We start from the raw sequence: 56190 nt of genomic DNA, 5'->3' as shown, positions 1-56190 counted from the left end.
GTCTGTACACAGAAAGCCCACCACCACTGACACTTTCTGATCGATGAGTGAGCGGGCCGCGGCCTGCCCACCTTCAGTGCTGCACTGCGTATCGGCTTCAACGATCTGCGCACCGGTGGACTGAGCCGCCACACGCGCTCCGTCACGCATCTGCTGTCCAAGCAGCTCAAAATTCTCGGTCAATGGCGCGGCCAGCCCCACGAGCGGCTCCTGCGCATGGGCGGCAGGCTGACTGAAGGCAGCGAGGCTGCAAAAGATGAAAATGGCGAAGCGACGCATATCGTGGTTCAGTTACCCGTTTGACGGTCACGCAGTAGCATGGGAATCAGCCCGCCGGCATCAGAACTTAACCGCAAAGCTGCTGAACTGGTAAATAACTGTGTCATAAAGCACTTCTGGTAATAGTCTCGTGCCTGAAGTGTTCGGCTGGCGTACCGCTTTTTCTGCTTTTTGCACTGTCGGGTATCGGTGCGCCTTGGTATGGCTCTCCACCGACCCTATATCGCGCATGAGAGTTGAAAAGAGTTGACTGTGCTTAAGACCAACGAGATCGAGCCACGCCACTATCGCGATGCCATGGCACGTTTTGCCGGCGCCGTTCATGTGGTCACCACCGATGGGCCGGCTGGCAGGCGCGGCGTGACGGCCATTGCAGCCTGTTCGGTTTCCGACAATCCACCCACGGTGCTGGTTTGCCTCAATCGCGAAAACCCGAACAATGACAGCTTTGTGAAGAATGGTGTGTTCGCACTCAACACATTGACGGCGGACCATCAGGATCTCTCCAACGCATTCTCTGGACTAACCGGGCTTTCGCCCGAAGATCGCTTTGCTCTTGCGAATTGGGAAACGATCGCCACCGGCGCGCCCACACTTCCCGACGCGCTGGCTGTTTTCGACTGCCACGTGGTCGAGACCGTGGAACTGGGCACGCACCGGGTCTATTTCGGCCGGGTTGCCGGTCTCAGCATCGGCGAAAAATCCAGCCCGCTCCTCTATCATGAACGCGGCTACCGGGTATTGTAGCTTCTCGATCCTGAGCTCCATCCGGGAAACACTTTGGGGGAATGATGGCCCAATCGAGCACCCGCGGCCTGCCGCAATCCATCGATGAAACACTGGCGCTTCTGACCGAGGGCGGCTATGTGGCCGACCGCTCGCTTGCCACCGTGCTTTTTCTCAGCCTGACCATGCAGCGGCCGCTGTTTCTGGAAGGCGAGGCGGGTGTCGGCAAGACAGAGATCGCCAAGGTGCTTGCCGACCGGCTCGGCCGTAAACTCATCCGGCTGCAATGTTATGAGGGTCTCGACGTCTCCTCCGCCGTCTATGAGTGGAACTACGCCGCGCAGATGATCGAGATCCGCATGGCCGAGGCATCGGGCATTGATGACCGCGCGGAAATGGAAAGCGGTGTTTTTTCTGAAAAATACCTGATCCGGCGTCCAGTTCTGGAAGCGCTGGAGAGCAGCACCGGCGGACCGCCGGTCTTTCTGATCGATGAGCTTGACCGGGCCGACGAGGCATTCGAGGCTTATCTTCTGGAAGTGCTATCCGACTTTCAGGTGAGCGTGCCGGAGCTTGGCACGATCAGGGCTGCAGAACCGCCCATTGTCGTGATCACCACCAACCGAACACGCGAAATCCACGACGCGCTGAAACGGCGCTGCCTATACCACTGGGTCGATTACCCGGACGCGCAGCGCGAGCTCGATATTCTTGCCCGCAAGGTGCCGAACGCCAATGCGACGCTCGCAAAACAGGTCGTGGTGTTCGTTCAGAAATTGCGTGAGCTCGATCTCTTCAAGGCCCCCGGCGTTGCCGAAACGATCGACTGGGCCACAGCGCTGACCGCGCTGGGCAAGGAGGCGCTCGATGCCGAAACCGTGTCCGACACAATGGGCGTTCTCCTGAAATACCAGGACGATATTGCACGGATGGAGGAGGGCGAGGGCGTGCGGGTTCTGGAAGAGGTGAGGGTCGGCTGAATGGCCGCCGCCCCGGCAATGCCCAAAGACGCCCTGCCAGAACCCGAGGGCGCGCGGCTTGCAAACCGCATTGTCGGCTTTGCCCGGATGCTGCGCCGCGCCGGTCTCAGGATCGGGCCTGCGTCAGTGATGGATGCGGTGCGCGCCGTGCTTTCGGTCGGCATTGAGAACCGCTCCGATTTCTACTGGACGCTGCATTCGACCATGATTTCACGGCGCGAGGACCACGCAGTGTTCGATGCCGTGTTCCGTCTTTACTGGGCCCGTCGCGAGGATCGCGACGATGCGGACGGCGGCGAGGATGGCGAGGAGGCGGAAGTGCTGCGCGAGAAAAAGCGCGCCGGCGACCGCCGTGCGGAAGATGCGCTCGAAGAGGAACGGCGCGCGATCATCAGGAAACGCCCGGAATTCGAGCTGGATGCGCGCCTTTCCTTTACGGCGATGGAGGTGCTGCGCGGCAAGGATTTCGCGCAGATGTCGGCTGCGGAGCTGGCGGAGGCCCGCCTTGCGATGCGCGACCTTGCCCTGCCGTTCGACAGGATAGCGACGCGCCGCTTCAGACCCGATCCCCATGGCGTGCGGATCGACCCTCACGCCATGCTGCGGTCGAGCCTGCGCACGGGCGGGGACCTGATCCTTCCGAAATTCCGCTCACCGCGTGAGACCGCCCCACCGCTGGTGGCGCTGGTCGATATTTCGGGCTCGATGAGCCAGTATTCGCGTGTTTTCCTGCATTTTTTGCATGCGCTGACGGAGAAGCGCAGGCGCGTTCACAGTTTCACCTTCGGCACGCGTCTGACCAACATCACGCGTGCGCTTAGCCGGCGTGATCCCGACGAAGCGATGCACGAGGCGTCAGACACCGTGCGCGACTGGTCGGGTGGCACACGGATCGGCACGGCGCTCGGTGACTTCAACCGCCTCTGGTCGCGCCGGGTTCTGGGGCAGGGCGCCATCGTGCTTTTGATCACGGACGGACTGGAGCGCGACCATATCGAGGTTCTGTCACGCGAGATGGAGCGGCTTTCGAAATCCTGCCGGCGGTTGATCTGGCTGAACCCCTTGCTCGGGTTTGACGGGTTCGAGCCGCGCGCACGCGGCATGCGGGCCATGCTGCCATATGTGGATGAGCTGCGCGCGGTGCACACGCTCGACGCGCTTGGTGATCTCGTGGCCGCGCTGACGGCACCGACAAGCAGCGGGGACTTGGCACGGCACTTCCAGCGTGCCCATATGAAAGGCGGGAGAAACGCCAATGTCTGATCTTGTTGAAAGAGACCATGCGCGCGATCCGCTGATGATCGCGGAGGAATGGATGAAGGCCGGCCGCGATGTGGTGATTGCCACCGTGGTTGAAACCTGGGGATCTGCGCCGCGTCCGGTTGGCAGCCATCTCGTGATCGACGCGGACGGCAGTTTCGAGGGCTCGGTTTCGGGCGGCTGTGTGGAAGGCGCGGTGATCGCAGAAGCTGCAGATGTGCTTGCCGAGGGCAAGGCGCGCATGCTGGAATTCGGTGTCGCCGACGAGGCCGCCTGGGAGGTGGGCCTTTCCTGCGGCGGACGCATCAGGGTTTATGTGGAGAGGCTTGGCTAGTGGATCCGCATTCGCTGAAGAAGCTGAACGCGCTGCGGCGCGACCGCAGGGCCGCGATCCTGTTGACGGATCTGGGCGACGGACGAGACCGGGTGATCTGCGAGGGCGATGCGGTGGCGGGAGCCCTGGGTGAGGCCGTGGCGCGCGTCTTCCGTTCCGGAAAATCTGGTGTGGCGGAGGTCGACGGTCGGAATTTTTTCCTCAACGTGCATCTGCCCGCGCCGCGTCTCGTGGTGATTGGCGCGGTGCATATCAGCCAGGCGCTGGCGCCGATGGCGAAGATTGCCGGGTTTGACCTGACGATCATCGACCCGCGCACGGCCTTTGCCTCGCCGGAGCGGTTTCCCGGTGTGGCGCTACACGCCGAATGGCCGGATGAAGCGCTGGCGCGCCAGCCGCTCGATGCCTATACGGCACTGGCAGCTCTCACCCATGACCCGAAAATCGACGATCCGGCCTTGAAGGCAGCCTTCGAGGCGAAGTGTTTTTACATCGGTGCGCTGGGAAGCCGGAAGACCCATGCCAGGCGTGTGGAGCGTTTGATGGATACGGGCGTCGCCAGCGCCGCGCTGGAGCGGATCGATGCGCCCATCGGCCTCGATATCGGAGCAGCGACGCCGGCCGAGATCGCCGTGGCGGTGCTCGGCGCGGTTATCAGGGCGCTGAGGACGCGCGGATTTGATGGCGGGGACCTCCCGTCGTGAAGTTTGGGCCGCTCGCCATCAAGGACGCCGAAGGGGCGGTGCTTGCGCATTCGACGCTGGCCGGCGGCACGCGCCTGCGCAAGGCGCACCGGCTGACGGCAGAAGACGTTGCACTTTTGCGGGCGGAAGGTGTTTCGACCGTGATTGCGGCCAAGCTCGAACCTGACGATCTGGACGAGGATCAGGCGGCAGAACGGCTGGCGAAACGGCTTGCCGTTGACGGAATTGCCGTGCGGCCTCCCTCCACGGGGCGGGTGAACTTTTATGCTGAAAAGGCAGGTCTCTTCATCGTCGACAAGGAGGCTGTGGACCGGCTGAACGCCGTTGACCCGGCCATCACGCTTGCCACGCTGCCAGATTACAGCCCGGTGACCGAAGGGCAGATGGTGGCGACGGTGAAGATCATCCCCTTTGCCGTCCCTGCTCGCAGGGTGAGCGAGGCGGTGGACGAGATCCGTGAGGACGTGTTTCGCGTTGCACCGTTCCGGCCGCATTCGGTTGGCGTGGTGCAGACGGCGCTGCCGGGCCTGAAAGACAGCGTTCTCGACAAAACGGCGCGGATCACTGGTGAGCGGCTGGCGCGTTCGGGGAGCCATGTCACGCGCGAGCTGCGGCCTGCACATGAGGCCGACGCCGTCGCGCGCGCCATCACGGCGCTCAAGGATGAAAGCGACATGCTGCTCGTTTTCGGCGCATCGGCCGTGTGTGACGCGGACGACGTGATCCCGGCTGCGATCCACAAAGCCGGCGGGACTGTGGAGCGGGTCGGCATGCCGGTTGATCCGGGTAATCTTCTGGTGATTGGCACCATTGATGGCAAGCCGGTGATCGGCGCGCCCGGGTGCGCGCGCAGCCCGAAAACGAATGGTTTCGACTGGGTACTCGATCGGCTGATGGCCGGGATCGCCGTTTTATCGTCAGATATTGCCGGGATGGGGGTCGGCGGGCTGCTCGCCGAAATTCCGACGCGGCCTCAGCCGCGCGAAGGAAAAGCCCCGTCGCGCGAGTTGGCTGTGTGGGGCGTGCTTCTGGCGGCTGGACAGTCGCGGCGGATGGGAGCCCACAACAAGCTCCTCGCCAGTTTCGATGACGTGCCGCTGGTGCGCCGGACTGGAGCCGAACTTGCGAAGGCCCACATCAAAGGGGCTGTGGCCGTGCTCGGGCATGAGGCGGAGCGGGTGAAGACGGCGCTTGACGGACTTGGTCTGGGCGTTGCGATCAACGGAGCCTATCAGGAGGGGCTGTCGACCTCTCTCAAAACCGGCATTTCCGCACTGCCGGAAGAGGCTTCTGGTGCGCTTATCATGCTGGCGGACATGCCGCAGATCGGAAGCGAGGATCTCAACCGGCTCGTGGACGCGTTTGTGAAGGCGGGCGGCAATTCCGTGGTTCGGGCAACCCACAATGGCAAACGCGGCAATCCGGTGATCCTTCCACGCGTGCTCTTTGCCGAAGTGGCGCGGCTTGAAGGCGACACGGGCGCAAGGCATGTGGTGGAACAGGGGCTGGTTTCGGTGATCGATGTGGAGACGGGTGCGGCGGCACATATCGACGTGGACACGCCGGAGGCCCTGGAAAAAGCGGGTGGCGTGTTGAATTAATGAATTTCATTTCCATTACAAACCTCTGTTTTTTCTCCATTTTCGCGTTTTGTGGAGTAACGGCGACGCAGGCTTTCGAACTCGCTGCGCACAAGGACCGGCTCTTTGCCTATCCGGCTTTTCTTGGGACAAGTGATGGCGGCGCCTACCGCGTTGTCGACTACCAGGAAATGCGTGACATCAATGGCCGCGATGCTGTGCCGGAGCGCCGCGTCGAGGGCCGCTATGTCTCCACTGGTGTGCGCAGCGCGCAGCAGGAGCTTTCACTTCGGACAGAAGCCGGGCCGGTTCGATATTTTGCAGTGGGGAAGACCAGGGGCGCGAGCGCCATCGTGATCTATCTGCATGGGCAGGGCGGCAACCGACGGCAGGGTGTGAACGATTTCACCTTCGGCGGCAATTTCAACCGCATCAAGAACCTGATGGTGAAGAGCGGCGGGCTGTATCTGTCGCCTGATGTCGCGGATTTCGAGGCACGTGGGAAACAACAGATCGCGGCGCTCATCTCCCATTACGCGGCCGCTTCGCCGGGCGCGCCCGTGTTTGTCGCATGTGGCTCAATGGGCGGCGTGCAGTGCTGGTGGCTGGCGGAAGATGCATCGATGGTGGATCGGCTAGGCGGGTTGTTGCTGCTCGGCTCCCTGTGGCATGAGGCGTTTCTCAAGAGCCCGGCTTTTGCAGCCCGTGTGCCGGTGTTCTTCGGTCACGGCAGCAATGACCGCGTGTTTCCGGTCGAGCGGCAGGAAGCGTTTTTTAGAAAAATCCTCTCATCGGCAAAGGGTTATCCCGCCCGCTTCGTGCGCTTCGAGACCGGCACACACGGCACGCCGATCCGCATGACCGATTGGCGCGAAACGCTGAACTGGATGCTCGCGCAGCAATGACGCAAGGTTTCAGGGTCCAGTATGATAGTCGAGAATGGTGATGGGATCCTGCTCGCCATCATACGACGCATCAACATCATAGCGGACGAGTGTGAAGGTACCCTCGCGGAATATCCATGTGCCTGACGAAAAGGCGTCGCCGACGCCGCGCCATTTATTGTAACTGGTGAGCGTCAGCGTATCAGCATCATAAGACGAGTTCACAAGCGTATTATCGGCAGTATAGCCAATGGTCCGGATGTCCTCCACCTTCCTCTCGGGATCATCGTCCTCATACTGAACGCTCGTTTCGGGTGTGGCGAATTGCAGTGGGGCAAGTTCGCCGTCCTCACCGGCCAGAATATAGGCGTGTATCTCGTTATATGCGCCGCTCCCGCAATAGAAGCGGAAGAGCCTGGCCTCGTGTTTCGGTGTGTCGAGACTCTCATGCGAATAGTTGAAGGCGATTGTGTAGGATTCTACCTGTTCGTCGCGTCCCTGTTCGAATGCCTGGGGGCAGCTGGCGCCATAAACAGACTTGAAGAGTGCCGTTGCGCTGGCCAAAATGGCGTCGGTTTCATCCGGAGCGCCATCACCGCAACTGGGCGGCAGAACGCTGGCGAGTTCGCCGGTAGCGGGTTTCATTTCCGCCTTTTCGATATGAAGCGGATTGTAAGGTGTTCCCTGGATCAACGGGTTTGACAGGCGCAGCGTATAGCAACCCGCAAAAACCCGTTCGTCGCCACCGCTTGCCCGCGCACGGATTGCCACGGGCAGTGAATAGACAATGCTGCCGGCAGCGCCCTCGGAGGTGGCTGTTCCCATTGCAAGCTCGACATGTTCCGTGTCGGCATAGCCTTGTTGATAGGCTTCGAGCGTATCGGCGGGCGGCGTTGCGAAATAGTCGTAGGCGCGGGCGTATTCCTTGCGGTTGACCGCGTTGTAGAGTGATCTCAACAGGGCCTGCGGCGTCGAACGGTCGTCCAGATAGGGTTCGTCCTGTGCAGTGACTGGCGTTTGCAATGCAACAAGGAATGCGACGGTGGCGAAAGCAGGTTTCATCAGGGCCTCCTCGGCTCGAAACGGCTTGAAGGGTAACGCGGGAAACATCGATTCGCACAGATAGTAGCGTTTGAAGATTGCCCACATTGTGATCACCTTCAGGGGCGGGTCGTGCATTTTGTGCCTGTTTCAAATAGAGTGGAGCAGAGATGCATTTTCTTAACCGCCCGCCGCTAAGGGTGCGCCTGGTGCGGATTGGATGATTGGAGCTCTTGCACCGGCGGGAGATGCGACATGGCCATCGGGAGAGGCCGCGATTTTGCGGCATTGCTTGATGAACTGATCAGTGAAGACAATGAGTATGCGGGCGGTGTGCCTGCGAGCCTCAATTCTCTCGACTATCTTTCCGTGGCGGAGGAACTCCACTCAGGCCGCATCAACTTTACCGACCGGCGCGCGCAGGTGGAGTATGACGAGCACCAGTCGGCGGGGCCGGTCGAGCCAGACACCAAGATTGTAGAACCGCCCCCGGCTCCACCGCTGACCACCGACCCCGACGATATTGCGCGTGAACTCGGTCTGAGCCAGGCCATCGAGCCGAAACTCCTTGATCGGTTGCGGCGGGAATTCGCCTTTCGCAATCACCCCGACCGTGTGCCTGCTCATCTGCGGGCGAATGCCATGATGCGCATGCAGGTGGCGAATATGCTGATCGACGAAGCCAAACGCGGAAAATTCAAGCCGCGCGGGGCTGGTGAAGCCAGGGCATGAGGCGCTCGCGCCTCAGCCAGCGCACATAAAGCAGCACCGAAACGATGGCGAGGCCGCTTACGAGGCCGATCCAGATGCCGGGCCCGTCCATGCCGAGGACAAAGGCAAGGACCACGCTCGACGTCATGCCAAGCCCCCAATAGCCGAACAGCGAATAGATCATCGGCACTTTTGTGTCGTGCAGCCCACGCAGCATGCCGGCAGCAACCGCCTGCGCCCCATCAAATATCTGGAACAGGCCGGCAAAAGCCAGGAAGGTGACGGCAAGGGCGATGACGTCGGCATTTTCGGCCAGGTCTAGATCGATGAAAGCGCCGATCAATGGCCCTGGAAGCGTGACCATGATGACGGCCATCAGCGCCATGAACCCAACCCCCATGACGAAAGCGGTCCAGCCGGCGCGGGTTATCGCGTCCCGGTTCTGCGCGCCGAACGCACGACCAACGCGGACGGTTGCCGCCTGCGCAAGCCCCATGGGCACCATGAATGTGATGGAGGAAATCTGGATGGCAATGGCGTGGGCGGCCAATGCAGGCGCACTGATCAGCCCCATCAGAAGGGCCGCGGCATTGAAGATCGTGACCTCGAACGTCATCGCTCCGGCAATTGGCAGACCGAGGCGGATCAGCTCGAAGAAGCGCGGCCAGTCGGAGCGCCAGAAGCGGCCAAAAAGCTGGTAGCGGCGGAACTGGCGTTCGATGGAAACGACCAGTGCGAGACCGAGAAACATCAAAAGACTTGAAAGCGTGGTGGCGATGCCGGATCCGGGCACACCAAGTGCCGGAAAGCCGAGATTGCCGAACATCAGGCACCAGTTGGCCAGCACGTTGAAGGCCACCATGATGAACATGATGGTGAGCGCCCATCCCGGGCGTTCCAGCGCCGAAATGAACGAACGCAGGACGATATAGCCGAAAAAGGGCAGAGCCGCCCATTGAAGCGCACGCACATAGCTGCCAGCCACGGCAGCGAGGTCTGGCTCCTGTCCCATCCACAGAAGGACCCGCTCGGACTGCCAGAGCAGGAGCCAGATCGGAATGGAGACGACGATGGCCAGCCAGAGCCCCTGCCGTACGGTGCGGCGCACGTCGCGCACCGCGTGAAGCTTGCGTCCGAGCGCGCTCGCCATCATGGGGGAGGTGGCAAGCAGCAGGCCGAGGCCGAAGATGAGCGGCGCAAAATAGAGATTATAACCGAGCGTCCCCGCTGCCAGGGCATCCGGTCCCAAACGCCCCATCATCATGACGTCGGTGGTTGTCATGGCGATCTGGGCCAGATTGGTGAGCACCATCGGCCATGAAAGCGCCAGCATCGCCCGCGCTTCGGCGGTCCACGGATTGGCCGGCGCGCGGACGCCGGGAGCGATGGCAGTCATGTCGTTTACCCCTTATGGCGGGCGGAACATTCAACGCCTGCCGGAATCATGCGCGGAAGGAGGATGCCTTCGGCGAAGAATTGCTTTTACCGCTACCAGCCAGACAGGCAAGCCGCTTTCGTTTGGTCCAGCGGCCCTTAACCGCGCCCGCGCCGGGATCTGCGCGTGCCGGTGCCTGCGCCGCTTTCGGATGCCGCCTTGTTGCGCAAGGGGCCGACGCGGGCAACGATCTCCTCGATGCCCGGACGGTTTGCGGGCTTCCTGTGTCCGTCCAGCGCAGTGCGCATGGCCGCCAGATGCTCGAAGGAGGTGCCGCAGCAGCCGCCAATGATCTTCGCGCCGCCATCGACGGCAAGCCGCACATATTCGCTCATCAATTCGGGCGTTCCGGAATAGTGAACCTCGGTGCCTCGGAATTCCGGAATCCCGCAATTGCCCTTGACGACCACTGTGGCGTCCGGCCGCGCTTCCGTCATGTCCAGCAAAGACGCCAGAATGTCGGGCGCGCCGACGCCGCAATTGGCACCGACCGCGAGAGGCGCCTGGGGCAGGTCGTCGACAACGGTGTGAATGTCTTTTGGTGCAAGGCCCATCATGGTGCGGCCGGCTGTGTCGAAGGAGCCGGTATAGGTGTAGGGAAGGCCAACCCGGATCGCGGCTTCCGCCGCCGCGCGGATCTCGTCGGGCGCAGACATGGTTTCGATCCATGCCACTTCCGCGCCGCCTGCCTTGAGACCTTCCATCTGCTCGGTGAAAGCGTCCACCGCCTCCTCATAGGTGAGCGCGCCAAGCGGCACGAGAAGCTCGCCCGTGGGGCCGACGGAGCCCGCCACGATGATGCGGCGTCCGGCCTTTTTGGCGATGCGGCAGGCGATCTCGGCTGCCTTGCGGTTCAATTCGTGGACACGGTCCTGCGCGTTGTGCAGCTTGAGCCGGTGACGCGTGCCGCCAAAGGAATTGGTCAGGATGATGTCGGCGCCGGCATCGACAAAGCCCTGGTGCAGGGCTTCGATCTTCTCAGGCGCATGCTCGTTCCAGAGTTCCGGCGCTTCGCCCGATTCCAGGCCCATGGCGAAAAGGTTTGTGCCTGTCGCGCCATCGGCGAGGAGAACACCCCGTTCCGCAAGCAGCGCGTCGATGGGGTTCGCGAGGGGCTGGGACTGCATGGGCGCGCCTTCCATTCGGGCGAGGCTTCGATATGGGGCAAGGATATAAAGAAATCTTTATATCCGTCAATCCGCGATTCTCATCCAAGCCGAAGGCTTTTGACAAAACCGGCCGCCTCATGGGCATTGATCTCGGCATCGCGGATCAGCCCGTCGAAATGCCGGGTAAGGCGCTGAAGGGAGCCAGTGGAGCTGATCACCAGATACATGCCACCCATATAAAGGGCTGCACGATAGGGGCCGAAGATCGTGTAGGGCGCGGAATAGCGGCGGCGACCATCGAACAGGAACAGACGGAAGGTGGGGTAGAGATCGTCGAGCAGGCGCGCCATGTGGATGACCTGTTCTGCCCGAACCTGCTCGGGCAGGGTGCGCCACACGCCTTCGCCCTTGGCGAACAGCTCCAGGGTCTGCCGGGGCATGCAGACCTCCATGTCGGTCTCGGGCCGGCGGTTATAGTCCACACGATACCGGGCCTCGCTGATCTGCGTGTCGCGGCGCTGCGGCATGGCCTCGGCTTCATAGTGAATGACAGCCTCAGTGCGCAGGAGGTCGGGAATGCCCGAGGGCACGTAGCGGATCTTGGTGCCGACAGCCTCGGCATGCCATTTCGCAAGCATTGTGTCGTCGAACCCGCCCTGAGCCTCGGCGATCTCGAGGCTTTCGCGCAGGTCGCCGGTGATGCCCTCGTCCTGGCTGAGGCCCAGCAGCCAGTCGAGCGACACTTTGTGTTCGGCCGCGATGTTGATGAGCGTCTCGGCGCGCGGGAGGCGGGTGGACGCACCCGAGAGCAACTGGGAGAGGGCGGACCGGTCTATGCCGACGGCCGAAGCAAAGGCCGACTGGTTGAGACCCGAGCGTTGAAGCAGCGTTTTCAGGCGCTCACGGAAAGTGCCCGAGAGATCACGCTTGTCGATGACAGATTTGTCCATCCTGCAGCTCAAACATCTGATGACTTTAGTAAACACTTGATATGATTGGTGCGCATTGTCAACGAATAGTGCGCATTCTCGCATTGCGTGTATTTCCGTCTACTGACAGGATTCTGTCAGCCTCAATCAAGCGCCGCTGTGGCGGGCAATGAAGCCTACCGGGGGTGGCGCGGAATCGGAACAGAATGCGTATGACGACCGTAAGCCGGGGCAAACGCCGCGCGGCAATGGAATGGCCGACCTTTGCCCTGATCATCGCCTGCCATGCTGCCTGGGCGATGGCCGGGTTTGCTCTGTGGCCCGGCTGGCCGCTGGCGGCGCTGGCCCTCCTGACAATGACGATCGCGCTCCAGAGTTCGCTCATGCATGAATGTCTGCACGGGCATCCCACGCGCTCCTCTGCCATCAATGAAGCGTTGGTGTTCCTGCCCATCGGGCTCGTCTATCCTTATCGCCGGTTCAAGGCGCTGCATCTGCGTCATCATGCTGACGAACGGCTGACCGATCCGTTCGAGGATCCGGAGAGCCATTACAGGGCCCTCTGGCAATATCAGGAAATGCCGGTCTGGGCGCAGCGCCTCCTGACAGTCAACAACACGATGATCGGGCGTTTCCTGCTTGGGCCAGCAATCATGAATGCGGGCTTTCTGATTTCGGAATGGAGGCTGATCGGCGAGAATGCGCCCGGTGTGCGAAGGGCCTGGCTGCTGCACGGGGTGGGGCTGGCCGTTGTTCTGCCCATCATTGCCTACGGTTTCGGAATGCCGCTGTGGCTTTATGTTCTCGTGCCGGCCTGGCTCGGACAATCGCTGATTTCGCTGCGCACCTTTGCCGAGCATCAGTGGTCGGAACGACCGGACGGGCGGACCATCATTGTTGAGCGCTCGCCGTTATCGCTCCTGTTCCTCAACAACAATCTGCACCTCGTTCATCACAAGATGCCGAGCGTGCCGTGGTATCGGCTTCCCGCACTCTACCGTGAGCGGCGGGCGGAGTGGCTCGCCATGAATGGCGGTTACAGCTATGCCGGTTACTGGGCGCTTCTGAAGGACTTCGCCTTTCAGGCCAAGGAGCCGGTACCGCATCCGGTCTTGCGGCGCATGCCGGAAGCTTCGCGCGGATTTCGCCCGCGGGCGCATGGGCGCAGGATTGGCGGGCAGGGAACAGTGCCCGTGCCGGCAAGGCCGGTGAAGGAGTGAGCGCTTGCCTTGTGCACTGGCGACGTTGAATAAAAGCGCATGAGTGAATGGATTGCAGCCCTTCCCATGTATGACTGGCCCGAGTGCCGGGATGAAACCGATGCGCAATGGCGAAGCTGGCGCGACGCGCTGCGCGCCCGTGGCATCGATGCGCCAGAAAACCTGACGCGCAGTGGTGACCTGCAGGCACTTTGGCGAAACCCGCATCTGCTTCTGGCGCAGACATGCTGGGGGCCGATGGAGGCGGGGCTGGCCGAGCATGTGTGTGTGATCGGGCAGCCGGATTATTCAGCCTATGAGGGCGGTGAGGGGGCGTATTATTCGAGTGTGATCCTGATGCGGAAGAGCGTGGCTCGCTGTGACGTCGCTGCGCCCGCAGACGGGCGGGCGCATTTACCGCTTGATCTCATGCGGGGAACACGCCTTGCCTATAATGAAGTGCTCTCGCGCTCGGGCTTTCTCGCCCTGATTCAGGATCTGAAAGAGTTCAATGAAACCATTGATCTTTTTGCAGAAACACTTGAAACGGGTGGGCATCGCGCTTCGCTTAAAGCAGTGCGGGACGGGCGGGCGGATGTCTGTGCTGTCGATTGCCGGAGCTGGGCGCTGGCACAGCGTTTCGAACCTGGTGTCGATGGCCTGCGCATCGTCGGCTGGACAGCGCGGCGACTGGGGCTTCCTTATGTCACGAGCCGACGTGCAAGGAATTCTTTGGTTGAGAGAATTAGAGAGTCAGTAAATTTGAATGAATGGCCTTAGTTTTAATTAATATATTCTTTTATAATGGCGCTTTGCAATAATAATATCTACATGTGTACTTTGTAATTATAATTTCGAAAGGGTTTTGAGATGGGAAGTTATGATAAAATATATAATGATATAAAAGATATATTATACAATGAATTCTCAATTTATGTTGATAATATAAATTCCAACTCTATGCTAAATGGAGATATTTTTAATGAAAGATTGGATGTTTTTGAGCTTATCCTAAATGTTGAGAACAATTACCAGATTAGTATCGATGAAAATATTATAACCGATAAGACGACATTTGGCGATCTAGTCAAGATTGTAGAAGCATCACTCTAACTGTTGGCTGGGAGCGAATTTGCGTTCCCATGTGACATTCGTCAGGAAAATCTCGTTAATGCAGGGAGAGAGCAGCCTTTCTCATGCGCGCATTCTTCTGCCCTCGCAATCAAAAAGAGGGGCGACATTGATGCGCGCGGGACAGCGGCGGCCCAGGATCTCGATCTCGAAGAGGCCGGTGGTCTCGTCGTCGGAAAGAGCAGCCGGCACATAACCCTGCGCCATGGATTTTTCGACCGAATGGGCGTATCCGCCGGAGGTCACCCAGCCGACGACGCGCCACGCGCCATCGACCATGCTGGTGCCGGCCTTGGCGATCTTCCTGCCAGCTTCATCGAAGCGGGGCGCGCCATAGCCGTGTGTCGGTTCGACGGTGCCGAAATCCTGATCGCCGACCTTTGCCCAGATCGGCTCGTCGCCCATCACATCGGCGTCTTCGGCCTCGACGATGAAGGAGACACGGCGCAGGCGCGGTCCCTCCTGCTTCTCCTCTATGGCGGCCTCGCGGCCGATGAACTCCCCCTTGTCCAGCTTGACGAAACGCTCCATGCCTCCCTCGAAAGGGCCATAGATCGGGCGCAGTTCGCGGAACCAGGTCGGGAAATTCTTTTCAAGCCGCATCGAGAGCAGCGCGCGCATGCCGAAATCAACAATGTCGAATTCGGCGCCCGAACCCTTGAGCGCCGTATAGACCTGGCGCTGACAGGCCGGCGGCATCCAGATTTCATAGCCGAGATCGCCGGTGTAGGTGAGCCGGTTGACCATGCAGGGCGCGCCGGCGACGGCCATTTCGCGGAAATCCATGAAGCGAAAGGCATCTTTCGAAATATCGATATCGACCAGTTTTTCGAGAACGGCGCGGGATTTCGGTCCTGCAAGCGACAGACCGACAAGGGTCTGGTCGAAGCGATGGACGTGCACCGTGCCGTCGGGCGGCAGGTGCTTTTCGAACCAGCGCATATGGTAGATTTGCGCGGCTGACGAACCCCAGACCATGAAGCGGTCGATGCCGTCTTTCGGACCACGGTTGGCAATGGTGAAATCGCCGATGAGCCTGCCGACTTCGTTGAGCATGGGAGAGAGGACGATGCGGCCGGGCTTCGGCAGGTGATTGGTCATCAGACGGTCGAGGAAGGCCCGCGCACCGGTGCCCGAAATCTCATACTTTGCAAAATTGGCGATCTCGGTGATGCCCACGCGCTCGCGCACGGCGCGCACCTCTTTCCCAACAGGCGCAAAATCATTGGACCGGCGGAAGGAGACGACATCCCTCGGTTCGGTGTCTTTTGGCGCGAACCAGAGGGGTGTTTCCAGTCCCCAGGAATCGCCCATGACCGCATTGTTGTCGCGCACCATGATGTCGTAGAGCGGCGTTGTCTGCGCCGGGCGGGCTGCCGGCAGTTCTTCATTGGGGAAGCGGATGGAAAAGCGGCGGGAATAGTTTTCCCGCACCTTGGCGTTTGTGTAGCGCAGGCTTGCCCATTCGCCAAAACGGGCGACATCCATGCCCCATACGTCGAAGCCCGGATCGCCATCGACCATCCAGTTGGCAAGTGCAAGCCCGACCCCGCCACCCTGGCTGAAACCCGCCATGACAGCGCAGGCGACCCAGTAATTGGTGAGACCCTGAACCGGGCCGACAAGCGGGTTGCCATCGGGGGCGAAGGTGAAAGGGCCGTTGATCACCTGCTTGATGCCGGCGTTTTCCAGCGCCGGAAAATGGCGAAAGCCCACTTCAAGCGACGGAGCGATGCGGTCGATATCCGGCTCCAGAAGCTCATGGCCAAAATCCCACGGTGTCTCGAGCGGCGACCACGGCTTCGCCGCCTTCTCATAGGTGCCAAGCAGAATGCCATTGCGTTCCTGACGCGTGTAGATCTCGCCCTTGAAATCGATCACACCGATCATCTCGCGGCCGGTTTCGCGGTTGAAAGCCTCCACTTCCGGCATGGGCTCGGTGAGGAGATACATGTGCTCCATGGCCAGAAGCGGCAGTTCCAGGCCCGCCATGCGGCCCACCTCGCGCGCCCAAAGGCCGCCGCAATTGACCACGTGCTCGGTTTCGACCGTGCCTTGCTCGGTGGCAATTTTCCATGTTCCGTCAGAGGTTTGCGTGAGTTCCGTGACTCGGTTTCTAAGCACGATTTCGGCACCGAGTTTCCGCGCGGCTTTCGCATAGGCATGGGTTGTGCCGGAGGGATCGAGATGGCCTTCGACCGGGTCCCACATGGCGCCGACGAAGTGGCGTTCGTCCATGAGGGGGAACATGGATTTGGCTTCAGACGGTGTGATGAGCTCGGTCTCCATGCCGAGATAGCGGCCCTTGGCGTGGGCAAGGCGCAGAAAATCCATGCGCTCTGGCGTGTCGGCCAGCATGACGCCACCGGTCAGGTGCAGGCCGCAGGACTGGCCGGAAAGTTCTTCGATTTCCCGGTAGAGCTGGACCGTATAGGCCTGAAGCTTCGCAACGTTGGGATCGCCATTGAGCGTGTGAAATCCGCCTGCCGCATGCCAGGAAGAGCCGGAGGTCAATTCAGAGCGTTCAATCAGCATGACGTCGCTCCAGCCGGCGCGGGCAAGGTGGTAGAGCACCGAACATCCGACCACGCCACCGCCGATCACAACTGCTTTTGCATGGGATTTCATAAGGTTGCACCTGTTACTGGAATCGGAACTAGAAATCCGTAGGCGCACCGCCCTCTCGGATACGGCGCTCGACGAACTCGTTAAGCTCGTCGCGAATTGCTTCCTCCATCGGCGGAAGCTCGTACATGGCAAGCCGCTCCTTCCAGAGCCGGTTGGCGTGATCGATCGCGGTGGGAGAGCCGGCCTGCGCCCAGGTCTCGTAATTGCGCCAGTCCGAGATGATGGGAGAATAAAAGGCCGTCTTGTAACGCGCCTGTGTGTGCGGGGAGCCAAAGAAATGTCCGCCTGGGCCGACATCGCGGATGGCATCGACACCAAGCGCGTCTTCCGACAGATCGAGCGGTTGCAGAAACTCGGCCACCATCTGCAGCAGGTCGATGTCGAGCATCATCTTTTCATAGGAGCAGCACAGCCCGCCTTCGAGCCAGCCGGCGGCATGTTTGACCATGTTTGCGCCGCCCTGAATGACACCCCAGAGCGAAAAAGTACTTTCATAGGCGGCCTGCGCATCGACCGTATTGGCGGCACAGACATTGGAGCTCCGATAGGGGATGCCGTAGCGCCGGGCGAGCTGTCCTCCCAGAAGCTGGGCTTTCATGTATTCGGGCGTGCCGAAAGCCGGCGCCCCGGAGCGCATGTCGACATTCGACGTGAAGCCGCCATAGCCGACGGGAGCGCCCTTGCGGACCATCTGCGCAAAGGCGATTGCGGCAAGAGCCTCGGCATTCTGCTCGACCACGGCACCGGCGATGGTGACTGGGGCCATCGCGCCAGCCAGTGTGAAGGGTGTGATGATGACGGCCTGTCCGTGGCGGCTCATCTGGATGATGCCTTCCATCATCGGTACGTCGAGCCTGAGTGGCGAGTTGGTGTTGATAATGGTGAAACAGGATACCTCGTTGGCAAACTGCTCGGCGCTGACCCCGCGAACGATCCGGGCAATTTCCAGACCGTCGAGATTGCGTTCACGCCCCAGCGAATAGATGTGGAAGGCCTTGTCGGTCAGGGTGGCGATGTCGCGCAGGCACTCCAGGTGCCGGGTGGAGGGGTGAATGTCGATGGGTTCGACCGGATAGCCCCCCTGACACTGGATGATGTTGTGCATCTGTGAGAGCTTGATGAAATTCCGAAAATCCTCCTGATTGCCCGGTCTGCGGCCGCGGTCGAGATCGGAGCAATTGGGCGCGGACGCCATCTGCGCGAGAATGAGGCTGTTGCCGCCCATATGGAGATTGTGCGCCGGGTTGCGTGCGTGGACCTCGAACTCGGATGGGCAATGAGCGATGTAGTCGAGGATCAAAGCGGGATCGAAATGAACGCGCTGGGTATCGGCGCGCACATCGGCGCCATGGGCTTTCATGATCGCGCGCGCTTCGTCATGAAGCACCTCGACGCCGATCTCGCTCAACACGCGTAGCGAGGCCAGATGTATGGCTTCAAGCTGGTCTTCAGAAACGATGCGCGTGGGCTCGAACGGGTTGACCAGGCGACGAAAAGGGGGCTGTTCGAAATGTGACGTGCTGGCGCGCTTTGCGGCACGCCCGCCGCGCCTCGAGCGGGCGGAGCCGGGATCAGCGGTTGCGAGGTCCTGCGTCATGGGCATCCTTCGTGACTGCTGCACATTCTCGATGATGGAGCCAAGATCGGCGGGACACGGCAGGGCTGGCGACCTGTAGCGTCAGAGATGCGACATATTCGCCGCCGCGCGGGTGGGGCGGTACGGGCAATCCTGCTTGAACAGCGCAGTCGTGTGCGGCTAGAGTCTCCTCATGAAGCACCGTGCGACCCACGAACATGGCATCTTGCCGGCGACCAAACCGTCGCCGCGTACGCGGCACGCGGAATTGCTGCGGCTTTGTGCGCGCATCGGATATTCGCCTCCGGCTTCTGTTTGAACGAGGCTCCGGCGTTGCCGGATCATTTCAAGCAGAAGAGGCCAAACTCATGACCTATCAGAATTTTTCGCTGAAGCAGCTTCAGACAATGGACGCTGCGCACCATTTGCATCCATTCACCGACCACAAGGATTTGCGGGCCGCCGGTTCACGCATCATCACCCGTGCCGATGGGCCTTTCGTCTATGACATGGAGGGCAACGAGATCCTCGACGGGATGGCCGGCCTTTGGTGCGTGAACATTGGCTACGGGCGCGATGAGCTGGCCGAAGTGGCCTATGAACAGATGAAGGAGTTGCCATATTACAATTCCTTCTTTCGCTGCTCGACGCCTTCACCGGTGCTGCTTTCGCAGAAGCTGGCGGAGATTGCGCCGGAGAACATCAATCAGGTCTTTTACGGGTCGTCCGGCTCGGAAGCCAATGACACGGCGCTGCGGCTGGTGCGGCATTATTGGGCACTTGAGGGCAAGCCGGAAAAGAACCGCATCATTTCGCGCAACTGGGCCTATCACGGCTCCACCGTTGCGGCGACGTCGCTTGGCGGCATGGGGGCCATGCACGGGCAGCTCTATGGCGCCGTGCCGAACATCGACCACGTGATGCCGCCCTATGCGTTTGATCTGAGGGAAGCGGGCGAGAGCGACCATGATTTCGGATTGCGCGCAGCCAAGGCAGTTGAGGATGCAATCCTCGCGGCTGGGCCGGAGCACGTTGCAGCCTTCATCGGTGAGCCGGTGATGGGCGCGGGCGGCGTCAAGATCCCGCCGGAAAGCTACTGGCCGGAGATCGACCGCATCTGCCGGAAATATGACGTGCTCTTGATGCTGGACGAGGTGATCACCGGCTATGGCCGTACGGGCGAGTGGTTTGCTGCCAGGCGGCTCGGTCTTCAGCCAGACACGATCACGACAGCCAAGGCCCTGACGTCCGGATATCAGCCGCTTTCAGCACTTCTGGTTGGTGATCGGATTGCCGAAACGCTGGTCAAAAAGGGCGGAGAGTTCTTCCATGGCTACACCTATTCGGGGCATCCGGTAGCCTGTGCGGTGGCGCTGAAGAACCTGGAAATCATCGAGCGGGAAGGGCTGGTAGAGCGTGTGCGCACCGACACTGGCCCTTATCTCGCCGAAGCATTGCAGGCGCGCCTCGGCGACCATGGTATTGTCGGCGAAGTGCGTTCCTTCGGCCTTATGGCGGCAATCGAGATCGTCTCGGGCAAGGAAGCCCGCAAACGTTTTCCCGGTGAAGGGGCCGCCGCTTCATGCGTGCGCGACCACGCTATCGCGGGCGGCATGATGATGCGGGCCGTTGGAGACACGATGATCCTGTCACCACCCTTGATCTGGACGCGCGAAACCATCGACATGGCCTGCGACCGTATTTCTGTGGCATTGGATAAGGCCGAAGCGGAGCTTCGTAAAAGCTGACGATCCAACAAGGAAAAACCGCGTGTCTTCGGGCGGGAAGAGACGCGGTTTTACATCACTCGAATACTTCTCTTCGCCATTACGCAACACTGCGAAGAGTTCCCGTACCGGTACGCGAGACCTGATCCGGCGTCGGGGAGGCTTCAAAGCCGCCTCGACGTCATTTCTAGCCGCTCATGGTTACCGGGAAGTTAGCGCGAAGTATAAAATCGCTTTTTTTTGCCGGCATTCTATATTTTCAGCTTTGCTTGCCGCGCAGGAAATTGATGATCCCGGAGAAATCGGAGCCTTCGTGCCCCATGGCGTTGAACAGCGTATAGAGCTGGGTGGCCTCCGCGCCGAGCGGAGTGGCAGCGCCGGCGCTCTGGGCGGCTTCCTGTGCCAGTTTCAGATCCTTGAGCATCAAGGCTGCCGCAAAGCCTGGCTTGTAATCGCGGTTGGCCGGGGAGGCAGGCACCGGACCAGGCACGGGACAATAGCTTGTCAGAGACCAGCACTGGCCCGAGGATGTGGAGGCCACGTCAAACAGCGCCTGATGGGAAAGGCCGAGCTTCTCGGCCAGAACGAAGGCTTCGCCCACGGCGATCATCGAAATGCCGAGGATCATGTTGTTGCAGATTTTCGCGGCCTGACCGGCGCCGCCATCACCGCAATGGACGACGCGCCCCGCCATCGGTTCGAGAATCGGACTGGCCCTGGCGAATGCGTCCGCCGAGCCGCCGGCCATGAAGGTGAGGGTGCCTGCTTCCGCTCCGCCCACGCCGCCGGACACCGGCGCGTCTATGGAAAGAAGCCCGTGCTCGGAGGCAATGTCATGCGCCTTGCGGGCTGACTCCACATCGATGGTGGAGGAATCGATCAGGAGCGCACCCTTGCGGGCCTTCGCAGCAATGTCGGCATAGACGGACAGCACGTGTTTGCCGGCAGGCAGCATGGTGATAACGACGTCCGCATCCTTCACCGCCGCCGCGGCACTGGCCATGACCGTGACGCCGTTTCGCGTGGCGGTTTCAAGATTTTCCGTGACAAGGTCGAAACCCAGTACCGTATGCCCTGCCTTGACGAGATTGGCGGCCATGGGGTTGCCCATATTGCCGAGACCGATGAATGCGATGCTTGCCATATATTCCTCCCGGGAGCGGCGATGCGGTTTCGGCGGCGGGATCAGCTCCGGCCGACCAGATGCCTTGCAATGATGAGGCGCATGATCTCGTTGGTGCCTTCGAGAATCTGGTGAACGCGCAGGTCGCGCACCAGTTTTTCGACGCCGTATTCATGCAGATATCCATAACCGCCATGCAGCTGGAGCGCGTCGTTGGCGATTTCGAAACAGGTGTCGGTGACGAACCGCTTGGCCATGGCCGACCATTTTGAGGCGTCCGATGTCTTGGCGTCCAGCTTGGCTGCAGCGGTGTAGAGCATCATCCGTGAGGCCTGCAGATTGGTTTCCATGTCGGCAAGCTTGAACTGGAGCGCCTGAAAGCGATTGATAGCCTGCCCGAACGCCTCGCGTTCGCTCGTGTAGGCAAGGGCCTTGTCGAGCGCGGATTGGGCGCCACCCAGCGAACAGGCGGCGATGTTGAGACGCCCGCCATCAAGCCCGGCCATGGCAATGCCGAAGCCGGCGCCCTCATTGGACAGAAGGTTTTCGGCAGGCACCTTACAGTCCTCGAAGATCACCTGGCGGGTCGGCTGCATGTGCCAGCCCATTTTGAACTCGGCCGGGCCGAAGGAAAGGCCGGGCGCATCCTTTGGGACGACGACCGTGGAAACGCCCTTGGGACCGTCTTCGCCGGTGCGCACCATGGCGACATAAATGTCGTTTTCGCCAGCACCCGAAATGAACTGTTTGGTGCCGTTCAGCACGTAGTCGCCGCCGGACTTGACGGCCTTGGTCTTGAGGGCGGCGGCATCAGAGCCGGAACCGGGTTCGGTCAGGCAATAGCTTGCGAGCCATTCCATCGAGGTGAGTTTCGGCAGGAAACGCTGGCGCTGTTCCTCGTTGCCGAATGTGTCGATCATCCATCCGGCCATGTTGTGGATGGAGATGAAAGAGGAAAAGCCCGGACAGGCGGCAGCAAGGGCCTCGAATATCAGCACCGCGTCGAGCCGGCCGAGCGCCGAGCCACCGACATCGTCGCGCACATAGATGCCGCCGAACCCCAGCGGACCGGTCTCGCGCACCACATCGGCGGGAAAATACTTTTCACGGTCCCAGTCGAGTGCGTGCGGGGCGACGCGATCGGCGGCGAAGCTCTGCGTCATTTCCTGAATGGCGCGCTGGTCTGCGTTGAGCCCGAATTGCTCCGCAGCCTGTGAAACGCTGGCGTCCATAACGTCCTCCCGAAATGGAATTCCTTCCCTGATCGAGCAGTTTAGTGCATTGAGTGGACCGCGCAATGCGAGGTGTGGCACAGGCGCTGTGCATCAAACGCGGTGAGGATTTAGACAGGATGACCATGGCGCGCGCGATCATGCTGCAGGGTACGGGCTCGGATGTGGGCAAATCGGTGCTGGTGGCCGGGCTCTGCCGTATGGCGAAACGACGGGGGCTCAAGGTTCGCCCGTTCAAGCCGCAGAATATGTCGAACAATGCGGCCATCGCAGCTATTCCCGGATCCAGCGAAATGGGAGAGATAGGGCGGGCGCAATGGCTGCAGGCTTTGGCCTGTGGGGTTGCGCCGACCGTGGACATGAACCCGGTGCTGATCAAGCCGGAGAGCGACACGGGCGCGCAGCTTGTGGTGCAGGGGCAATCACGTGGTTCGGCGCGGGCGCGTGACTATCAGCGCAGCAAGGGTGCATTGATGGCGCCTGTGATGGACTCCTTTGAGCGGTTGCGCAAGGAGGCCGACCTGGTGATTGTCGAGGGAGCCGGATCGCCGGCCGAGATCAATCTGCGCGCACGCGACATCGCCAATATGGGCTTTGCCACGCAGGCCGATGTGCCTGTTGTTCTGGTGGGGGACATCGACCGGGGTGGGGTGATCGCGGCGCTGGCCGGCACCCATCTCATTCTCGACGAAGCCGACCGGCGCATGATCGTCGGCTATATCGTGAACAAGTTTCGCGGCGACCTCTCGCTGTTCGATGACGGGATCGCCGCCATTCACCGGTTCACGGGCTGGCCGTCCTTCGGCGTCGTGCCGTGGCTTGCAGAAGCGCATCGGCTTCCGCCGGAGGATTCCGTCACACTGGCGCGGCGCTCGAGCCCGCTACCGGCAAAGCTCAAGGTTGCGGTGCCGATGCTTTCGCGGATCGCCAATTTTGACGATCTCGATCCGCTTTCCGCAGAACCGGAAGTGGAGGTGGTGTTCGTACCGCCGGGCGAACGGCTACCGCGCGATGCAGAATTGATCGTGCTGCCGGGGTCGAAGTCGACCATCGGCGATCTGGCGTTTCTGCGCCGTCAGGGCTGGGACGAGGATCTCAAGGCGCATCGGCAACGCGGTGGACACATTGTCGGTCTATGCGGCGGATATCAAATGCTCGGCCGTAGCGTCGAGGATCCGGAAGGGTTTGAGGGAACGGCAGGCCGTGTCGAGGGGCTCGGGCTGCTTGATGTGGAAACGGTCATGCAGCCGCAGAAGGCGCTGCGCGAGGTTGAAGCCGTCTCACGCCCATATCTGGTGTCGATCAGCGGCTATGAAATCCACATCGGTCGGACCTTTGGGGCCGACTGTGCCCACCCAGTCGCCATGATCGGCGACAGGGCGGAAGGTGCCATGAGCAGGGACGGCCGGGTATTGGGAACCTATCTGCACGGGCTGTTCAGTTCCGATCCGTTTCGGGCCCGCTTTCTCAGTGAGTTCGGCATACAGACCGGTGGCGCGGGTTATCGTCTACAGGTCGAAACCGCGCTCGGCGACATCGCGCAAAGACTGGAGGAGCATCTCGACTGCGACGCTCTGTTGGCAGCCGCACGCTGAAACTATTCTGCGGTCGGGCTTTCATGCGCCTTGGGCCAGTAAGTGCCAAAACACCAGATATTGCCCTCCGGGTCGGCGCAGATGAAATCGCGGCTGCCGTACTCCGTGTCGCGGAGACTCTGTAGGGTTTTCGCGCCGGCGTTCTTTGCCCTGGCAAAGAGCAGGTCCGTGTCGTCCACCGCCACATAAGTGGACTTTCCACCCGCCTGGCCAGCTGTTCCAACGAGATCACCATAGGCATCGGCCGCCGCTTCACCGACCATGATCATGGATGATCCAAGAGCAAGTTCGGCATGGACAATGCGACCGTCGTGCTCGTGCTGGGCGTGAACACGGAAGCCGAACGCTTTCTCTAGCCACGCGATCATGCGGGCGGCATCACGGTACCGAAAAGTGGGATAGATGCGAGGCGCTTCAAACGAGGCGAACTGGTTCATGATGGTCTCCGTTTTGTTTACGCAGCAGCTTGGCAGCGACACACGGACCCGTCTTGAAGAAATGTTACCGCCGATCAGCGCACCGGCGCCTCCACCCGGATGGAGTCTCGCCGCAAAACTCCAGAAATTCGCGGCTCATATGAGCCTGATCGGAAAATCCGCACTCCTGTGCAATATCGGCCCAGGAGCGCTGACCTGTCATCGCGAGGCGACGCACATGATGAAATCGCACCATGCGCGCATAGGTTTTGGGAGCAATGCCGACATTACGGCGGAATATCTCGTTGAGATGTTTACGGCTGCAATCGAGTTCGGCTGCAATCGTGGTGATGGACACTGTTCCCTGGCTTGCGGCGATGTGACCGATAGCCGTAGCGGCTTGTCGGTCGGATGGGGGCTGTTCAAGCAAGCGCCGGTAGACAAGCGTTTCGACGAGATCGAGGCGACGCTCCCAGTTGGGCTCTTCCTCCAGACGGTCACGCAATCGGTGGGCAGGCAGCCCGAGGATATCGTCCAGCGGAATCATACGGGCAGCAAGTTCACTCATGGGCACGCCGAAAAACCTGCGTGCACCGGTCGGGGTGAAGTCGACCTGAACACAGGCGCTCTCGCCACGGGAATCGATGATCGCCGGGCCGGCAAAAAGACCGGATGTGAAGCAACCGAACCGTTCATGCTGTTCCGGCACCCTGCCGAGCGCAATCGCAAAGGAGGATGAGAAACTGAAAATAAGGGGAACGGCCAGAGAGGCAGCCTCGATCTGGCGAAAGTGTCCCTTTTTCCTTTCTGCATAACCGGTAATGCCAAGCACGGCATCGCAGAACGCCGGCTGCGGACGACGGTGGCGCAGGAAAAAACAGTCAGGATCCGGCGGGAGAATCTCTGCCGCCGTGGTCAGACCCGGTAGTCCTGAACCATCATACATCCAGGCACGATACTGCCGCCCGCCGCATCTGAAAAGACGGTCAGAAGCCCTTCAGCACTGCGCCTCCGGCAAGAAGAATATAAGCCAGGCTCAAGATCCAGAATGACGGGATCGGCACGAAGGAGAGGAGGTTCAACGCCGCGAGAAGCGCAATCACGGCGATCACGAGGCTGAGAAGAAAGACGAGCTTTGAGGGTGCATTGAGTGTCATGGGTATCCCCGGTCAGGTTTAAGCAGGGGTACGTTAAAGCTCGTCGCAACTTATAGGCCAATATATCGCAGAAGCGGGTTGTTGCCGTCCATAAGAAGCCTTGTTGCCAATGCCACACAGACGAGAACAAGAAGAGGCTTGATAATACGCGCGCCCTTTTTCATTGCGAAAGCAGCACCGATCCGGGCTCCGGCAATCTGCGCCAACCCCATGATCAGCCCGACCTTCCAGGCGATGGCGCCAACTGCGGCAAACGCTGCAAAGCCGCCAACATTGGACGCGAAGTTGAGAAATTTGGTATGCGCCGTCGCCTTAAGCAGGCCCTGTCCGGCAAGGCCAACAAAAGCGAGCATGAAGAACGACCCCGTTCCCGGGCCAAATGCGCCATCGTAAAATCCCAGAAGCGGGGCAATGGTGAGACCAAACAGGAATGGTGAGATGCGTTGGGCACGATCGATATCGTTCAAATTCGGCTTGAACGCGAAATACAGCGCAACGGCTATGAGCAAAAATGGAAGCATACCACGCAACAGTTCGGCTGGCAGGACAGTGGCCACAAGCGCGCCGGCGATGGACGCGAGAAATGAGAAGATGGCGGGAAAAATCTGGCTTGAAACGCGCACGTGACCGGCTTTCGCATAGGCATAAACAGCCGCGCCGCTCCCAAACATCCCCTGCAGCTTGTTTGTACCCAGCGCAAGCACGGGCGGGAACCCGGCGAGCAGCAATGCAGGGATGGTGACCAGGCCACCGCCGCCGGCGATCGCGTCCATAAAGCCGGCAAAGAAAGCTGCCAGCGCCAGCAGCAGGAGAATTTCGAGACTTGCTTCAAACATATTCAGGGGGTAGCCAGCGATGAGATGGCTTCTTGCAGCACAAGCGGATGGAGACCGCAAGGTGAATTGATGATTGTACATGAAGCTTTGTGCTGTGGCGCTATGGATAGGGAATGAACTTGACGACGACGCGCGGCAAAGCAGTCTGGAAGTGTCCGAATTGAGCTCTGTCCCGCCGGCGGAGCTGTCTGAGAATGTTTTGCGCAGTTTTGCGGGAGCGCGGCGGCGCTTTGGTGTCGTGGTAATGGGGCAGGGAACCGGGAGAAAGCCATGTTCGCATCGGCAGAATCCGATGCAGATGCAGGAGGGCATGCGATGACAGCCGCCATGAACGCAATGGCTGCCGAAGTGCTTTTGTTGCTGCGGCTGGCTTTGACCGACGAGGCCGTGGGGCCGCGGGAGGCAGCTGTTCTGCGCCGCTTCGCCGCCAGCGCCCTTAAACTCTCCGAAGAAGAGGTCGCAGAAATCATGTCTGCGTTAGTGGACCTAACGTCGGAAGCCGAGATCATGCAGGCCAGAATGAATCTGCGACAGTTGAGCCATGCAAGGCGGCTTATCCTTGCAGAAACCCTGTTTGAACTGGCAATGCGCGATGCCGAACTCTGCTGTCGGGCCGAGCGGCTTACAACACGCGTCTGTGACGTCCTGGCACTTGGTACTGAGGAAGTCGCTCATCTCTCGCGCTGATTTGTGGAACGTTTGCAGCAGCAACGCTTCTAGTCGCCAGTCGCCCGCTGCCGGGTAGCCACAGCCCGTTCCAGATGAGGTGCGGCGGCAACCAGCGCACGTGCTGCTTCCGATTTTGGGTTTTGCAGGACGGTCGCTGTCGGCCCGCTTTCCACGATCCTCCCCTCATGCATGACCATGACATCGTCGGTAATGGCACGGGCAACTGTCAAATCATGCGTGATGAAGAGATAGGTCAGATCGAGACGCTGGTTCAGATCGGCGAAGAGATCGAGCACCTGCGCGCGTATGGATACGTCGAGCGCTGAGACGGGTTCGTCGGCCACGATCAGCTTCGGTCGGGTGATGATGGCGCGGGCAATCGAAATGCGCTGGCGCTGGCCACCGGAAAATTCGTGCGGATATTTATGCATGTCGCCCGCGTTAAGACCCACCGATTCCAGTGCTTCGGCAACACATTCGTGGCGCTGTGCCGCCGTAGGCTTCCGGTCGAGCAGATGCAAAGGCTCGGCAACCAGCCGCTCCACCCGGTGGCGAGGGTTGAACGAGCCATAAGGATCCTGAAAAACCACCTGCATGTTGCGCCTTGCATGGCGAAGCTCGTACTCACTCTTGCCGCCGAGCGTTTCACCGTTCAGCCGGATCTCGCCCGCAGTTGGCCGGTCGAGTGCGAGAATCATGCGGGCAAGGGTCGACTTGCCGCAGCCCGAACGTCCCACCAGGGCAACAGCGTGACCGGGCGCCAGGGAAAAACTGACGTTGTCAACGGCGCGAAAGGGCTCGGGTTTGGAGAAGAGCCCCTTGCGGCGGCCGGGATAATCGCGCGTGACGCCGGAAACCGAAAGCAGAGGCTGCGGTTCTTGCTTTTCGGCCTTCTCCTGTGAACGTGCGCGGGCCGGTACGTGTGTGGAGGCTTCTGCGAGCTGGCGCGTGTAAGGGTGTTTCTGTTCGCTCAAAACCCCGACCGTCGGGCCGCTTTCCATCACCGCACCATTGCGCATCACGCTCACGCGGTCGGCCATGTCGGCAACGACGGCAAGGTCGTGCGAGATGAGCATGAGACCCATGCGATTTTCCGCCACCAGATCGCGCAGGAGATCGAGGATCTGCGCCTGGAGTACGACATCGAGTGCGGTGGTGGGTTCGTCTGCGATCAGGAGCTTGGGTTTCAACGCGCAGGCAATGGCAATGACGACGCGCTGGCGCTGGCCGCCAGAGAGCTCGTGCGGAAAGCGCGAGAGCGGGAATTTGGCCTCGGGCAGGCCGACCCGGTCGAGAATGGCCCGGGCACGGGCTTCGGCGTCCGGGCGATTGGCGCCCGTGTGCCAGCGAATGCCCTCGGCCACCTGTTCGCCAATCGTCTTGACCGGGTTGAGCGCGGTCATCGGCTCCTGAAAGACCATGCCAAGATCATCGCCGCGCAGCCGGCACATGGCCTCTTCGGGGGCTGCCAGAATGTCTACCCCGTCGAAGGTGACGCGGCCCTTCGCGCGGGCGAGCTCCGGCAGGAGCTGCATGACGGTGAGGGCGGTCATGGATTTTCCGGAACCGGATTCGCCAACAACGCCCAGCACTTCGCCCGGGGCGATCCGAAGGTCTATATCTCTGAGAACCGGGTGACCGGCGATCGAGAGCGACAGGTTTTCGATTTCAAGCAGGCTCATCGCTCGCGCCTCAGTCTCGGGTCGAGAAGGTCGCGCAGGCCATCACCCAAAAGGTTGAGCCCGAGCACGGTTATCACGATGGCGAGGCCCGGAAAGACTGCCAGATGCGGGGCAATCATCATGCGGGTCTGCGCCTCGAATAGCATGCGGCCCCAGGAAGGCATGGGAGGCTGCGCGCCAAGGCCGAGATAGGAAAGGCCCGCTTCGGCCAGAATGCCGAGCGCGAACTGGATGGTGCCCTGCACGAGCAGCAGCGCAGCGATGTTGGGCAGGATATGCTCGATGGTGATGAGCGCCTTGCTCTTGCCGGCGGCACGGGCCGCGAGAATGTATTCGCGCGGCCAGATGGAAAGCGCACCCGCGCGCGCCACGCGGGCAAAGACGGGAACGTTGAAAATGCCGATGGCGATGATGGCGTTGATCGCGCCGGGGCCGAAAATGGCGGTGATCATGATGGCTGACAGGAGGGCGGGAAAGGCGAAGACGAGATCGTTGAAGCGCATCAGGATCTCATCGATCAGGCCACCACGGGCCGCAGCCCATGTGCCGAGCGGGACACCGACCCCCATGCCGATGCCGACGGCGACGATGGCAACGGCGATGGAATTGCGCGCGCCAATCATGATCATGGAAAGAATGTCGCGGCCGAGGTGATCGGTGCCGAGCGGATGAGCAAGCGAAAGGCCCTTCATGCGGTCGGCAACGACGAGATGGGTAATGTCGTAGGGTGTCCACAGGAAGGACAGGAGCGCCATCGCGGCAACGAGGACCGTGATGATGGCACCAATCACGAAGGATCGATTGGCAAAGGCCATCTCGAGGAAGTGACGCTCCGGTGGAGGAGAAGGAGGCGGCGCATCCGGGGTCATCGGCGTGTCCTCAGGCGCGGATCGACGATGGCGTAGCCGATATCGACGAGAATGTTGACGGCGATGACCGTGGCGACGAGCAGCATAACCACGCCTTCCACGACGATGAGATCGCGCTGGGTGATGGCCTGGAAGATCAGGCGCCCGAGACCGGGCAGATAAAACACATTCTCGATGATGATGGTGCCGGCAAGCAGAAAGGCGAATTGCAGGCCGAGAATGGTGAGCACCGGGATGAGCGCATTGCGTAGCGCATGATGCCAAAGGACAATGCGGCGCGGCATGCCTTTGGCGCGCGCGGTGCGGATATAGTCCTCGCCGAGCACTTCGAGCATGGCCGAACGGGTGACGCGGGCGAGGATGGCCGCCTGCGGCAGCGCCAGAGCGATGGCTGGAAGAAGAAGGGCTTTGAACCCTGCCCACAGCCCTGCATCCCAGCCCGGAAAACCGCCGGCAGGCACGAGGCGAAGCCATACGGCGAAGAGATAGATCAGGATGAGCGCGAACCAGAAATTGGGGATGGCGACACCGATCTGGGCCGCGCCCATGCTGATTGTGTCAGCAGGCTTTCCGCGCCTTGAGGCGGCGAAAATCCCGACGGGCAGGGCGATTGCCGTGGACAGGAAGAGCGAGATGAGCGCGAGCGGCAGAGACACCAGGACGCGCTCGCCGATCAGTTCGAGCACCGGCGATGAATAGGTATAGGAATTGCCGAAGTCGCCAAGCGCCATGCCGGCAATCCAACCGAAATAACGCAGGAGAACCGGCTGGTTGAGGCCCATTTCCTCACGCAGGGCAGCCAGCGCCTCGGGTTGCGCGTTCATGCCGAGCATCAACAGGGCAGGGTCGCCCGGGACGATTTCCAGAACCAGAAACACCACGGCGGACGCCACTACAAGAGTGACAAGGCCGATGGCGATGCGCTTTGCGAGAAAGGCGAGCATGGTCAGGTCCGGACCTCTCGCGGCCTGTATCGGCCGCGGAAGTCCTTTCGGCCTTTAATCAGACCATTTCACCCCTGTCAGGTCATTGGCCTGAATGGGCGAGTTTTCCCACATGCCCTGAAGCCTGGCGTCCCATACGCCGATCTTGGGAAGCTGGAACATGAAGCCGTTGACTGCATCCTCGGCGATGATTTTCTGGGCCGTCTGATAGAGCTCGATGCGCTTTTCCGGGTCAGCGGTCGCGTCGAGCGCGTTCATGACTTCCTTGAAGGCGGGGTTCTTGTAGTTGAAGTAATAATCGTCGCGAGCGTAGATGTTGATGTCGTTCGGCTCCGTGTGGGAGACGATGGTGAGATCGTAATCCTTGTTCTTGAACACCTGTTCGAGCCATTGCGCCCATTCGACGGGTATGATCTCCAGTTCTATGCCGACCTGGCGCAGCTGCGAGGCGACGACCTGTCCGCCATCGCGCGCATAGGCCGGAGGGGGGAGCTTGAGCGTGGCCTTGAAACCGTCGGGGTAGCCGGCCTCCGCGAGGAGTGCTTTCGCCTTTGCGGGATCGTAGGGATAGGTGGCGGTCAGGTCCACGTAGGCTTCATTGGCGGGCGAGAAATGCGAGCCGATGGGCGTGCCGTAGCCCGAACCATTGCCGGCGATGATCTCTTCCCGGTTGAGCGCGTGGGCGATGGCCTGACGCACCTTGATGTTGTTGAAGGGTTCCTTGCCATTGTTGGTGGACAGGATTGTTTCGCCCTCGGTGGCACCAATGGCAACGACGAAGCGCGGATCATTTTCGATCTGGCTAAGCGCATCGCCGGCGGGCATCTGCGGGAAAGCCTGCACATCGCCCGATAAGAGCGCGGGAATGGCGGCGGCGGCATCGGGAACAACGCGGAACTCGGCCTTTTCAAGCGCAACCGGCTCACCCCAGTAGTCCGGGTTCTTCACCAGCGTGACGGACGACCCCTTGGCCCATTTGTCGAATTTGAAGGGACCGGTGCCGATCGGCTTTTCCTTGTTGGTTTCAGCCGATTCGGGCGCAACGATGACCGCATCGCCCCAGCCCAGATTGTAGAGGAAGGAGCCCTGTGGGGCCGACAGCATGATCCGGATTGTCTGGGGGTCGATTACTTCGACCGTGTCGATGGCCGCAAAGAGTTGTTTTTGCGCATTGGTTGAATTTTCGGCGCGGGCCCGATCCAGCGTGAACTTCACGTCCTCGGCATCAAACGTGGTGCCATCATGGAAAGTCACCCCGGAGCGCAGCTTGAAAGTGTAGGTCTTGCCGTCGTCGGAAACCTCCCAGCTCTCGGCGAGCGCGGGCAAAACCTCACCGTTTCTGCCGATGCGGGTCAGGCCCTGAAAAAGATTGGCGTAAAGGATTTCGTCGATCGCGGCGGCAGCACTGGCGGTGGGGTCGAGATGAGGCGGCTCCAGAACGACGCCGATCACGAGATCGGTGCGGGCAGCCAGGGCCGCCGTTCCTGCAGCCAATAACAGCGTCGCGCCGCCGATAATGGACTTGATCGTGTTCATGTCTCTCTCCCGCAGGGCCGTGTGATTTTTCAGGATTGAAGCGTGATTCAGCGCGGCTGTAAATCACGCATTGAAATGAGGTTTATCGCGGCGGAACGACACCACGCAACAGAACGTCGAGGCTCATCGCCATGACGGTGGCTGACTGCACCATATCTTCGATGCCGACCCATTCGTCGGGCTGGTGGGCAAGGTCGAGAATGCCGGGGCCATAGGCAACGCAGTCATGAAGGTGGCCGATGCGCGAAATGTGCTTCTGGTCGTAGGTTCCAGGTGAAATCACATATTCGGGTTCCTTGCCGAATACCTCGCGAATACCCGCAGCAATGGCGCTCGGCACGGGCGCGTCTTCTTCCGTCATGAGCGGCAGAACCTCCATCAGATCGCGCATTGAGTAGTCGAATTTCGGACGCTCGCGTTTCAGGCGTTCCAGTATGGAGACCACTTCGCCTTTCACCTCCGAAATGTCTTCCTCGATGAGGAAACGGCGATCGATCACCATGCGGCAGGAGTGGGCCACATTGGGCGCGGGGAGCCCGGGGAAAAAATCCTCCGTCTGGCCGCCATGCACCGAGTTTATGTTCATGGTGGAGCGGCGCGCGCCCTCGGGCACGACCGGCATCCGTGTTTCCTTCGCGTCCAGCGCAGGGAACAGCTCTTCCTCGAAGGCATGGAGGAGCGCGCCCATGTGGCGAATGGCCGAATCGCCGAGGAACGGCATCGCACCATGGGCAATGGCGCCGCGCGTCTCGATTTCCGCCCACCACACACCGCGATGGCCAAGACAGATGCGGTCCTTGTTGAGCGGCTCGGGAATGATGACGTGATCCACGCGCGGCTTCGAAAAGAAGCCCTCCCGTGCCAGATAGGCAACCCCGCCAAAGCCGCCGGATTCCTCGTCCGCCGTGCCGGAAATCTCGATGGCACCGGGAAAATCCGGATAGATCTCCAGAAACGCTTCGGCTGCGATGATTGAGGCAGCGAGGCCGCCCTTCATGTCGCAGGCGCCACGCCCGAAAACCTTGCCGTCCTTCACGACGGCGGCATAGGGGTCGACCGTCCAGCCTTCACCGGCTTCCACCACATCGATATGGGAATTGAAATGCACTGTGGCGCCGGGGCTGCGACCCTCGCGCCGCGCGATGACGTTTGTGCGCGGATAGCGGTCTGAATCGCCCGGAGCGCCCACACCCCGGACGAATTGCGTGGCAAAGCCCCTGGCTTTCAGCCGACGCGCAATGTATTCGCAGCACGGCGTATACGCGTCTCCGGGCGGGTTCACCGTGGGAAATCGTATCAGATCGGAAGTGAGTGCGACGAGGTCGTCCGTCCTGCGCCGCACCGCCAAGGCAAGCTGTTCGTTCATGAGGGCAATAGAGCGGCATGTGGCCAGCTTGGCAAGATCGCGCGCGCACGGAAATGTGAAGAGGTAGAACTTGTCGCGCACGAGGCAGTATAGTTCTATTTACCAAGGACATTTGGGGTTTTGTCATGAATTGACGTTAGATGCGTCAAGACAACGGGTAGAAACTTAACACATGTAGCGGGGGGCGCTCATGAAACGGTTTTTCTTTGCATTGGCCTTGGCCGGCCTGTTTCTTTCGGGCGGCGCAACAGAAGGCTTTGCGGCACGGCTCGTGGCCAAAGTCAGCTTGTCGAAGCAGACAATGACGGTCATGCATGGCGGACGCGTGTTGCACCGCTGGCGGGTATCGACCGCGCGTCGCGGCTATGTGACGCCGCGGGGGCAGTGGCGCCCCACCCGCATGCACAAGATGTGGCACTCGCGCAAATACGACATGTCGCCCATGCCCTATTCGATCTTCTACTATGGTGGCTATGCGATCCATGGCACCAATGCGGTGTCGAAGCTCGGGCGGCCTGCCTCACATGGATGTGTGCGCCTGCATACGGCCAACGCGAAGCGGCTTTATTCGCTGGTGCGGAAGGTCGGGCCGCGCAACACGCGGATCGTCGTCACGGATTGAACGTCCGGAGGCAGGCTACATTTCCCACCGCTTGTGGAACCACATCCACTGGCCGGGATCCTCGCGAACCCAGCGCTCCACAACGTCGTTGAGCAATTGAGCGCTGGTATCGATGTCGATCATGCCATCCGCCTGCCTTGGCAGGGCGATCTTGTCTTCCACGATGAGACGATAGCGGCCGCCAGGCAGGCGCTTGCAGCGGGCCGGGTAGACATCGCAGCCATATTGACGCGCAAGTTTGGGCAATAGCGGGTTGGTCTTGCATTCGCGGCCGAAGAAGTGCGTCTTCACGCCCTTGCGGAATTTCTGGTCGACCAGAACGCCGATATTGCCGCCATCGTCCAGAACGCGGGCGAGTTGAAGGGCCGCCCCCGCCTGTGAGGGCACAAGCCCGCCCATGGCGCTGCTGCGGGTTTTCAGTATGTAGTCAGCTACATAAGGATTGTTGGGCGGTCGGAAGAGCGATGTGGTGGCGAGCTCGAAGCGGGCGGCAGCGATCGGCAGGAATTCGAAATTGCCCAGATGCCCGGTGAAGAAGATGTGCGGAACGCCCTTCTCGTCGCGCAGGCGCTTGAAGATCTCAACACCTTCCACCTCGACACGGCCAGGGGTTTCAGCCTCCGGATCGAAATCGAACAGCTTGTCGAGAAACACATACTCGGCTGCAAGACGCGCCATGTTGCCCCACATGTCGAGGGCGATGGTCTCGATCTCGGCTTCGCTCTTTTCGGGATAGGCCTGCCGCAGATTGTCGACTGCCAGTCGATGACGGCCTACTTTGGGCCCGAGTTTGCGGGCGACCTTTTCAGCCAGACCAAGCGCCTTTTCTGGCGGCAGCTTGCGCAGAAGTGTCAGAATACCGATCACCATGCGCGCGGTGAGCCAGTATTCCAGCGTCTTGAGCCGTTTGCCGGTTGAGTAGAGAAAGCGCTTCATGGGGCGCAGGTCAGTCCACGCGCAGGATGATCTTGCCGAACACGTCGCGGCCTTCCATGCGAGAAAGCGCCTTGTCTATATCGGTAAAGCTCACCTCGGTGTCGATGACCGGAGAGCAGAGCCCACGCGCCATCTTCTGCATGGCGTTGGCCATGTTTTCCATGCGGCAGCCGAAGGAACCGAAAATCTTGAGTTGCTGCTGGAAAAGCTGCATCAGGTTCATGTTGGTGGAAACACCGGAGGTGGACCCGCAGGTGACGAGGCGTCCGCCGCGCTTCATGGAAAGGAGCGAGCCTGCCCATGTGTCGGCACCCACATGCTCGAACACCACGTCGACGCCGCGCTTCTTTGTGATCTTGCGCACAACCCCCTCGAAGCGGTCCTCGCGGTAGTTGATCACATGATCGGCACCGAGCGCCTTTGCCTTTTCCATCTTGTCCTCGGAGCCGACCGTGGTGATGACGGTGCAGCCCATGCTCTTGGCAAGCTGGATGGCGGCGGTGCCAATGCCGGAACCGCCGGCCTGAACGAGAATGGTTTCGCCCGGCTCGAGCTTCGCATTGTCGAACAGCATGTGCTCGACGGTGCCGAAGGTGACGGGCGCGACGGCAGCACCGATTTCGTCCACACCGGGCGGTGCCGGGACGAGGAGACGTGCGGGCAGATTGATTTTTTCCTGTGCAAAGCCATCAAGGTGAAAACCGTGCACGCCGGAGACATGTTCGCACAGATTGTCGCGGCCTTCGCGGCAGGGGCGGCACAGGCCGCAGGTGCGTGCGCCATAGATGGAAACGAGCTGGCCTGGAAGCAGATTGCTGACGCCGGGACCAACCGTCTCGACCACGCCGGACGCCTCGGCTCCAACCACAAGCGGCATTTTTCGCTTGGCAAACGCCATGCCGCGCCAGCCCCAGACATCGATGTGGTTAAGGGCGACGGCACGGATCTTCAGGGTCACTTCGCCCTGTCCGGGAGCCGGGGGCGGCGCAAGATCGACTGTCTCAAGCTTGCGATCGGCGACGAGTTGAAGTGCGCGCATAATGAATTCCGATGGTTTCGGGCAATTGAACCCGGTCGATTAGACCGGTTCGCGGGCCATGACAAGGCAGGTGTTCTGTCCGCCGAAGCCAAACGAGTTGGAAAGAACGGTCGAAACCTGCGCTTCGCGCTTCACGTTTGGCACCACGTCAAGCTCGATCGCCGGGTCCGGCGTGTCATAGTTGATGGTGGGCGGAATGATGCCTTCACGCATGGTCATCAGTGAGAAAACGGCTTCGATGGCACCGGCTGCAGAGAGCGTGTGGCCAATCATCGACTTGTTGGAGGATATTGGGGTGGTCTTCATGCGCTCGCCAAAGACGGTGGAAAGCGACAGATGCTCCATCTTGTCGTTCTCGGGCGTCGAGGTGCCGTGCGCGTTGACATATTCGATCTCGTATTCGGCCATGCCGGCGTCCGCAAGGGCAGCGCGCACCGCACCGATGGCGGGCGAGCCGTCGGGCTTTGAACGCGTGCGATGGAAATCATCGGCCTTCTCGCCGCAGCCGCGCATGATGCCGAGGATTTCGGCACCGCGCGCAAGGGCGCTTTCCAGAGATTCGAGCACCAGCGCGCCGGCACCTTCCGCCAGAACGAACCCGCTGCGATCCTTGGAGAAAGGACGCGATGCCTTTTCCGGCGCGTCGTTCTGGGTGGTGAGGGCGGACAGAAGCGAGAAACGGATGAGCGCTTCGGCTGTTGCCGATCCGTCCGCACCGACGGCGAGCGCCCGGTCGCATTCGCCACGACGGATCGCCTCCGCGCCCAACTGGATCGCGGTCGCACCCGACGCGCAGGCAGTCGACATGGTGATGGGCAGTCCGCGTGTTCCGTAGCGCTCGGCAAGCCTGTCGGCGATGGTGCCGAACTGGCTTTCCTCAAAAAGCTCCATGGCGCGGGCTTCCCTTGCTGCTTCGATGAGCGAGGGATTGCCGTTGTGACTACGGGCTTTGGCGTAAAGCGCTAGACGGTGATGCCAGTCTAGCTCGACCGGAGGCGCTGCCAGAAAGAGCGGTCCACCGAAATCGGAGGCGGGCAGACCGGACTGTTCGATGGCTTCCGCGGCCACGAGATCGGCGAGGTGGTGCGTGTGGACGCTCGCCCCTTTCGTGCTCGACGGCAGGAAATCGACCATGCCGGAAATCGTGGTGGCCAGATGATCGGTGGGAAAGCGCGTGATGGGGTGGATGCCGGACCGCCCGTTTATCAGCGCATCCCAGTTCTCTGCGCGGCCCTGGCCGAGAGAGGTGACGACACCCATTCCGGTGACGGCGATAACGGGTCTTCCAAAGCTGTCGGTCGTTTTCACGGGATCGCTTTCTTCAAAATCCTCCGGGCCGACGGGCGTCAGGCCCTTTTTATGAGGCCCATGCCTTCGTAGCAGTGGTAGCCAATGGACGTCGCCAGAACGGTATCGAGGCTACCGTCGAATGCAGCTTCGGTTGCACTGTCGAAGGCCGGGTAGGGGTTGCCATGATGCAGCGCAAGCGCTGCAAGCGCCACTGCAAAGGGAAACTGCGCTTCCTTCATGTGGCCGGTGAGCGTTGAGAAGCCGCGCAGCGCAACGTTGTCGTGACGGGAAAGCGCTTCGCGTTCGGCGGCCGTTGCCGCATCGGCGCCGGATGCGCCCGAAAGAGCCAGAACCGGGGTCTGGGGCAGAGGAAGCCGATCAAGCATCTCTGTGATACCGGCGACCAGCGGTTCACTCCGGCGGCGCGTGCGGCGTGAGACCACCGGTCCCATCGAAGCGTAGGCGTTGCGGCCGCGCTTTTCCGCATGCTCGCGCGATTCCAGAACCAGAAAAGAAGCGCCGGAACCAGTGACCACACCGCCGCCCTCTGCATCTGCGCGTTGCCAGACGGGCTTCCAGTCTTCGCGATGCAGAAAACCGGCCAGTTCATAGGCAAGCAGCATGTCTGAATGCTCGGTCTGGAAGGATGCACCAACCAGAACATGCGAGGATTGTCCGGAGCGGATGCGCGCGGCAGCCGTCTCGATCGCCGAAACACCGGCACCTTCCTCGCCCATGAAGGTGCGGGAAGAACCGGTCACCTTGTGGACAATGGAAATGTTGCCCGCAAGAAGGTTGGAAAGCTGCGCAAGAAACAGCGTCGGCCGCAGCTCGGTGGTGAGCTTCTCGTTTAGCAGGATGTCATGGTCGTCACGCTCGAGCGATGCGGCGAGGATGGCCTCGTCCACGGTCTCGTCACGCTCGCCACCACCGGCAGCCACCACCATGTCCATCGTCGCGCAGAGCGCCTCGTCGTCCTTGAGCCCGGCATCGTCGAGCGCCAGCCCTGCAGCATAGGTGCCAAGGCGCTGCCACGTCTCCATCTGGCGCTGATCCCCGCGGCGGGGGATCTGCTGGCCCCAGTCGATCTCGGGCAGGGGATGAATGGTGTATGGCGCAAACCGGTCCCGATCGAGGACGGGAGAGGGCGTCTTCGCCGTGAGCGCCTGCCAGTGGGCGTCCGCGCCCTCGCCAAGCGAGGAAACAATGCCCATCCCGGTAATAACTACATCGCGCGCGCTCATGCCGCTCCCTTCAACGGTCTACTGTCAGGAAAACTCAGCCGGCCTTTGCAGCCACCAGGTCGTCGATCTTGGCACAGAGGTTTTTCATGACGAAATACTCTTCCGTCGAAACCTTGCCGTCATTGACTTCCTGGGTCCACTTTTCGAGCGGAACCTTAATGCCGAATTCCTTGTCGATGGCAAAGACGATGTCGAGGAAGTCGAGGCTGTCGATGCCCAGATCGTCGATGGTGTGGCTTTCGGGGGTGATTTTCTCGCGATCGATCTCGCTGGTCTCAGCGATGATGTCGGCAACCTTGTCGAATGTCGTCACGTGCGGCCCTCAGTCTGGGGAGATTCTCTTACAATAGGATGATCGTGGGGTCTCTAATCGGTTTTTGCCGGTAGGAAAAGGGGCTATAGGTACCGCTGATGGCACGATCAGTTGAATTTGATGCGCGCGGCCACGGCGAGACTGTCGCCTCCGCGTGACAAAATAATGGCTTCGCCTTCTCGTGCCGGCGCACCGATCAACGCCTGGATGACTTCAAGATGGGTGATCAGAAACAGGTTTCCCGATCCGGTGTAGCTGTTGATTCGCTCCAGAATGTCCGCCTTCTGCTTTTCCATGGCGCTCTCGTCTGATGGCAGGTCAAGCGCGGGGAAGGCTTCCATCAATGTCGGGCCGAATGCCTGGGTTGCGGTGTCGCGGGTACGACAATAGCGGCTGGCCAGGACCTTTTCCACCGGCGCCGCGCGCGCCTCGACGAGCGCGCCGATGCGTCGGGCCTGCAGACGTCCGCGCTCGGAAAGGTTGCGTTGGGTGCCACATTTCTCAAGGTCGAAATTGGCCGGATCTCCGTTTCCCGGTGCAATCGCGTGCCGCATCAGAACAACCTGTCCGCCGTTGCGCAACAGCGCCCACCCGGCCTCGGTTGCCTGCGCTGGAAGGACGCTGAAAACAAAAATGATGGCAACAAGCAGGCGAAGCATAGGGCAATCCTCAAACTATTCTTCCTAGCATATAGGCACAGGGACCGGACTTGAAAGCCGCCTTGCTGCCCTGAGTGGATTTGTCTGACTGATGGTTTCCCTTGGCAACCATTGCGGCTAAACAGTCTGCATGTCTCCGCTTGTTGAAACCGTTTCCTTCGTTTTTGGGCTTGTTGCATTCGGCTATGTGGCCGGCTGGACCGGTCTGCTAAAGCCGCAGACGGGTGACGCCCTGAGCGAATTCGCCGTGACCATCGCTGTGCCACTTCTGCTTTTCCGTACGATGGCGGGGGCGGCATTTGACGGCAGCCTGCCATGGGCCCTCTGGACCACCTATTTTACCGCCGTCGCCGTCGCCTGGGTGGCGGGGCATTTTACGATTGTCCATCTGTTCGGGCGCGATGCCCGCGCCGGCGTGGTTGCCGGTCTCTCCACGAGTTTTTCCAACCTCGTCCTTCTTGGCATCCCCTTCATGCTCGGCGTGTTCGGCCAGGAGGGGTTTGAGATCCTGTCGCTGATCGTGTCGATCCATCTGCCGATCATGATGGGAATGTCGATTCTGCTGTTCGCGCTTGTCGGTCGCAAGGGCGGGAGTGCGCTTTCGGTTCTCCGCGAGTTTCTGACAAAGCTTTTTTCCAGTCCGCTGATCATCGGCATCGTTGCAGGCCTGCTCTGGCGTTTCTCGGGGTTTCAAATGCCGGCTCTCGGTACCCGGTTTGTCGATGCGCTTGCCAATGTCGCGGGCCCCGTTGCGCTTTTCGCCATGGGCCTCGGATTGCGCCGGTTTGGCATTTCGGGCGATGTGCGGCCCGCAATCGTGATTGCCGGGCTGAAACTTTTCCTGATGCCTGCCGTTGCCCTTGGTGTGGCGCTTGTGATTGGCCTGCCGGTCTTCAGCGCGCAGATCGCCGTCATTGCCGCAAGCCTGCCGTCAGGGGTGAATCCGTATCTGATTGCCTCGCGCTTCGGTACGGGGCAGGCGCTCGCTTCCAACGCGATGACCATCGCCACGGCTCTGGCGGTGCTATCGGCCGCGTTCTGGCTATCGGTGCTTCACTGGCTCTATCAATGAGGCCAGCTAGCCTCTAGCCGGGATAGCGGAGGACGGTACGGTGCCGCGCAAACACAGGAGAAGATGCAGATGCTTCAGAAGACCAGTCATTTCATGCGCCAGGCAAATTTCATTGACGGAGCCTGGGTGAAGGCGGATTCGGGTCAGACCATTGATGTCGTCAATCCCGCCAATGGCCAGACGATCGGCACCGTGCCACGGGCAGGCACGGCGGAAACCCGGCGTGCCATCGAGGCCGCCGACGCCGCTTTCCATTCCTGGAAAAGAACCTCCGCTGACCATCGTGCCAAGCTTCTGCGCAAACTGCATGATGCCATTATGGACAATCAGGACGCACTTGCCGAACTCCTGGTGATGGAGCAGGGCAAGTCCCTTGCCGAGGCCAAGGGCGAGGTGGGCATGTCGGCTGCCTACATTCTCTGGTACGCCGAAGAGGGACGCCGGGTCTATGGCGATGTGGTGCCTTCGCCCTGGGCGGACCGACGCATTCTGGTGACCAAGGAACCGGTCGGGGTCATCGGCGCGATCACGCCATGGAATTTTCCGTCCTCAATGCTGGCGCGCAAGCTCGGCCCGGCACTTGCATCCGGCTGTACTGCCGTTGCCAAACCCGCTTCGCAGACACCGTATTCCGGGCTCGCCTGGGGTGTTTTGTGCGAAGAGGCGGGGTTTCCAAAAGGTGTCGTGAACATCGTCACCGGCGCGGCTTCTGAAATCGGCGATGAGCTTTGCGAGAACCCGCTTGTCCGCAAGATCACGTTCACCGGTTCCACCGAGGTGGGAAAGACGCTGATTGAAAAGACGGCGGGGACGGTGAAGAAGGTGTCCATGGAATTGGGCGGAAACGCACCTTTCATCGTTTTCGACGACGCGGATATCGACCGCGCTGTCGAAGGTGCGATTGCAGCCAAGTACCGCAACTCCGGCCAGACCTGCGTCTGTACCAACCGGTTTTTCGTGCAGGCGGGCATCTACGACACGTTTGTAGAGAAGCTCTCGGCCGCTGCCGAAAAGCTGAAAGTAGGGTCGGGCCTTGAGGAAGGAACCCAGCAGGGGCCACTGATCGATGAGAAGGCGATCGAGAAGGTCGAGGAGCTCATTGCGGACGCCACCAGCAAGGGAGCCAAGGTCACTGCCGGCGGCGCGCGCCATCCACTGGGAGGCTCATTCTTCCAGCCGACCGTGATCTCCAACGCAACGCCCGACATGCGCTTTATGCAGGAAGAGATTTTCGGTCCCGTCGCGCCGGTGTTCCGGTTCGAGACGGAAGAAGAGGCAATCAATCTTGCCAACGACACCGTGTTTGGTCTTGCCTGCTATTTCTACACCGGCGATCTGGGACGGGCCTTCCGCGTTATGGAAGGGCTGAAATACGGCTTGGTCGGGGTAAACGAGGGCATTATCACCACGGTCGAAGCGCCGTTTGGCGGCCTCAAGGAATCGGGCCTCGGCAAGGAAGGCGGACATCAGGGCATCGAAGATTATCTCGATACAAAATATGTCTGCATCGGCGGACTGGGGCTCTAGGGGCAGGGGGCACGGATTGCTCCGGAAGATGATACATTGATGCGCGGCGATGCGAGGCAGGCCGCTGGCACGGGTGTCTGTGCGCAGCGGTCATGTCCACCTGCGATGCGCCGCCATTTCTGCAACTTTGTGAACATGTTCTCGGTCCACTCACGTTGCTCGAAGGGGGCGTTTGAAGAACGGCCCGGTGGGTTTCGTTCTTTCGGAGGTCGTGTTCACGCATTGTTTTATGCGGACCATCGGACGCGTGTTTGAACTCACTGTCGTCGTTGCCTCTTTTGCGGATGCGAATGGCCGATTTGCGGGACCTAGTTGCCTTGCGTCTCGATGATTTGTGTGTCCGCTACCAGTTTAAAGACGTCAGGCATCTTCAGCGGAGCGCGTCTTTAGCCACGACATGACCTCACTCACGGGCCGGTTGTTCTTTGCGGTGCGAGGGATGAGGACGTAGAAGTCGTTTCCGCTGGCCTCCCACATCTTACCAACCTCGACCAAACGACCGGCTTCAAGGTCTTGCGCCACCAGAAATCGACTGACCAAGGCCACACCCTGACCGGCGATGGCTGCATCCACTGCGAGAGAGGTCTGACTCAAGCGAAGACCGCGAGGCGATTGGTCTTGCACGCCCAAGAACGCAAGATAACTTGGCCATAGGTCGTGAGTATCGTGGATCTTCGGCTGTTTGGACAGAGCTTCAGGATCGAGCGGATGACCGCCGAGGCCTGCAAGCTTTGGTGAAGCAACCGCTATCAGTGTCTGCTTGAAAAGCAACGTCACGTCCAACGACGCGCCAAATGGCGGCGATCCCTGCCGTACCGCAAGGTCGATCCCATCGCTGTGAAAGCTTGAAACTTTGTCGGTGGCCATGATCCGTAGATCGATATCCGGGTGCGTTGCCGTGAAGTCTGGAAGATTTGGAATCAGCCATTTTGCGGCGAACGTTGGGGTTACGCTGACGACGACTTTGTTGGGCTCCGGCTTCAACTCGGCGGTTGCTGCGCGAAGATCCGCGAAGACCCCTGCAATCCGGCTGTGAAAGCTGCGTCCGACCGATGTGAACACCAAGCCCTTCGGCACACGTTCGAACAAGATGACATCCAGATGGGCCTCGAGTTGGCGAACCTGTTGCGCAACGGCCCCTTGTGTGACGCCCAGCTCATCGGCAGCGGCGCGGAAACTGAGGCGACGACCTGCTGCATCAAATGCGCGCAAGCTGTTGAGAGGAGGAAGGTCAGTCATTGCACAATAGTAATTCTACAGGTTCAAAACAGCAAACCTGAATCGAAATCGCTCCAAATCCATGCCATTTCTCCAGAAATCATAGAGGATTTCAATCATGGCAGTAGAAAAAGTGGCGCTGATAACGGCTGGAGGCAGCGGTATGGGTGCAGATGCAGCACGAAGGTTGGCCGCAGATGGGTTCAAGGTCGGCATCCTCTCATCGTCAGGCAAGGGCGAAGCGCTCGGTGCAAAGTTAGGCGGTTTTGGGGTGACCGGCTCCAATCTTGATGGCGAAGCCCTGACCGCGTTGATCGAGGGTGCTAAGGATCGCTGGGGCCGTGTTGATGTATTGGTGAACTCGGCGGGCCACGGGCCGAAGGGCCCGGTTCTGGAGATCAGTGATGAAGACTGGCATCACGGCATGGAAGTCTACTTGATGAATGTGATCCGACCGGCACGGCTCATCACACCACTGATGGAAGCGCAGGGTGGCGGAGCGATCATCAACATCTCAACCTTCGCGGCGTTTGAGCCCGACCCGCTCTTTCCAACATCGGGCGTCTTTCGGGCAGGGCTGGCAGCCTTCGCAAAGCTTTACTCAGATAAGTATGCGCCCCAAAACATCCGTATGAACAACGTGCTTCCTGGCTTCATAGATAGTCTTCCCGAAACAGAAGATCGCAAGGCGCGCATTCCAATGGGCCGTTATGGCTATGCATCGGAAGTGTCTTCGCTGATTTCATGGCTCGCCTCTGAAGATGGAGGCTATATGACAGGCCAAAACCTGCGCATAGACGGGGGGCTGACTCGGGCCGTCTGAAATCATCGCCTGTGAATCATAGCGCGATCGCCCTGTTTTTGCGGTCAACTGGGGCGCATCTGCCGTTCAGATCATGGGATACACCGCGACAGGGTTTGGTTGGACTCCCGGGAACCTTTACCTTTTTCCTGTCGGAGTTGTGGGATGGTTCGCCGTCGGAGCACTAAAGGATGACAAGGCGTTAGTGCTTATCCATCTTGTAGCGCCCGGCGCGATGATTGGTGGAATGACGAGTAACTGACACGCGAGAATAGTCATTCGAGGAGAGTGCAATATTGTGCAGTTTTGGGCTCGGACTCGTCATGCGGCATCGTTGAGATCAAGGGGCTTGACCCCGATCCTCTATCCCGAGCAATAAACACCGTCAGCAACATGCCGGTTTTCCTTGGCTTTTTTAATGATGGGACAGAGTTCCTATGGCACCGGGTGGCGGCTGGGGGTTAAGTAGTGCACCTGACGAGTCGGAGGGACCAGATGCCGTTTCAGGACAAAACCGGGTCGAGGCGTTTCGTGCTTGCGAGTGTCGGGCTTCTAATGGCGGTTGCCGCAATCTATGCGGCTTACCGGCTCTTCACGCCACCCGCACCCGAAATCGACGTCGCCTACAACACGGTGAGCAGGGACGGTTTCTACCAGGTCATGTTCGAGACCGAAGCCCAGCCCATACCCGTAAATGAAACCCATGACTGGGTGGTGACGATCACCACACCTGACGGCGCGCCGGTCAACGATGCCTCCATATCGATCGATGGCGGTATGCCGGCCCACGGCCACGGTTTGCCGACAGAGCCGCAGATGGCGGAAGCTCTTGGAGATGGGCAATATCGGGTGGAAGGAATGCGCTTCAACATGGGCGGGCACTGGGAAATCCGCATCGGGATCTCGGCCGATCCGGGGCTCGATGAGGCGGTCTTCAATCTGGATCTGTGATATGAGGACGGCGCGCGGCCATGCTGCAATCGGCGCGCTGTGCGGTTTTCTTGCTTTGTCCGCCTGTGATTCCGGTGCACTGAGCGAGGACGAGAGGGCAAAGATCGCGTCTCTTTCCATCGATGCGCTGGGGCCTCTTCCGCCTTCACCAGGAAATCGGTATGCGGACGACCCGCAGGCTGCAGACTTCGGCCGACTGCTCTTTTTCGATGAAGGGCTCAGCGGGACTGGAAACATCTCGTGTGCCACGTGTCATGTTCCCGACCAGCAGTTTCAAGATGCCCGTCCGCGTGGTTTGGGAGCGGATGAAACCGACCGGCGCACCATGCCTCTGGCGGGGGCTGCGTGGAATATCTGGCAATTCTGGGACGGCCGGCGCGACAGCCTCTGGGCGCAGGCGCTCACACCCCTGGAGGACCAGCGCGAACACGCTGGTAACCGCGCCGCCTATACCCGTTATGTGGCGGAAACCTATGCGGATACGTATTCGGAAATATTCGGGGCGCTTCCCGATATCTCTGAAATTCCGGAAAACGCCAGCCCGCTTGGTTCGGAGACCGAACGCGCGCAGTGGTCTGCAATGAAACCGGAAGAACAGGAACCGGTCAACCGGGTGTTTGCCAATATCGGCAAGGCGATTGAGGCCTTCGAACGCACGCTGATACCCACCGAAACCCGCTTTGACCGTTTTGCGAGGGCCATTGCGGCGGGGAAGGAGCCGACAGGGGACGCAGCCTTCAGCGATCTGGAACTTGAGGGGCTGCGGCTCTTCATCGGCAAGGCAAATTGTCTTGAATGCCACAACGGCCCGCGATTCACGGACGACCACTTTCACAATACGGGTGTTCCACCTGTCCCGGGACTGCCGGAGGATCTGGGTCGGGCGGTTGGCATCGCCGCAGTGCAAGCCGACCCGTTCAACTGTCTGGGGCGCTACAGCGACGCGGCGCCGGATGCGTGCGATGCTCTGCGTTTCATGAAACGTAGAGCGGCCGCGATGGAGCGCGCGTACAAGACACCCTCGCTGCGTGGTGTGGCAGGCCGACCGCCCTATATGCATGCCGGGCAGATCGCTACGCTTGAGGCGGTGATCGACCACTACAGCAGCGCACCCGCCGCGGCCTCGGGGCAGAGCGAAATTCGCGGCGTGGTGTTCACGGACCGCGGGCGGCAGGCGCTGATTGCCTTCCTCAATACGCTGGACACGACGCCCGCTACCGATCCTTGACGGTTTCCATCGTCACGAAGGTCGAGGTGCGGGCGACATGGGGCAGGGCGGAGATACGCTCGCCCAGCACCTTGCGATAGCTCGAAATATCGCGCGTCCGCACCTTGAGCAGGTAATCGAAGCCGGCGGCCGTCATGTGACATTGCTCGATCTCGGGCACGGCAAGAACCGCTTTGTTGAAGGCGGCAAGTGCGGATGAACGCGTGTCTTCCAACTCTACCTGAACAAAAGCAATATGGCCTTCGCCGATGCGTGCGCGATCAATGATTGCCGAGTAGCCGCGAATATAGCCTTCCTTCTCCAGACGGCGCAGCCGGGCCTGAACCGGGGTCTTTGAAAGACCGACCCGGCGCGCAAGCTCGGCGATGGAAAGTCGGCCATCCCTGGTCAGGGCGTCGAGGATATTTCGGTCGATGCGGTCAACACGTTCTGTTGCCATATAAAATGCAGCTCTCAAGGTCCGGTATTCGAAGGAAAGATAGCCCATATGACCTAAATAGAGCAATAGATTAGCCCGAATGGCCAAAGTCCCTGTGTTATGATCGCTGCGCTGAGGCGGTAGGAGCGCCGTAAGTGCCATTCCATAATCGAGGACATCATGCAGAAGAATGCGCCGCAAAAACTGCGAGAAGAAATCAGGGCTCACTACCTGGTCGATGAAGCGGAGGCGCTGCGGAGGCTGGTCGCCCTGGCCGACCTGTCGCACGAAGACAGAGACCGGATCTCGGCCAATGCAGCCGAACTGGTGCGGGCGGTGCGCTCTTCAAGCGACATGCACATGATGGAAGCGTTTCTCTCCGAATATGGCCTTTCGACCCAGGAAGGCGTGGCGCTGATGTGTCTGGCGGAGGCGCTGCTGCGCGTGCCTGACGCCGAGACGATGGACGATTTGATCCGCGACAAGATCGCGCCGCATGACTGGTCCGCTCATTCGGGTGAATCGGCATCGATCTTTGTGAATGCTTCGACCTGGGCGCTGATGCTGACGGGGCGTGTTCTGGACGATGAGGGGGACGGTGTTGAAGCGATCCTGCGCGGGCTGGTGCGCCGCATGGGTGAACCCGTGATCCGCACTGCCGTGTCGCGCGCGATGCGTGAGATGGGCGAGCAGTTCGTGCTTGGCCGAACCATCGAGGAAGCGATGAAGCGCGGCCGCTCCATGGTCGAAAAGGGCTACACCTACTCCTATGACATGCTTGGTGAGGCGGCCCGTACGGAAGCGGACGCGCTGCGCTATCACAAGGCCTACGCGGACGCCATCGCTGCTCTGAAACGCCACTCCAACCGGGACGATATTCGCGAGAATCCGGGTATTTCCGTAAAACTCTCCGCGCTTCATCCACGCTATGAGGCAACGCAGAAAGCACGCATGCTGCCGGTGATGATCGAGCGGCTGAAGAGCCTTGCCCTGGCGGCGCGGGACGCACGCATGGGCCTCAATATCGACGCAGAAGAGGCGGACCGCCTCGACCTCTCGCTCGACGTGATCGAAGCGGTTTTGGCCGATGAGGACCTTGCCGGCTGGGACGGGTTCGGTGTGGTGGTGCAGGCATATGGGCCACGCGCACCATTTGTTCTGGACTGGCTCCACGCGCTTGCAGAGCGGCTTGACCGGCGGATCATGGTGCGACTGGTCAAAGGCGCCTACTGGGACACCGAGATCAAACGTGCTCAGGTGATGGGGCTGGACGGCTTCCCGGTTTTCACGCGCAAGGTTAACACGGATGTGAGCTACATCGCCTGCGCACGTAAACTCCTGGGGATGACGGATCGCATCTACCCGCAATTCGCTACGCACAACGCCCATACGGCGGCCGCCATTCTCGCGATGGCCTCTGACAAGTCGCTTTTTGAATTTCAGCGCCTGCATGGGATGGGCGAAGCGCTGCACGAGACCGTGCGCAAGCGTGAAGGGACGCGCTGCCGCATCTATGCGCCTGTGGGTGCGCACCAGGATCTGCTTGCTTATCTCGTTCGCAGACTGCTCGAAAACGGGGCCAACTCCTCCTTTGTGCACCAGATCGTCGACGAAGATGTGAGCGCGGAAGTAATTGCCGCCGATCCCTTTGCAGCTGTGGAAAAGCCCCTGAATGCGGCCAATCCGGCCATCGAACGCCCTTCGGAGATTTTCGGCCCGAGCCGGAAGAACGCCAGGGGCTGGGACATCACGGACCCGGTGACCATGCTCGAGCTTGATGCAGCCCGGGGGCCGTTTGCCGCACCGCATCAATGGGAAGCGCGCTCCATCACCCCTGCAAAGGGAAAGGGAGACACGCGAAAAGTGATCAATCCGGCGCGGCTCTCCGAAACCGTGGGTACGGTTCGCGATGCCACGCGGGAGCAGGCAAGTGAGGCGGTGGACGTCGCATTGCAGGCGCAGCCCGGCTGGGCGAAAACGCCGGTGGCAGAGCGCGGCAGAATTTTGCGCCATATCGCCGATCTCTACGAGAAGCACGCAGCGGAGTTCTTCGCGCTTGCCACGCGCGAGGCCGGCAAATCACTTGCCGACGGCATCGCTGAGGTCCGCGAGGCGGTGGATTTTCTGCGCTACTACGCCCGCGAAGCCGAACATGTTGAGAAGGACACGCGGGCGAGGGGCGTGATCGTGTGCATTTCGCCGTGGAACTTCCCGCTCGCAATCTTTACCGGACAGATCGCAGCGGCACTCGTGACGGGCAATGCGGTCATTGCAAAGCCGGCCGAACAGACATCGCTAATTGCGGCCCGCGCCGTTGCAGTGATGCATGAGGCGGGCGTGCCGGCCCAAGTGCTGCAGCTTCTGATTGGTGATGGTCCGACAGTCGGTGGCCCTCTGACCGCTGATCCGCGCATTGCCGGCGTATGTTTCACCGGCTCGACGGAGGTTGCGCGGCTCATCGAGCGGCAACTTGCCGACAATGCCGGACCTGAGGCCATGCTGATCGCGGAGACCGGCGGGCTCAACGCGATGATCGTCGATTCCACCGCGCTCCCCGAGCAGGCCGTGCGCGACATAGTCGCCTCCGCCTTCCAGAGTGCCGGTCAACGCTGCTCGGCCCTGCGCATGCTCTATGTGCAGAAGGATGTGGAAGATCGGGTCCTCGAGATGCTGAAGGGCGCCATGCAGGCTCTCAGCATCGGCGATCCATGGGAGGTTTCGACCGATGTCGGTCCGGTGATCGACGATGAAGCACGCGAGACGATCAAAACCTATGCGCAGCGTATGACGGACAATGGTCGCCTCATCGCGGCGCTCGATGTGCCGGATGGCGGGCGTTTCGTGGCGCCGGCTGCCTTCAAAGTGTCTGGAATCCAGGAACTGGAGCGTGAAATCTTCGGGCCCATACTGCATGTGGCCGCTTTTGAGGCGGATGATATCGACAAAGTTATTTCCAATGTCAACGCAAAGGGTTATGGCCTGACGTTTGGGCTACACACGCGCATTGACGCGCGCGCTCAGCATGTGATCGATCGCGTGCACGCGGGCAACATCTACGTGAACCGAAATCAGATCGGCGCCGTCGTCGGCTCTCAACCCTTCGGCGGTGAGGGGCTTTCGGGTACAGGGCCGAAAGCGGGTGGCCCGCACTATCTGCGCCGTTTCCGGCGTGGTGCGGAGATTGAACAGGTAAAGCCTTCAGGGGCCGTGCTGGCTGCCGACGCGGTGAACCGCCTCCTGCCTGCAGTGGACACCAGGTGGACAGCGCGCGCGGACAGGCTCCCGGTCCTGCGCAAGCTCCTGCGTGGCAGGGCACAGGAAGCGATGGCAGCCTCGGCGGCGTTGGATCAGGGGCCTCTCGATCTGCCGGGGCCGACGGGCGAGGCCAACACGCTGATGTTGACACCACGTGGCCGTGCGCTCTGTCTCGGTGCAGATGAAGAGGTCCTGCTGGCGCAGGTCGTGCAGGCACTGTCGGCCGGAAACGCAGTGCTTGCAGTGCATCCGGAAGCGCGACGCATTCTCAAGCCGCTGCTGGGGCAGGGGCTTCCGCTGGAGGGCGCTGACGGCACGGTTTCTCCTGAAATCCTGACCGCTCTTGCCGTTGATCTGGTGGCCGCCAATGGCGAAGCTGAATGGCTGACGACCCTGCGCCGGACGCTTGCCGCGCGGGAAGGGGCGATTGTTCCTTTGATCGTGGAGCCGATCTACCCGGCGGCCTTTGCACATGAACGCGCCATCTGTGTCGACACGACGGCGGCCGGCGGCAATGCGAGCCTTTTGGCTTCGGTATAGGCTGAAAATTCACCGCGCAGCCCGGCGGCTGCGCGGACCGTGTGGGATCAGCGGCGAAACGCCAATGGCACAGTGAAGCCCCAGCTTGAGCGGCCCGCTTCTGCCGGTATCCGGGGGAAGGGAGCTGCGCGACGCACCGTGTCGAGAGCGGCCTGATCGAGGACGTTCGACCCGGAACTGCTAACAATGCGAATGCCGCTCACCGAACCATTCTGCGCGACAGTGAAGCGCACACGCACCTCGCCCTTCAGCCGCTGGCGTTTTGCCGCGCTGGGATAGCGAAGGGAACGCCGCAGTTTGGAGACAACCTTGCCGGGATAGTTGGAGACGCGCGCATTGCCACTTTGCGTGGCACGCGCGACCTGTCGGCCCTTGGAGGCCTTTCCGGCGTTCTGCTTTCCCGACGCCGTTCCACGGCGCGCATCCTGAGTGTCGCGACCCTTTGAGCCGGCGCTGCGCTGTTTAGGCGGTGCCGTTTTGGCCTTGCGGACCGGCTTTTTCTCGGTCTTTGGTTTGGGCGGCGGCGTGTAGGCGGGGCGGGGCGTTGGAACCGGTGCTTCCGACAGGGCTGCCACAATCTGCGCGCTCTCGACCGGTTCGACAGCCTCTGCTGTCTCTGCCTCCGTCACCTCGGCAACGGGTTGCTCCGCCTCCACGACCGGGGTCGGGGCTTCGTCAACCACGGTTTCGACCGGTGCCTCGGGCGGCACCTCTCTTGCCGTTTCGGGCTGAACCGGCTCTGTCTCCGGCTGCGATACCGGCACGATTTCCTCGGTTGTTTTACCGGCAGCAACCATATCGGCAAAGGCGTTGCCGGCGATCGCGATCTCCGTGGAGCCGCCACCGGCGATCTCGACATCTGTCGGGCGGCTCATCACATAGACTGCCGCCCCCGCGTGAAGGCTTAACGATACGGCCAGCGCCACGGCCCATTTCCATGCCCGCATTTTCATTCTGCCGCACGTTCCGTGATGATGCTGATCCTGCTGGCACCGGCCGCCTTGAGGGCGCCGACAATGTCGACGAGTTTGGTGGCCGGCAGATTGCGGTCCGCTGCCACCTTGATCTCGAGTTGTCTTGCAGCCTTTTCACCAAGGGTTTCTGCGCGCGCGAGCATGAAACCCTGTGCATCGGTAATCCTACCGCGCAGGCGAATCTCACCCTCTTCGGTGACGAACAGCGCATTCGGCGGCTCTGACGGATTGGCCTCGACGGTGGAAATCAGGCTGACATCATTGTCGAGCGGCGGCGTCAGCGTGCCGGCAACGAGGAAAAAGATCAGCATCAGGAAGACGATGTTGATCAGAGCGATCGTGCTTTCCCGCTGGCGGGGCTGCGTCGGACGGGCAAGGCGGAGCATGGAAATTACCTCGCGACGGAAAGGTTGAGTTCGGTGTTGCGGCGAATGTTTTCCACCGCCTCAACCAGCTGTTGGGATGTGAGCTCGCCGCGCACCAGGAGAACGGCGGTTTCCGCGCCGGCTTCCTTCAGGCGTGCGAGTTCGACGACGGCTGCCTCTTCGGCGAGCATCCGGCCATTGACGCGCCAGCCCGCCGGATCATCAACGCGGATCAGCACGTCTGGCGACTTGCCGCCAGTAGATGCCGAGGCCGGTCCGCCGGAAATCTCCACCCTTGCGAAGCGCGTGAAGGTCGAGGTGAGCATGAAGAAGAGCAATAGCAGGAAGATCACATCAATCAGCGATGTGAGCGACAGAGGCCTTCTCTTCCTGACTGCTGCGACGTCAATGCGCATGGGTTTCACCTGTCACCGGCCGCGGTGATCCGGCTTCTTCCGAGGCTGCGCGTGCCTCTGCTTTTTCAATTGATGCGTGGGAAAGAACTGTCGCCGTCATCGTTTCAATGGCGACGCGCTCGTTCTCGATACGCGTCTCGAACCAGGTAAGAAGAAGCGAAACCGGCATGGCAACGGCAAGGCCGCAAGCCGTTGTCAGGAGCGCAACCCAGATACCGCCGGCCAGCAGTGACGGGTCTACCGAATTTCCGGCTTCCTGGAGCTTCTGGAAAGCTTCGATCATGCCAAGAACGGTGCCGAACAGACCAAGCAGAGGCGCCACCTGGGCGATCGCGTCCAGCGCGCGAAACCCACGTTGCAGATCATGCAGACGACCAAGCGCCAGGCGGCTGATTTCGTCTTCTATAGCGCCTCTGTCCGCCTTTGCAGCGGCAAGGCGCATGGTGGTTGCAAGGGTTTCCTCCAGCGGTGAGCGGGCATTGGCAAGCATGGACCGCGCCTCTCCCTGATTGTGGTGAAACCAGGCATGGAGCGCGCGGTTGGAACGCCCGTGCCGACCAACGCGTTCGCGCTGAAACTGCGCGAACTTCAGAAGGATCAGCGCCACGGCGAAGACCGACAGAACGAGCAGGATCGCGACGACCGGGCCGCCGAGCTTGAGAAAGGAGCCTATGGAAGAGATGACGCCGTCGAACATTGGGGCATTCCTGTCGGTTTATGTCTGGAGATTATTTGCCGAATGTGACTGAGCCGCGGCTGGTGGCTTCCAGCCGCGCGATACAGTCTCCAGGTTCAATCCCGTCGCCCTCGCAGGCCGAAGCGTCGTTGATGAGAACGCGGCCGATCTCATCGCAATCGGCTTCGGCCAGATCGAAACGGCGCACCTTGGTTTTCTCGCTGGGCAGGTCCTGAAAATCGAGGATCAGAAGCCGGTCAACGAGACCTTCCCTGGTGAAGAGGGCAATTTCATAGGCTGCCTTGGCAATATCCTTTCCCATCGCATTCTCGACCACGAATGCAATGCGACAGCCCTTTTCGCTTTTCTGGAGAGCGTTAAGCTCGAGCCTGATCGAACCGGCGACAGCGTCCTGCGCAGCCCCCGGCAAGGTCATTGCCAGGGGGGCGACCATCGCCGCCACGATACGGGCGGCGACGGACATATGAGCCAGAAGCGATAATCGAGATGACATCTTATCCTCCAAAACGCACGGTTGCACCGAGCTTTACGGTCAGACCAGGCTGCGCATGCATGCCATCGGAGACGTCGGCTATCGGCAGCACGTACCGCTTATCGAAAAGGTTGTCGACGCGGAAATCAAACCGGAGGTTTTCGTTGGGTTGATAGTTGGCGTAGAGATTCACCAGGGTATAATCTTCTGCGAAGGTCGATCCGCTGGGTGCCTTGTTGAACTCGACTTCGCCACCGAGTGTCAGGCGGCGTTCGAGGAAACGCATCCCTCCATCGAGCGTCACGCTGGCCGAAGGTATGGTCGTAAGGTCGGAGCGCACGCCGTCCCGGTCTGTCTGGTGTCCGTCAATGATGGAAATTCCCAGGCCTGCAAAGTAGCGCCCGGCGTCGTAGCGACTCTCCAGTTCAAATCCCTGAATCTCTGCAGCATAGACGTTCTGATACTGCGCACACATGGTGTGCCCGAGACTGGCGCACTCACTGCCCGGAATTGCCGGGAAGGTGGGTATCGTGATGTAGTCGTCGACATCGTTATGGAAATAGGCTGCCTTGATCCGGAGTGTATCCTCGGCATTGAAGAGGCCGTCAGCCTTGTAGTTCACCCCGGCTTCCCACGTCTTCCCTGTTTCGGGCTTCAAATCGGGATTTGGCAGGAATGCGAAGCTGAAGCCAGGGAACGAGTGCCCACCGGTGATATACGCCTCGGAAGTGTTGGGTGCCCGATAACCTTCGGAATAAGAGCCGTAGATCTGAAGGCCGGACAGGGCCCCCTCGTTGAACGGCGAAACACCGACACTGAGACGAGGAGAGAAACGGTCGCCAGAGCTTTTCTCAGAAGCCTCAAGCTCGTAGGAATCGTATCTTACACCAGCAACGATCTCGAGCCAGTCATAGGAAAGTTTGTCCTGCACATAGGCCCCCCACACACGTCTTGTGCCGGTTGGATTGTAGCTGTCCGATCCGCCAGAAGCCGCGCTGGAGGTGAAATCGTCATAGACCCAGTCGCCGCCGACGGTCAGTTCATGGGCAAACATCCCGGTATCGAAGTAGGATGTGTTCCAGATGTCGAAACTGGTCGTTCGCAAGTCGTAAGCGGATGTGCCGGGGCGAGAGCCTGTGTCAGTCTGGGTCAGATCCATATTGTTGACGGCAGCCTTGACATTGAGGTTCAGCCACTTCTCTTCGGCGTCGGACAGCTTGAACTCACCCGTGAATGTGTCGCTGTCGAGCAGATAGTCTCGCGTTTCGGTCGAAGACCAGTCATCGCGAGACCCGGTCCAGCCCAGTGTCAGTTCGCTGTTCTCGGTCGGTCTGATGGTTCCTTTGAGGTGGCCACTCAGCACGTCAAAGCCTGAATTGTCGACGCGCGTCCCGTCACCATCCTTGTAGTCGCCATAGTCGCGCCAAACGATGTTGCCGAGAATGGACGCAGCTTCGTTGAAGCGATAGGCGCCGATCGCGCTGGTGGTCCAGCCGGAACCGTTCGATTCATAGCGACCCGTAAGCGACAGGGCGTAATTCTCGTCATCACGCAGGAAGTCATCCGGTTTTTTAGTCTCGAAATAGACAACGCCGCCAATCGTGCCCGATCCGAACGTGTTTGCGCTCGGTCCGCGAATAACGTCCACCTGCTGGATGAGCATTGGGTCGAGCCAGAACATGCGGGAGACGTCGTGACCGGCCTTGTGGAAGTTCTGACGTGCGCCATCCACGATGACAGAGACGCGGCCGGCGTCCTGAAGGCCGCGGATGTTGATGTTGCTGACCGCCGGGCGGCCATCCGAGTAGACCGTGATCCCTGGAACACCGAAAAAGACGTCGTTGGCGTTGGTTGCCATACGGCGGTCGAGCTCTTCGCCGCTGATCTGGCTTACCGAAGCCATGGTTTCCAGAGCGCTTTCGCCGGTTCTGCTAACCACCGTTATGCGGTCGAGAAGGGTGACCCTGCCCGATGCCTCCGACAAAACCACCGGCGTTTCCTCCGCGCCGGCGTTCACCGCAAGGACCAGTGTCGCCATTGACGTTCCGCACAGCAGACCAAGGCTCGTGTATCGCGTGTAATTCCGCATATTCCAGATTCTCCAGCAATCAAACACAGCAAATGGCCGGCTGGCGCTGGCTTGCCGACGATTATCCGGCTAGGAAATTTATCTTGATAATTCCACTCCGGTATTGCGGTGGCTATAAAATATGATAATAAAAGTCAAGAAAGCGAATGGCAGAAAACATGCTGTCGATGTGAGCCCAAGCCAGTGACATGAAAATGGAGGTTCTTTCCAATGAAGACCTATTTGTCGATCGACCCGCGCGGACAGGCAGACATACAGCATCTGGCCGTCAGGCAAGGTGGCGTTACGCCTGACCGGACAATTTCCAGCACGGATCTGTTCGGAGGTCGCCGCGAAATCGGGATCGAGCATCATGGCGCGTATTACCGCCTGAAGATCACCCGTCAGGGAAAGCTGATTCTCAAC

The 56190-nt window shown here is 60.5% G+C and carries 55 protein-coding genes (2 of these 55 cut by a window edge); 23 read left to right on the top strand and 32 right to left on the bottom strand.

Annotation, left to right across the window (positions count from 1 at the left end; genetic code table 11):
* Positions 1-279: the 5' portion of a branched-chain amino acid ABC transporter substrate-binding protein gene (locus P2W41_RS11270; RefSeq protein WP_404933189.1), read on the bottom strand. 780 nt of this gene lie to the left of the window's left edge; 279 of the gene's 1059 nt are visible here — the first part of the coding sequence; it begins with the start codon at positions 277-279; its stop codon lies off the left edge, out of view.
* A 252-nt stretch (positions 280-531) separates the two neighbouring features.
* On the opposite strand from P2W41_RS11270, the gene P2W41_RS11265 reads away from it, so the two are divergent.
* The 7 genes from P2W41_RS11265 to P2W41_RS11235 are packed head-to-tail and all read left to right on the top strand — an operon-like array spanning position 532 to position 6768.
* Complete coding sequence (locus tag P2W41_RS11265) at positions 532-1026, top strand: flavin reductase (RefSeq protein WP_292895212.1); 495 nt, start codon at positions 532-534, stop codon at positions 1024-1026.
* 41 nt (positions 1027-1067) lie between these two features.
* On the top strand, positions 1068-1985 hold the full coding sequence (locus P2W41_RS11260; RefSeq protein WP_404933188.1) for an AAA family ATPase: 918 nt from the start codon (positions 1068-1070) through the stop codon (positions 1983-1985).
* Complete coding sequence (locus P2W41_RS11255) at positions 1986-3248, top strand: VWA domain-containing protein (RefSeq protein WP_292895215.1); 1263 nt, start codon at positions 1986-1988, stop codon at positions 3246-3248.
* Positions 3241-3579, top strand: coding sequence for an XdhC family protein (locus P2W41_RS11250; protein ID WP_404933187.1), 339 nt, complete (start codon positions 3241-3243; stop codon positions 3577-3579). The genes P2W41_RS11255 and P2W41_RS11250 overlap by 8 nt, the downstream gene beginning before the upstream one ends.
* Complete coding sequence (locus P2W41_RS11245; RefSeq protein ID WP_404933186.1) at positions 3579-4283, top strand: XdhC family protein; 705 nt, start codon at positions 3579-3581, stop codon at positions 4281-4283. Before P2W41_RS11250 ends, P2W41_RS11245 begins: the two co-directional genes overlap by 1 nt.
* Positions 4280-5884, top strand: a complete 1605-nt coding sequence (locus P2W41_RS11240) for a molybdopterin-binding/glycosyltransferase family 2 protein (RefSeq protein ID WP_404933185.1) — start codon at positions 4280-4282, stop codon at positions 5882-5884. The genes P2W41_RS11245 and P2W41_RS11240 overlap by 4 nt, the downstream gene beginning before the upstream one ends.
* Complete coding sequence (locus P2W41_RS11235) at positions 5884-6768, top strand: alpha/beta hydrolase (RefSeq protein WP_404933184.1); 885 nt, start codon at positions 5884-5886, stop codon at positions 6766-6768. Before P2W41_RS11240 ends, P2W41_RS11235 begins: the two co-directional genes overlap by 1 nt.
* Positions 6769-6777: 9 nt before the next feature.
* On the opposite strand, the gene P2W41_RS11230 is transcribed toward P2W41_RS11235, so the two are convergent.
* Positions 6778-7926, bottom strand: a complete 1149-nt coding sequence (locus tag P2W41_RS11230) for a DUF1176 domain-containing protein (protein WP_404933183.1) — start codon at positions 7924-7926, stop codon at positions 6778-6780.
* 117 nt (positions 7927-8043) lie between these two features.
* Here P2W41_RS11230 and P2W41_RS11225 point away from each other — a divergent pair, with 117 nt between their 5' ends.
* Positions 8044-8520, top strand: coding sequence for a hypothetical protein (locus P2W41_RS11225; RefSeq protein ID WP_404933182.1), 477 nt, complete (start codon positions 8044-8046; stop codon positions 8518-8520).
* On the opposite strand, the gene P2W41_RS11220 is transcribed toward P2W41_RS11225, so the two are convergent.
* The 3 genes from P2W41_RS11220 to P2W41_RS11210 all read right to left on the bottom strand — a co-directional run bounded on the left by P2W41_RS11220 (position 8486) and on the right by P2W41_RS11210 (position 11993).
* Entirely contained in the window at positions 8486-9895 is a 1410-nt protein-coding gene (locus P2W41_RS11220; protein WP_292895236.1) for an MATE family efflux transporter, read from the bottom strand. The two genes, P2W41_RS11225 and P2W41_RS11220, sit on opposite strands and share 35 nt — an antisense overlap.
* 137 nt (positions 9896-10032) lie before the next feature.
* On the bottom strand, positions 10033-11061 hold the full coding sequence (gene bmt, locus P2W41_RS11215) for a betaine--homocysteine S-methyltransferase (RefSeq protein WP_404933181.1): 1029 nt from the start codon (positions 11059-11061) through the stop codon (positions 10033-10035).
* 80 nt (positions 11062-11141) lie between these two features.
* Positions 11142-11993: a helix-turn-helix domain-containing protein gene (locus P2W41_RS11210; RefSeq protein WP_292895242.1), complete on the bottom strand. Its 852-nt coding sequence runs from the start codon at positions 11991-11993 to the stop codon at positions 11142-11144.
* 185 nt (positions 11994-12178) lie between these two features.
* Here P2W41_RS11210 and P2W41_RS11205 point away from each other — a divergent pair, with 185 nt between their 5' ends.
* The 3 genes from P2W41_RS11205 to P2W41_RS11195 all read left to right on the top strand — a co-directional run bounded on the left by P2W41_RS11205 (position 12179) and on the right by P2W41_RS11195 (position 14284).
* Complete coding sequence (locus P2W41_RS11205; protein ID WP_404933180.1) at positions 12179-13192, top strand: fatty acid desaturase; 1014 nt, start codon at positions 12179-12181, stop codon at positions 13190-13192.
* A gap of 39 nt (positions 13193-13231) precedes the next feature.
* Positions 13232-13951, top strand: coding sequence for a phosphate/phosphite/phosphonate ABC transporter substrate-binding protein (locus P2W41_RS11200; protein WP_404933179.1), 720 nt, complete (start codon positions 13232-13234; stop codon positions 13949-13951).
* A 90-nt stretch (positions 13952-14041) separates the two neighbouring features.
* The gene (locus P2W41_RS11195; RefSeq protein WP_404933178.1) at positions 14042-14284 is read left to right on the top strand and encodes a hypothetical protein; all 243 of its coding nucleotides are present in this window, start codon (positions 14042-14044) and stop codon (positions 14282-14284) included.
* Between the two features lie 81 nt (positions 14285-14365).
* Here the strand turns inward: P2W41_RS11195 and P2W41_RS11190 are convergent, their stop codons facing one another.
* Both P2W41_RS11190 and P2W41_RS11185 read right to left on the bottom strand, forming a co-directional pair.
* Entirely contained in the window at positions 14366-16930 is a 2565-nt protein-coding gene (locus P2W41_RS11190; RefSeq protein ID WP_404933177.1) for an FAD-dependent oxidoreductase, read from the bottom strand.
* Between the two features lie 28 nt (positions 16931-16958).
* The gene (locus P2W41_RS11185) at positions 16959-18527 is read right to left on the bottom strand and encodes a trimethylamine methyltransferase family protein (protein ID WP_404933176.1); all 1569 of its coding nucleotides are present in this window, start codon (positions 18525-18527) and stop codon (positions 16959-16961) included.
* 347 nt (positions 18528-18874) lie between these two features.
* Between P2W41_RS11185 and P2W41_RS11180 the strand changes: the two genes are divergently transcribed.
* On the top strand, positions 18875-20254 hold the full coding sequence (locus tag P2W41_RS11180) for an aspartate aminotransferase family protein (protein ID WP_292895254.1): 1380 nt from the start codon (positions 18875-18877) through the stop codon (positions 20252-20254).
* Positions 20255-20492: 238 nt separating this feature from the next.
* Here the strand turns inward: P2W41_RS11180 and mmsB are convergent, their stop codons facing one another.
* Positions 20493-21377, bottom strand: a complete 885-nt coding sequence (gene mmsB / locus P2W41_RS11175) for a 3-hydroxyisobutyrate dehydrogenase (protein WP_292895257.1) — start codon at positions 21375-21377, stop codon at positions 20493-20495.
* Between the two features lie 41 nt (positions 21378-21418).
* Positions 21419-22588, bottom strand: a complete 1170-nt coding sequence (locus tag P2W41_RS11170; protein ID WP_292895260.1) for an isobutyryl-CoA dehydrogenase — start codon at positions 22586-22588, stop codon at positions 21419-21421.
* Positions 22589-22713: 125 nt separating this feature from the next.
* On the opposite strand from P2W41_RS11170, the gene P2W41_RS11165 reads away from it, so the two are divergent.
* Entirely contained in the window at positions 22714-24183 is a 1470-nt protein-coding gene (locus P2W41_RS11165) for a cobyric acid synthase (RefSeq protein WP_404934972.1), read from the top strand.
* A 2-nt stretch (positions 24184-24185) separates the two neighbouring features.
* Here P2W41_RS11165 and P2W41_RS11160 read toward each other — a convergent pair whose 3' ends face one another.
* From P2W41_RS11160 to P2W41_RS11145, 4 genes are all read right to left on the bottom strand, one after another.
* Positions 24186-24620: a VOC family protein gene (locus P2W41_RS11160; protein ID WP_404933175.1), complete on the bottom strand. Its 435-nt coding sequence runs from the start codon at positions 24618-24620 to the stop codon at positions 24186-24188.
* Between the two features lie 64 nt (positions 24621-24684).
* A complete protein-coding gene (locus P2W41_RS11155; RefSeq protein ID WP_404933174.1) occupies positions 24685-25545 on the bottom strand; it encodes a helix-turn-helix domain-containing protein in 861 nt (286 codons plus the stop codon).
* A gap of 40 nt (positions 25546-25585) precedes the next feature.
* Positions 25586-25756 carry a hypothetical protein gene (locus tag P2W41_RS11150; RefSeq protein ID WP_292895269.1) on the bottom strand — a complete coding sequence of 57 codons (171 nt, stop codon included), beginning with the start codon at positions 25754-25756 and terminating at the stop codon, positions 25586-25588.
* A gap of 50 nt (positions 25757-25806) precedes the next feature.
* Entirely contained in the window at positions 25807-26592 is a 786-nt protein-coding gene (locus P2W41_RS11145; RefSeq protein ID WP_292895272.1) for a TSUP family transporter, read from the bottom strand.
* Between the two features lie 270 nt (positions 26593-26862).
* Here P2W41_RS11145 and P2W41_RS11140 point away from each other — a divergent pair, with 270 nt between their 5' ends.
* Positions 26863-27279, top strand: coding sequence for a TerB family tellurite resistance protein (locus P2W41_RS11140; protein ID WP_292895275.1), 417 nt, complete (start codon positions 26863-26865; stop codon positions 27277-27279).
* A 29-nt stretch (positions 27280-27308) separates the two neighbouring features.
* Here the strand turns inward: P2W41_RS11140 and P2W41_RS11135 are convergent, their stop codons facing one another.
* From P2W41_RS11135 to P2W41_RS11115, 5 genes are all read right to left on the bottom strand, one after another.
* Complete coding sequence (locus P2W41_RS11135; RefSeq protein WP_404933173.1) at positions 27309-28943, bottom strand: ABC transporter ATP-binding protein; 1635 nt, start codon at positions 28941-28943, stop codon at positions 27309-27311.
* The gene (locus tag P2W41_RS11130) at positions 28940-29812 is read right to left on the bottom strand and encodes an ABC transporter permease (RefSeq protein WP_404933172.1); all 873 of its coding nucleotides are present in this window, start codon (positions 29810-29812) and stop codon (positions 28940-28942) included. The genes P2W41_RS11135 and P2W41_RS11130 overlap by 4 nt, the downstream gene beginning before the upstream one ends.
* Complete coding sequence (locus tag P2W41_RS11125) at positions 29809-30756, bottom strand: ABC transporter permease (protein ID WP_292895284.1); 948 nt, start codon at positions 30754-30756, stop codon at positions 29809-29811. The genes P2W41_RS11130 and P2W41_RS11125 overlap by 4 nt, the downstream gene beginning before the upstream one ends.
* Positions 30757-30810: 54 nt before the next feature.
* Positions 30811-32292, bottom strand: coding sequence for an ABC transporter substrate-binding protein (locus P2W41_RS11120; protein WP_404933171.1), 1482 nt, complete (start codon positions 32290-32292; stop codon positions 30811-30813).
* 82 nt (positions 32293-32374) lie between these two features.
* Positions 32375-33658, bottom strand: coding sequence for an acetylornithine deacetylase/succinyl-diaminopimelate desuccinylase family protein (locus P2W41_RS11115; protein WP_404934971.1), 1284 nt, complete (start codon positions 33656-33658; stop codon positions 32375-32377).
* A 190-nt stretch (positions 33659-33848) separates the two neighbouring features.
* Here P2W41_RS11115 and P2W41_RS11110 point away from each other — a divergent pair, with 190 nt between their 5' ends.
* Positions 33849-34280, top strand: a complete 432-nt coding sequence (locus P2W41_RS11110; protein WP_404933170.1) for a L,D-transpeptidase — start codon at positions 33849-33851, stop codon at positions 34278-34280.
* 15 nt (positions 34281-34295) lie between these two features.
* On the opposite strand, the gene P2W41_RS11105 is transcribed toward P2W41_RS11110, so the two are convergent.
* From P2W41_RS11105 to P2W41_RS11080, 6 genes are all read right to left on the bottom strand, one after another.
* On the bottom strand, positions 34296-35216 hold the full coding sequence (locus tag P2W41_RS11105; protein WP_404933169.1) for a lipid A biosynthesis lauroyl acyltransferase: 921 nt from the start codon (positions 35214-35216) through the stop codon (positions 34296-34298).
* A 10-nt stretch (positions 35217-35226) separates the two neighbouring features.
* Positions 35227-36255, bottom strand: coding sequence for a zinc-binding dehydrogenase (locus P2W41_RS11100; RefSeq protein WP_404933168.1), 1029 nt, complete (start codon positions 36253-36255; stop codon positions 35227-35229).
* A gap of 39 nt (positions 36256-36294) precedes the next feature.
* The gene (locus P2W41_RS11095; RefSeq protein ID WP_404934970.1) at positions 36295-37515 is read right to left on the bottom strand and encodes a beta-ketoacyl-ACP synthase; all 1221 of its coding nucleotides are present in this window, start codon (positions 37513-37515) and stop codon (positions 36295-36297) included.
* 86 nt (positions 37516-37601) lie between these two features.
* The gene (locus tag P2W41_RS11090; protein WP_404933167.1) at positions 37602-38789 is read right to left on the bottom strand and encodes a beta-ketoacyl-ACP synthase; all 1188 of its coding nucleotides are present in this window, start codon (positions 38787-38789) and stop codon (positions 37602-37604) included.
* Between the two features lie 34 nt (positions 38790-38823).
* Positions 38824-39102, bottom strand: coding sequence for an acyl carrier protein (locus P2W41_RS11085; protein WP_007009717.1), 279 nt, complete (start codon positions 39100-39102; stop codon positions 38824-38826).
* A 107-nt stretch (positions 39103-39209) separates the two neighbouring features.
* A complete protein-coding gene (locus P2W41_RS11080) occupies positions 39210-39761 on the bottom strand; it encodes a histidine phosphatase family protein (RefSeq protein WP_404933166.1) in 552 nt (183 codons plus the stop codon).
* 130 nt (positions 39762-39891) lie between these two features.
* Here P2W41_RS11080 and P2W41_RS11075 point away from each other — a divergent pair, with 130 nt between their 5' ends.
* Positions 39892-40833 carry an AEC family transporter gene (locus P2W41_RS11075; protein ID WP_292895312.1) on the top strand — a complete coding sequence of 314 codons (942 nt, stop codon included), beginning with the start codon at positions 39892-39894 and terminating at the stop codon, positions 40831-40833.
* A gap of 69 nt (positions 40834-40902) precedes the next feature.
* Positions 40903-42360, top strand: a complete 1458-nt coding sequence (locus tag P2W41_RS11070) for an NAD-dependent succinate-semialdehyde dehydrogenase (RefSeq protein ID WP_404933165.1) — start codon at positions 40903-40905, stop codon at positions 42358-42360.
* 360 nt (positions 42361-42720) lie between these two features.
* On the opposite strand, the gene P2W41_RS11065 is transcribed toward P2W41_RS11070, so the two are convergent.
* Positions 42721-43599: a LysR substrate-binding domain-containing protein gene (locus tag P2W41_RS11065; protein WP_404933164.1), complete on the bottom strand. Its 879-nt coding sequence runs from the start codon at positions 43597-43599 to the stop codon at positions 42721-42723.
* A gap of 97 nt (positions 43600-43696) precedes the next feature.
* Between P2W41_RS11065 and P2W41_RS11060 the strand changes: the two genes are divergently transcribed.
* The 4 genes from P2W41_RS11060 (at position 43697) to P2W41_RS11045 (ending at position 46559) form a co-directional block, all read left to right on the top strand.
* Positions 43697-44401, top strand: coding sequence for an SDR family oxidoreductase (locus P2W41_RS11060; RefSeq protein ID WP_292895320.1), 705 nt, complete (start codon positions 43697-43699; stop codon positions 44399-44401).
* 73 nt (positions 44402-44474) lie between these two features.
* The gene (locus tag P2W41_RS11055) at positions 44475-44642 is read left to right on the top strand and encodes a DUF6552 family protein (protein ID WP_404933163.1); all 168 of its coding nucleotides are present in this window, start codon (positions 44475-44477) and stop codon (positions 44640-44642) included.
* A 233-nt stretch (positions 44643-44875) separates the two neighbouring features.
* Positions 44876-45331, top strand: coding sequence for a FixH family protein (locus P2W41_RS11050; RefSeq protein ID WP_404933162.1), 456 nt, complete (start codon positions 44876-44878; stop codon positions 45329-45331).
* Position 45332: 1 nt separating this feature from the next.
* The gene (locus P2W41_RS11045) at positions 45333-46559 is read left to right on the top strand and encodes a cytochrome-c peroxidase (RefSeq protein ID WP_404933161.1); all 1227 of its coding nucleotides are present in this window, start codon (positions 45333-45335) and stop codon (positions 46557-46559) included.
* On the opposite strand, the gene P2W41_RS11040 is transcribed toward P2W41_RS11045, so the two are convergent.
* Positions 46546-46998 carry an Lrp/AsnC family transcriptional regulator gene (locus P2W41_RS11040; protein ID WP_404933160.1) on the bottom strand — a complete coding sequence of 151 codons (453 nt, stop codon included), beginning with the start codon at positions 46996-46998 and terminating at the stop codon, positions 46546-46548. The genes P2W41_RS11045 and P2W41_RS11040 overlap by 14 nt on opposite strands.
* Positions 46999-47157: 159 nt before the next feature.
* Here P2W41_RS11040 and putA point away from each other — a divergent pair, with 159 nt between their 5' ends.
* On the top strand, positions 47158-50772 hold the full coding sequence (putA, locus tag P2W41_RS11035; RefSeq protein ID WP_404933159.1) for a bifunctional proline dehydrogenase/L-glutamate gamma-semialdehyde dehydrogenase PutA: 3615 nt from the start codon (positions 47158-47160) through the stop codon (positions 50770-50772).
* Positions 50773-50819: 47 nt separating this feature from the next.
* Here the strand turns inward: putA and P2W41_RS11030 are convergent, their stop codons facing one another.
* The 6 genes from P2W41_RS11030 to P2W41_RS11005 are packed head-to-tail and all read right to left on the bottom strand — an operon-like array spanning position 50820 to position 55734.
* A complete protein-coding gene (locus tag P2W41_RS11030; RefSeq protein ID WP_404933158.1) occupies positions 50820-51725 on the bottom strand; it encodes a TonB family protein in 906 nt (301 codons plus the stop codon).
* A complete protein-coding gene (locus tag P2W41_RS11025) occupies positions 51722-52132 on the bottom strand; it encodes an ExbD/TolR family protein (protein ID WP_404933157.1) in 411 nt (136 codons plus the stop codon). Before P2W41_RS11025 ends, P2W41_RS11030 begins: the two co-directional genes overlap by 4 nt.
* A 5-nt stretch (positions 52133-52137) precedes the next feature.
* Entirely contained in the window at positions 52138-52527 is a 390-nt protein-coding gene (locus P2W41_RS11020) for a biopolymer transporter ExbD (protein WP_404933156.1), read from the bottom strand.
* Positions 52517-53224, bottom strand: a complete 708-nt coding sequence (locus P2W41_RS11015) for a MotA/TolQ/ExbB proton channel family protein (RefSeq protein WP_292895344.1) — start codon at positions 53222-53224, stop codon at positions 52517-52519. The genes P2W41_RS11020 and P2W41_RS11015 overlap by 11 nt, the downstream gene beginning before the upstream one ends.
* A gap of 31 nt (positions 53225-53255) precedes the next feature.
* On the bottom strand, positions 53256-53717 hold the full coding sequence (locus P2W41_RS11010) for a hypothetical protein (RefSeq protein WP_292895347.1): 462 nt from the start codon (positions 53715-53717) through the stop codon (positions 53256-53258).
* 1 nt (position 53718) lies between these two features.
* Positions 53719-55734 (bottom strand): TonB-dependent hemoglobin/transferrin/lactoferrin family receptor, encoded by a 2016-nt coding sequence (locus P2W41_RS11005; protein ID WP_404933155.1) that lies wholly within the window; start codon positions 55732-55734, stop codon positions 53719-53721.
* Between the two features lie 261 nt (positions 55735-55995).
* Between P2W41_RS11005 and hemP the strand changes: the two genes are divergently transcribed.
* Positions 55996-56190, top strand: the 5' portion of a protein-coding gene (hemP, locus tag P2W41_RS11000; protein ID WP_007006809.1) for a hemin uptake protein HemP. The gene runs 6 nt beyond the window's last position; only the first 195 of its 201 coding nucleotides appear in the window; its start codon is at positions 55996-55998; its stop codon lies beyond the right edge, outside the window.

Origin of the sequence: Nitratireductor sp. L15S-10 (assembly GCF_045011005.1) — a bacterium.
Lineage (GTDB): Bacteria > Pseudomonadota > Alphaproteobacteria > Rhizobiales > Rhizobiaceae > Nitratireductor.
This window is presented reverse-complemented; position numbering and strand designations above follow the sequence as displayed.

Bases quoted from the DNA above. Each gene is read 5' to 3' on its own strand.
- P2W41_RS11110 (WP_404933170.1), top strand. From the start codon at position 33,849: ATGAAACGGTTTTTCTTTGCATTGGCCTTGGCCGGCCTGTTTCTTTCG.
- P2W41_RS11120 (WP_404933171.1), bottom strand. From the start codon at position 32,292: ATGAACACGATCAAGTCCATTATCGGCGGCGCGACGCTGTTATTGGCT.
- P2W41_RS11150 (WP_292895269.1), bottom strand. From the start codon at position 25,756: ATGACACTCAATGCACCCTCAAAGCTCGTCTTTCTTCTCAGCCTCGTG.
- P2W41_RS11050 (WP_404933162.1), top strand. From the start codon at position 44,876: ATGCCGTTTCAGGACAAAACCGGGTCGAGGCGTTTCGTGCTTGCGAGT.
- P2W41_RS11055 (WP_404933163.1), top strand. From the start codon at position 44,475: ATGGGATACACCGCGACAGGGTTTGGTTGGACTCCCGGGAACCTTTAC.
- P2W41_RS11170 (WP_292895260.1), bottom strand. From the start codon at position 22,588: ATGGACGCCAGCGTTTCACAGGCTGCGGAGCAATTCGGGCTCAACGCA.
- P2W41_RS11005 (WP_404933155.1), bottom strand. From the start codon at position 55,734: ATGGCGACACTGGTCCTTGCGGTGAACGCCGGCGCGGAGGAAACGCCG.
- P2W41_RS11095 (WP_404934970.1), bottom strand. From the start codon at position 37,515: ATGGGTGTCGTCACCTCTCTCGGCCAGGGCCGCGCAGAGAACTGGGAT.
- P2W41_RS11230 (WP_404933183.1), bottom strand. From the start codon at position 7,926: ATGCACGACCCGCCCCTGAAGGTGATCACAATGTGGGCAATCTTCAAA.
- P2W41_RS11090 (WP_404933167.1), bottom strand. From the start codon at position 38,789: ATGAGCGCGCGCGATGTAGTTATTACCGGGATGGGCATTGTTTCCTCG.
- P2W41_RS11015 (WP_292895344.1), bottom strand. From the start codon at position 53,224: ATGTTCGACGGCGTCATCTCTTCCATAGGCTCCTTTCTCAAGCTCGGC.
- P2W41_RS11080 (WP_404933166.1), bottom strand. From the start codon at position 39,761: ATGCTTCGCCTGCTTGTTGCCATCATTTTTGTTTTCAGCGTCCTTCCA.
- P2W41_RS11195 (WP_404933178.1), top strand. From the start codon at position 14,042: ATGGGAAGTTATGATAAAATATATAATGATATAAAAGATATATTATAC.
- putA (WP_404933159.1), top strand. From the start codon at position 47,158: ATGCAGAAGAATGCGCCGCAAAAACTGCGAGAAGAAATCAGGGCTCAC.
- P2W41_RS11220 (WP_292895236.1), bottom strand. From the start codon at position 9,895: ATGACTGCCATCGCTCCCGGCGTCCGCGCGCCGGCCAATCCGTGGACC.
- P2W41_RS11190 (WP_404933177.1), bottom strand. From the start codon at position 16,930: ATGAAATCCCATGCAAAAGCAGTTGTGATCGGCGGTGGCGTGGTCGGA.
- P2W41_RS11030 (WP_404933158.1), bottom strand. From the start codon at position 51,725: ATGAAAATGCGGGCATGGAAATGGGCCGTGGCGCTGGCCGTATCGTTA.
- P2W41_RS11070 (WP_404933165.1), top strand. From the start codon at position 40,903: ATGCTTCAGAAGACCAGTCATTTCATGCGCCAGGCAAATTTCATTGAC.
- P2W41_RS11185 (WP_404933176.1), bottom strand. From the start codon at position 18,527: ATGACGCAGGACCTCGCAACCGCTGATCCCGGCTCCGCCCGCTCGAGG.
- P2W41_RS11020 (WP_404933156.1), bottom strand. From the start codon at position 52,527: ATGCGCATTGACGTCGCAGCAGTCAGGAAGAGAAGGCCTCTGTCGCTC.
- P2W41_RS11010 (WP_292895347.1), bottom strand. From the start codon at position 53,717: ATGTCATCTCGATTATCGCTTCTGGCTCATATGTCCGTCGCCGCCCGT.
- P2W41_RS11025 (WP_404933157.1), bottom strand. From the start codon at position 52,132: ATGCTCCGCCTTGCCCGTCCGACGCAGCCCCGCCAGCGGGAAAGCACG.
- P2W41_RS11130 (WP_404933172.1), bottom strand. From the start codon at position 29,812: ATGACCCCGGATGCGCCGCCTCCTTCTCCTCCACCGGAGCGTCACTTC.
- P2W41_RS11045 (WP_404933161.1), top strand. From the start codon at position 45,333: ATGAGGACGGCGCGCGGCCATGCTGCAATCGGCGCGCTGTGCGGTTTT.
- P2W41_RS11205 (WP_404933180.1), top strand. From the start codon at position 12,179: ATGCGTATGACGACCGTAAGCCGGGGCAAACGCCGCGCGGCAATGGAA.
- P2W41_RS11115 (WP_404934971.1), bottom strand. From the start codon at position 33,658: ATGAACGAACAGCTTGCCTTGGCGGTGCGGCGCAGGACGGACGACCTC.
- P2W41_RS11145 (WP_292895272.1), bottom strand. From the start codon at position 26,592: ATGTTTGAAGCAAGTCTCGAAATTCTCCTGCTGCTGGCGCTGGCAGCT.
- P2W41_RS11155 (WP_404933174.1), bottom strand. From the start codon at position 25,545: ATGTATGATGGTTCAGGACTACCGGGTCTGACCACGGCGGCAGAGATT.
- P2W41_RS11105 (WP_404933169.1), bottom strand. From the start codon at position 35,216: ATGAAGCGCTTTCTCTACTCAACCGGCAAACGGCTCAAGACGCTGGAA.
- P2W41_RS11165 (WP_404934972.1), top strand. From the start codon at position 22,714: ATGGCGCGCGCGATCATGCTGCAGGGTACGGGCTCGGATGTGGGCAAA.
- mmsB (WP_292895257.1), bottom strand. From the start codon at position 21,377: ATGGCAAGCATCGCATTCATCGGTCTCGGCAATATGGGCAACCCCATG.
- P2W41_RS11180 (WP_292895254.1), top strand. From the start codon at position 18,875: ATGACCTATCAGAATTTTTCGCTGAAGCAGCTTCAGACAATGGACGCT.
- bmt (WP_404933181.1), bottom strand. From the start codon at position 11,061: ATGCAGTCCCAGCCCCTCGCGAACCCCATCGACGCGCTGCTTGCGGAA.
- P2W41_RS11250 (WP_404933187.1), top strand. From the start codon at position 3,241: ATGTCTGATCTTGTTGAAAGAGACCATGCGCGCGATCCGCTGATGATC.
- P2W41_RS11200 (WP_404933179.1), top strand. From the start codon at position 13,232: ATGAGTGAATGGATTGCAGCCCTTCCCATGTATGACTGGCCCGAGTGC.
- P2W41_RS11260 (WP_404933188.1), top strand. From the start codon at position 1,068: ATGATGGCCCAATCGAGCACCCGCGGCCTGCCGCAATCCATCGATGAA.
- P2W41_RS11210 (WP_292895242.1), bottom strand. From the start codon at position 11,993: ATGGACAAATCTGTCATCGACAAGCGTGATCTCTCGGGCACTTTCCGT.
- P2W41_RS11060 (WP_292895320.1), top strand. From the start codon at position 43,697: ATGGCAGTAGAAAAAGTGGCGCTGATAACGGCTGGAGGCAGCGGTATG.
- P2W41_RS11255 (WP_292895215.1), top strand. From the start codon at position 1,986: ATGGCCGCCGCCCCGGCAATGCCCAAAGACGCCCTGCCAGAACCCGAG.
- P2W41_RS11100 (WP_404933168.1), bottom strand. From the start codon at position 36,255: ATGCGCGCACTTCAACTCGTCGCCGATCGCAAGCTTGAGACAGTCGAT.
- P2W41_RS11225 (WP_404933182.1), top strand. From the start codon at position 8,044: ATGGCCATCGGGAGAGGCCGCGATTTTGCGGCATTGCTTGATGAACTG.
- P2W41_RS11235 (WP_404933184.1), top strand. From the start codon at position 5,884: ATGAATTTCATTTCCATTACAAACCTCTGTTTTTTCTCCATTTTCGCG.
- P2W41_RS11160 (WP_404933175.1), bottom strand. From the start codon at position 24,620: ATGAACCAGTTCGCCTCGTTTGAAGCGCCTCGCATCTATCCCACTTTT.
- P2W41_RS11140 (WP_292895275.1), top strand. From the start codon at position 26,863: ATGTTCGCATCGGCAGAATCCGATGCAGATGCAGGAGGGCATGCGATG.
- P2W41_RS11135 (WP_404933173.1), bottom strand. From the start codon at position 28,943: ATGAGCCTGCTTGAAATCGAAAACCTGTCGCTCTCGATCGCCGGTCAC.
- P2W41_RS11040 (WP_404933160.1), bottom strand. From the start codon at position 46,998: ATGGCAACAGAACGTGTTGACCGCATCGACCGAAATATCCTCGACGCC.
- P2W41_RS11075 (WP_292895312.1), top strand. From the start codon at position 39,892: ATGTCTCCGCTTGTTGAAACCGTTTCCTTCGTTTTTGGGCTTGTTGCA.
- P2W41_RS11065 (WP_404933164.1), bottom strand. From the start codon at position 43,599: ATGACTGACCTTCCTCCTCTCAACAGCTTGCGCGCATTTGATGCAGCA.
- P2W41_RS11125 (WP_292895284.1), bottom strand. From the start codon at position 30,756: ATGCTCGCCTTTCTCGCAAAGCGCATCGCCATCGGCCTTGTCACTCTT.